Consider the following 57,671-nt stretch of genomic DNA (forward strand, 5'->3'; position numbering starts at 1 on the left):
AACACGGGGTGGGGATGGTGAAAGAATCACAGTATATCCAAAGGAAATACCAGACTTATTTCAAGATGGCCCGCAAAAAGTACTAACTATATCAAACAGAAAAGCATCGATCAATTGGGAATGTAAATTGATCGATGCTTTTTTTATGTTCAGATGATTTAGAAGGAGTAGGACAAATAGGTCTCCCTCATTCCATCTTGAATGGAATAGTATGGTTTCCAGGATAAAATATGTTTTGCAAGTGTGTTATCAAAACCACTATGCTTAATATCCCCCTGTCTATCTACTGTATGGAAGGCGTGAATTTTACCAGTATGATGATTCTTCAATAAATCGATTAATTGGAGAATCGAGGATCTTTGCCCTGTACTTATGTGCATCATCATCTGCTTACCTTTATCAGCTGCTGCAATATTAGCTTCCACCACATCTTGTACAAAAACATAGTCCCGTGTTTGCAGCCCGTCCCCATGGATTTTTAACTGTTCATTTTTCTTAAGTTTCTCAAGAAATACAGCAATGACCCCTCCTTCTCCTTTAGATGTTTGCCTTGGCCCATAGACGTTCCCATAGCGAAGAATGGTGAATGGTATCTGGAAGGTATCGTGAAAAAGTTTTATATAGTTTTCAGCGGTAAGCTTTGATAAACCATAGAATGATATTGGGGAAGTCTTGTGTGATTCGTCAATCATTTCACTGGAAACATTCCCATAAACGGCTGATGTAGATGAAAAGACGAAATTCTTCACAGGATATTGCCTGCACGCATCCAATAAATTGATGGTTCCTGCAACATTTGTGTGCATATCATCAAGTGGTGAAGCGGTGGATCGGGACAGATCAGCCTGGGCAGCCATGTGAAAGATATAATCGGGTTTTTCCTTCAGGATGACTTTGTGTGCAGCTGCAGTAGAAATATCCAACTCATGAAAAATGGCTAAAGGATTTATATATTCCTTCTTACCACTGCTTAAATTATCGATAATATGAACACTAAAGCCTTTAGAGATTAGTGCATCCACTAAATAGGAGCCTATAAAGCCTGCCCCACCTGTAACGAGTGCTTTCAAATGACATCTCACCTTTTGCTATTTTTAATAGCATATGCCAGTGGACGAAGAATTGATTGACCATGAGCCCCTTTAATCCAAAGGAATCTATAAACCTATGGACTTTAGCATTTGTGTGAAGTTTTTACAGTACTGTGCATGACTGAACTGAGATTTTAAGTGAAGCAGCGCATTTTCGATGATGTAATTTCGGAGTTTGGAATTGTGCATGAGTTCTTCCGCTTGTTGAACGGCATGCTGAATGTTTCCGATTTGATAATACTTACCTGATTGGTTATGCAATATCGAACTCCTCACTCCATCTGAGTCTGTTGTAAGAACGGGACACCTGCAGCTCATAGCTTCTAACAAAGAATAGGGAGCCCCCTCGACTTTTGAGGTTGAGCATAGAAACCCTCCGGAATCGCCGATTCTCGAGAAGTAACCAGGCATTTGATTATTGGGTACATTTTGTAATACATGTACATATTTATCCAGGTTCAATCTGTTTTTCAATTGGATAAAATCATTTCTCTCCTTTGGGGTCGACAGGCTTGGGTCCTCAAACATGTATAATTCAACCATTTTATTCGTTTTAATTAATTGATGACCAATGTGTAAAAATTCACGCCAATTTTTGTTGTCCTCTAATCTACCAATCCAGGCAACAATGGGCCTATCTTTCTTCGGAAGCTTTTGGTAGGTGAAGGCATTATGATCAAAGCAATTATTAAACTCAAAGATAGGAGTTGATTTGAAGAACTCTCTGAAAATCACCCCTATATGAGGGGTTTTGGGATACAGTAGTGCATGACAATACTTCTGTACATACGGAATTGCATTTTGTAATTGTGACCGTGCCACACTTTGAGGTCCAAGCCCTTGGATCTCTAGAATGATTTTCCCTTTAAATCCTAAGTTACTGAATCTTTCCATAGCTGCAAAATCGGAAGTGATCACCATAGCATCATACTTTCCCTTTAGCAAAATGTTTCTGATCTCCTGATCATCATTCGTAATGAAAACATTTGATTTCTCATGATTCAATAAGTTTCTCCGTTTACTGTAGTATAAAAAATCACACCGGATCCCCGCTTGTTTTAGGGCGATGGATCGTTGCCTGTTTAACGTTTCTACCCCTCCACTAGGGACATAAAAAACGAATAGTATTTTCATTTGATATCCTCCAATCATTTAATACGAACCAATAAACAATCCTATTATTCTTATATGTAAGTTATCCCTGTTTGTAGAGGGCTAAGTGGCTAATATTTTGAAGAATGACTTAATTTACTTAATTTTTATGTCAAAAGATACAAGCAGTACATAGAATATCGGGAGAAGTTATTCGGAATGCTTTGAACTATTTGTAGTTGTTAGAATCGGAGCATGCTATCCGGTTAAAGTAGAATATTTTTTAAATCTAATGAGGTGATAGGGTTGAAAGATTTATACCTTGTAGGGGCAGAACAAAAGTCACAGGTGATGAAGGATTGGGAACAGTTTAAAAAAGCGGTAGTTTTAAAGTTGGATGGGAAGACCAAAGAAGCAGAAAGAGTCATTGAATATATTTCTCCGCAGGAGGTCTGTCCTGCACATGAAGCTTCCATTTCATTTACGGCAGCTTCACTAAAAGGTGATAGGTTGTTTGCATGTACCCAAACAGAAATCCTAGTCTACAATGCCTTTACTCATAAGCTCAAAGACTATTATAGTTTACCATTATTCAATGATGTTCATCATGTGAAACCAAGGGGAAACGGAAACCTTTTGGTCGTTAACACAGGATTGGATATGGTGGTAGAAATAAATCCTGCAGGTAGGATCGTAAATCTGTGGAATGTAATGGGCGAAGGGCCATGGAGCCGATTCGACCCAAATATCGATTACCGGAAGGTTCCTACTACAAAACCGCACTTGTCACATCCCAATTTTGTCTTTGAACTGAATGATGAAATTTGGGTGACCAGGTGCCTTCAAAAGGACGCCATTTGTTTAACCGACAGAACGAAGAGAATAAACATTGGTCGTCAGCTAATACATGATGGTGTCGTCTATAATGGGAAAATCTACTTTACACAAGTTGACGGAAGGATAGTCATCGTGAACGCGACAACACTTAAAATCGAGAGAGTAGTGAACCTTGTAGAAATCAGCAAACACCAAGAGAAAATCGGTTGGTGCAGGGGGATTAAACCTATATCAGAAGAGTTAGTGTTGGTGGGATTTTCCAGAATTCGTCCATCAAGTAAAAAAGGAAAAGACGGTTCAACTAAATATGTTGGTGATTTTGGTGTCATGCCAACAAGACTATCTTGTTTCAATATTAAATCGAACATGCTGGTTTGGGAAAAAAATCTTGAGGAGTATAACTTCAATGTAATTTATTCAATTCATTGAAATGATGCTTATTCGTTAATCAACAAGCAAGACCGTATTACATCATTTTTTAAAAAATGGAGTGAAATACATGTTACCAAGAAAAAATTACCTTAGGCATGTGTATGGAAAACGTGGATCAGTCGGTACTAGTCCCGGGCATAGAACCCACAATTCTTTGAATTACAAGAAGCTCACCATACCAGATACACGATTAAAATCCATTCTAGAACAATTTCCAAAGGATTGATGTTGATGAATATATTAATTGCGACAGTGTTTCCTCTACCAGGGGGAGGCATCTGGTCTTTTGTCTCTAACTTGTCGGCTTACCTTGTCGGGCAAGGCCATAATGTAGATATTTTATGTACAAGGGATAATAACTCAAAAGTGGTTATGTTGGGTACTGAGACAGTGTTTGATCTAAGCCAGTACCGATCCTATGTCGAGAAGAAATTAATGAGATCTGTCCCCCATTTGGCGAGAAATCCCTGGGTATACCATGCGGAATTAAATCGGTATATATTTGAGCAAGGGGTTACCAATCTCGATATGACTAAGTACGATATCATTCATGCACAGGATGTCATTTCAGCAGTGGCATTAAGCCGGGTTAAGCCCACCGGGGTTCCGCTGATTACCAGTGGACATGGTTTTTTAACTGGTGCCATATTCCATCAATATAAATCCTTGAATACTAGTACAATGGATCAAGCTATATGGAACTCATTCATAATCCAGTATTATGCCCGACTAGAACAAGTAGGATATGAATCCAGTGATTTCATTCATACTTCAAGTCGATGGATGAGAGGAATCATCGAAAAAGAATTCAAAATCGATACATTCAAAATTCATACCTATAAATATGGTGTAGAGCTTTCTCATTTTAAAATTGACACCCCTATCCAGCGTCAGCCTGCGAAAAAAATCATATTAGTCAATAGTCGCCTGGTCTATTTAAAAGGACTGCACAATTTAATAGAAGCTCTCTCATTCTTGAGGTATAGGGATAAGTGGGAATGTTGGATTTTGGGTGAAGGGGAACTTGAAAAAAGCTTAAAAGAAAGCTGCCGAAAACTGGGGATCGAGAAAAATGTATTATTCTGGGGAAATACTTCAAAAGTGAAAGAAATATTATACCAATCCGACATGCTTGTTCTCCCGAGCCTGCAAGAAAACCAGCCTTTTGCCGTAATAGAAGCACAGTTACTCGGTGTTCCTACAATTGTCAGCAATGCAGGGGGACTCCCGGAGATGGTTGAAAATAACAAGAATGGTTTCATTATAGAAAAAGGGAATAACAGGCAGTTGTCGGAGAAGATAGAATACCTCTTGAATAATCCAGCAATACGCGACCAAATGAGTAAATATGCTTCCCAAAAGGGGAGAGAATTGTGGGATGTAAATATATTAGGACGGAATATTGTCCAGCTATACTCTAAAGCCATTCAAAAGAAAAAAAGGTTATGGTAATTTTGGTGGGGCATACGCCTTTTTTGAAAATAGAGAGAGTAGTCTAGGACATGGCCCCCTTATAAACATAAATATATAAGAGGAAGAAAAAGGAGAGGTGATCATGAAGATTGTAACGGTTTTGGGAACACGCCCTGAAATCATCCGGTTGAGTGTAATCATGAAGAAGTTGGATCTGCTGGCGGATGACCATATTATTGTCCATTCAGGGCAGAACTTTACCCACTCCCTAAATGGGATCTTCTTTAAAGAACTGGGATTAAGAGAGCCGGATTATGTGCTTTCAGGTAAACAACAATCACTTGGAGAACAACTTTCATCATTATTTAAAGAGCTGGAGAAAATCTTACTGAAAGAAAAACCGGACAAGGTACTGGTGTTGGGGGATACAAATAGCGGTTTAAGCGCAATTCTCGCAGAAAGAATGATGATCCCTGTGGTTCATATGGAAGCCGGAAATCGTTGTTTTGACTTGAATGTACCTGAAGAAAAAAACCGGAAAATTATAGATGCAGTATCTTCCTATAATCTCGTATACACACCATACAGCAAGACCAATTTACTCAATGAAGGTATGACATCCAGCAAAATCATCATTACAGGAAACCCGATCTTCGAAGTTCTAAACCAATATGATGTACAGATTGAAGGTAGCGAGATCCTTCAAGAGTTAGCATTGGAGAAAAAAGATTACTTCCTGGCGACTATCCACCGTGCAGAGAATGTAGATAACCCGGCACATTTATCTACTATCGTGAATGCACTTAACCAGCTGGCCGACACTTATAAAAAGAGGATTATCCTCAGTACTCATCCTAGAACTCGATCGAAACTACATTCATCCCCACATTTACAATTACATCCATTAATCGAGCTTCACGAACCATTCGGATTTTTTGACTTCATAAAACTTGAGAAAAACGCATTTTGTGTGTTAACGGACAGCGGAACAGTTCAAGAGGAATGCTGTATATTTCATATTCCGACTGTAACGGTCAGAAAGACAACTGAGCGGCCGGAAACGGTGGATTGCGGCAGTAATTTCATTTCGGGGTTAAAGGAAACGGCCATTTTAAATGGGGTGAAGGTAATGTGCTCAAAACCATCAAAGTGGGTTTGTCCAGCCGAGTACCTTGATACAAATGTTTCCGATAAAGTGATTAATATTCTACTAGGGGGTTCAGACATTGTTTACTAATAAAACAATTCTTGTAACGGGTGGTACTGGATCATGGGGAAATGAACTGGTATCTCAACTGCTTGAAAAAGATCCAAGGGAGATTCGTATCTTTTCCAGAAATGAAACGAGCCAGGTATTAATGAAACAAAAATTTGAGAATCATCCTAAGTTGACGTTCATTATTGGGGATGTAAGAGACAAAGAAGCGGTTTCAGAAGCCACTCGAATGGTCGATTATATCTTTCACCTGGCTGCTCTTAAGCATGTTCCTGTATGTGAATTCCAGCCTTTGGAAGCATTGAAAACAAATGTAATGGGCACACAGAATATAATAGATGCAGCGATTGAAAATAATGTTGAAAAGGTCATCAATATCTCCACTGATAAAGCCGCGAATCCTTCCAATTTCTATGGATTTACAAAAGCGATGGGAGAGAAATTGATCATTAATGCAAATGTATTAACGGATAAAACTAAGTTTGTCTGTGTTCGCGGAGGAAATGTATTAGGGACAAATGGAAGTGTCATACATGTATTCAAACATGGAATCAAGACCAAATCCAAAATTGGTATTACAGATAAAAAAATGACCCGTTTTTTTCTTACAATCAAGGATGCTATTAAACTTCTTTTCAAAGCAACATTTGAAAGTCATGGAGGAGAAATCTTTGTTATGAAGATGCCAACGTGTAAAATCATCGATCTTGCTCAAGTATTAATTGATCAGTACTCACCAGACAAGGAAGTGATTATTGAGGAATCGGGAATACGTCCAGGAGAGAAACTCCACGAGCTTCTTTTAACGGAATTTGAAAGTCATAATACGATTGTGTATGATAACGAGTATTTTGTCATACTGCCAACCATACCTATCAAGGGGTTAATGGAATATTACGAGGACTTCCCCCAAGTAGATTTAGATACGTATTCTTCCAGTGACAATATCATTGATTATGATCAGATCAAAACAATGCTGAAAGATGGGGGTTTTCTAGAATGAATATCCTCGTTTTGGGGGGACACGGAATGGCAGGTCATGTCATCGTAGAATATTTTCGACGTTGTGGTCATCACGTTTTATATACGGTTAGAAAAGAAGATAATAAAGGTATTTTATTAGATGTAAGGGATCTTGAAAATGTAAGAAAGGTTGTATTGGAGCATAAGGTTGAAATCGTCATCAACGCCACAGGACTTCTTAACGACTACGCCGAAACTCATGTGAAGGAAGCCATCCGAGTGAACAGTCTACTACCTCACTCATTGATGGACATGGTAAATGAATACGGAGGTAAGCTGGTCCACATAAGCACAGACTGTGTTTTTTCCGGAGACAAAGGACAGTATACTGAAAACGACCGAAAAGATGGTTGGAACGTTTATTCCCAATCAAAATCACTTGGCGAAATCGAAACTCCGCCTCATCTGACCGTCCGTACTTCCATCATAGGCCCTGAATTAAAAGAGGACGGTATAGGTCTCCTCCATTGGTTCCTACAACAGAGCGGAAGTATAAAAGGATATAAAAATGTCTTCTGGAATGGTGTTACGACCCTTGAATTGGCAAAAGCCATTCAAGCATTGATAGTGGAGAATATTTCAGGGATATATCATTTGAATGTCGATGAGAAGATATCCAAATTTGAGCTCCTGCTTTTATTCAAGGAAATTTTCGAGCACGATGATGTAGATATTTTCCCTGTAGAGGAACCAAAGCATGATAAGACTCTGGTTCATACAAGAACGGATTACAAGTTTCCGGTGAAGGGTTACAGGGAGATGTTGAATGAACTTCGAGATTGGATGAAAGAAAAATGAGTAAAGTCTTCATTACCGGTGCATCTGGTTTTACAGGGAGACATGCATGTGAGTATTATCTTAATAAAGGGTATGAGGTCTATGGAGCAGTTCGGCACCATCAACAGCCCCGGAAACAGGTTCAACAGGTGAAATGTGATTTGCTGAATGCAGAGGCTTTGAGTGATATACTTAAATCTATTCAACCGCGATTTATCCTTCACCTTGCTGCTCAGAATCATAGTGGTCGCTCATGGGAAGATCCGATCTCCACCATGAATACAAATGTAATAGGAACGATGAATCTTCTTGAAGCAGTAAAAAAAGCTGTTCCCCAATCCACTATTCTCATCGTTGGCTCTGTTATCGAGTATAATCCATGTCAATCACGATATCCCAATCATCCATATGGCTTATCAAAATATATGCAAATTCTCGTATCATCCAGCTGGTCAACGTTCTATGATCTCGACGTACGAATAGCAAAGCCTTCCAATTTGATAGGTCCAGGTAATTCAAATGGCATTTGCTCTCTACTTGCCCAAAAATGTTTACATTACCGGAAAGATAAATCGAAAACCTTTCATTTTCATAACATCCTTGATCATAGAGATTTTTTAGATGTAAGGGACGCCATTGTAGCCTACGATTTAATTCTGCATAAAGGAAAAAAAAATCATAGCTATACTATAGCCAGAGGTGAAACATTCACTTTTTTAAAGATTGCAAAAATGTTGAAGGAGCTATCACATAGTGATCTTCCATTATTCACCGAACATTTTCACCACACACCTGAAATTCATTTTGAAAATTCCTCGCTTCGTCAATTATTTTGGAAACCCACCTTATCACTGCAAGAAAGTTTGAATGATATCCTCGAGTACTTCGAAGACCATTAAGCGGGCATCTCATTGCGACGGGAACTTTATGTCGTAATGAGATATTGGTGTTCACTAAAAGAAAATGTTGAACTTCTTGAACAAATCTTCGATGTCGATTTTTCTTCTGCCTACATATTGAGCCCTTTTAAGTAGTACACCGTCTTTGATCACTTTTTTTTCAATGACAGCAGGCGAACCATGTATAACAAGAGTTTTCGCTTTTTTTATCCTTTTATTATCGAAATGAAGGTAAGCCATTCTTAATAAGTTATAGTAAATTCCTTCATAATTAACGTTGTAAGGATGAATGGTTCTAAATAAGTGAAGAACAGTTACCTGTGGATCGCAGTGACAGCGATATCCAAAAAGCCATAGTTTGAGTGATATTTCAACATCTTCATGTCCCCACGTTGAAAACCCTGTTTCGAACCCGCCTATATCGTTAAACACCTTCTGTGATATTATGATACAAGCTCCTGGTAATACGGCTGTTTCAAACAAAAAACTCCGTTTTTGATGCCACTTTATTTTGAGTGCAGGAGTTAAGGATTGGCCATATCCCTTGATGGATGGATCATCAAGAGATCCTATAGCAGGGCATACAGCGTCGCTTGTCCCTTTGACGATATGATAAACTAAACGGTCAATCCAGAAATTCTCGAACGTCATATGAGCATCACAAAATGCTAAATATGGATATTTAGCTCTTGAAGCCCCCAAGTTTCTGGCATTTGCCGGACCTAATGCATTTGCACGGACATACGTCACTTTATGCCGGTGTAAGTAATTTTCCAAAAAGTTGCAGCATTTATCTGTGGAACCATCATCCACTATAATTGCTTCAATCTCAATATTCGTTTTAATTGTAAACAATGAATCCAAGGTCATTTTCACATTCTTACCTTCATTACGAACTGGAAAAATGATTGATACTTTTGGAGGCTCTTTTCCCATAGTATCGCCCCTTTGCTCTGATATAGTTTACGGTAGTGTATGGGGAAAAAGGATTTTTCGTGAATATAGAAAAGGCTGCTTTTTTTAGCAGCCGGAATATTATTAAGATATGGAACAGATGAAAGAGGGGTTAATGAGGATTTCCTTGTTGTAGACAAGAGGTTTGCCAGTTTCATATTCAAGCACTTGCCCGTTTGCTTCTTCTACAATTATTTGCCCTGCAGCTGTGTCCCATTCCATTGTAGGTGCTAGTCGGGGATAATATTGGGCACTGCCTTCTGCAATCATACAGAACTTCAAGGAACTTCCAATAGAAGCAAACTCAATTTCCCCTTCCTGTCCTTGTAAAAGGTCAACATAGTCCAGAGTCGCTTTGGACAGATGGGACTTGGATATGAGCACCTTTTTTCCAAAAGAGGATGAAGAATTGATCAATGTCGATTTTCTATCTCCGGAAGTACCTCCACACATTATCTTGAAAGCGCCTTTATTTTTTTCAGCGAAATACAGAATATCGAGAGCAGGGGCGTATATTACTCCCATTACAGGACGGCTTTCTTTGATGAGAGCGATATTTACGGTGAATTCATCATTCTTTTTGATAAACTCCTTCGTTCCGTCCAGAGGGTCAATCAACCAAAATGTAGACCAGTTCTTTCTCTCTTCAAAGGGGATCGTGTCGCCTTCTTCACTTAGTACGGGGATAACTGCCGACAACTTACATAGTTCAGATTTTATATATTCATGGGACAGCTGGTCTGCAAGAGTTAACGGTGATAAATCTGCTTTTTGATAAATGTTATACGTATCGTTATATACTTCCAAAATTCTCATTCCCGCCTGTATCGCAATTTCAATTATGTCCTTCATCAAACCGCATTCACCTCCTTATGAAAAAATCCCTTAATAAGGTTTCTAAATCAATTTATTGTTCTTTAAATACTGGACGATTTGCTCGACGGATTTTTCAATGGACTGGCCTTCTGTGTCAACCATTATTTCAGGCGATTCAGGAATTTCGTATGGTGAATCAATACCTGTAAACCCTTTGATTTCACCCTTATCCACTTTTTCATAAAGACCTTTAGGATCCCTATTTATACAGGTCTGAACGTTTGCATGAACATAAATCTCAATGAATTCTTGTTGTTGAAAGAGAGATCTAACGAATGCTCTATCCTCTTTAAAGGGGGAAATGAATGCAGCTAATGTTAATACCCCTGCATCGACAAATAATTTAGATACTTCTCCGACTCTTCTTATGTTTTCTTTGCGATCTTCTTTTGAAAATGATAAGTCTTGATTTAATCCATGTCGAATATTATCGCCATCAAGTCGGTAAGTGTGGATCCCATGTTCGTGCAATACTTTTTCAACCTCGACTGCAATGGTGGACTTCCCAGAGCCAGACAATCCTGTAAACCAAAGCAGTGCACTTTTATGTCCATGTAACTTGTGACGATTTGCTTTCACTACTTTTCCTTCATGCCATTTAATATTCTTTTCCATCATTTTTATCTCCTTTCGTTTCAAAAATTCATAGCCAAAAGAAATATATCAGCACTGCAGTGGTCAGCATCGTAATAATATTCAGTGGTATTCCCGCCTTAAGGAAATCCTTAAACTGATATCCACCAGGACCATATACAATCAGGTTTGTTTGATAACCGATTGGAGTTGCGAAACTAGCAGAAGCAGCAATGGTCACAGTGACTGCCAAGGCAATCGGATCTAAATCCATTGACCTTGAAACTTCCAGAATAATAGGAAACATCATGACTGCAGCAGCACTGTTAGTCATCATTTCAGTAAATATATTGGTTAAAAGGTAGATTGCGAGGATAACGGCAAAAACTCCAAGAGGTCTGGTAGCCTCCATTAATATAGTAGCAATATAAGCGGCAACACCTGAATTTATCAAGGCATACCCAATACCAAACGAACAGGAAACCAGTAACAATACATTCCATTGGATTGAATTTTTAACCTCTTGTGCAGATACAATTTTTAATAAAAATAATAGTAAGGCAGTACATGCCATACCTGTCAACATGGATAGAAAGCTTAATGTCACCAATAGAATCATTGTACCTAGTAATGCGATGGAGAACCATCCTTGCTTTGATTGTTTGTGGGTGCTGATTTTATTATCAATTGGTGTTGCGTAATAAAAGTCATTTGTATGCACTTTTTTATGAAAATCAGGTCCAGTAACGAGTAACAAGATATCTCCAGGTTTTAAAACAACATCTCCAATTTTGGCTTTTATGCGCTGATTTTGTCTATGGACAGCGAGGACGGCCGCATTGTGTCTACTTCTGAAATTCGTATCTTTGATTTTTTTAAATAATAAGGTTGAATGATGTGAAACCACAGCCTCCACCAATTGTTTGAAGGGGAAATATGAACCGTTATTACTTTGTAATTCAAGCCCCTTATTGAACTGAAGCTCCGTGATGGTCGTAATGTCCCCTATGAAAATTAAACGATCATTTTCTTTAAGGACGGTTGTATTTGTAACAGGGGTAATGATTTCGTCATCACGAATGATACTGACAAGAAATAGTCCTTTTAGACTCCTTAATCTGGCCTGTTCAACAGTTTTGTTGATATATGGGAATTCTTCAAGTACCAGGATTTCACCCGTAAACTCCCTCAAGGAATCCAGGTTAGTAATGGGACTGCTATGACGGTTTGGCAACAGGTATGAACTGAAAAATACAAGGTAACATAAACCAACGAGGGTTATTGGAACCCCAATCTTACTAAGTTCGAAAAACGTGAAGCCCCTAAGGTTATGATCAAGAAGTAAACCATGGACGACAAGATTTGTCGATGTTCCAATGAGTGTAATAGTACCGCCAAGAATTGTCGCATAAGATAGTGGGATCAGGAATTTCGAAGGGGAAAGATGATGATCTTCACACCACTTCTTAACAAGAGGGGTGAAGGCAATGACAATGGGAGTATTGTTAAGAAAAGCTGATAGGAAAGAGATTGGGAAGAGAATCTTTGCAAGTATGTGTTTTCTTGAAGTTGAATGATTCAGCAACATCTGAAAAACGCGATCGACAATTCCGCTGTTTTGAATACTACCAGCTATTATAAACAATAAACCGATGGTCAGCATCCCTTCATTAGAAAAGCCCCTTGTAGCTTCCTGAGGCGTAATGACACCTGTTAATACGAATAGGAGAAGAGTTGCGGGTAGAACGATTTCGGGCCGTTCCAATTCAAAGACCAGGCATGAGAGCATAACAATCATTCCAAATATTACAATATAAAATTCTAACATGATGTCGTCTCCTTGTGGTATACCTTGATCCTATGAATCACGGCTCATTTCATTAATTAGTACTTCAATCACTTCTGGTCTCGAAAATTCCTCAGGTGGCATGATTCCATCTTTTAACATTTTACGTACTTTGGTTCCGCTCAAATGAATGTGGAGTTCTTCATCATGAGGGCACGTTTTTGTAGTCGCCATCGTAGCGCACTTAATACAATAAAATGCATGTTCAAATTTTAATATCTCTATTCCTATCTCCTCTTTTGTAAATTCGGAGAAGATTTCCTGAGCATCAAATGTTCCATAATAATTCCCAACTCCAGCATGATCTCTTCCCACAATGAAATGCGAACAGCCGAAATTTTTCCGTACTAAACTATGGAATACAGCCTCACGAGGCCCTGCATATCTCATCGCTGCAGGAAAAGTAGACAATAGGACCCGATCTTTAGGATAGTATTCATCGAGTAGTATTTTATAGCTTATCATTCGAATCTCCGCAGGGATATCGTCTTGCTTTGTATCTCCCACTAATGGGTGAATTAATAATCCATCGACATTTTCCAAGGCTGTTTTTTGAAGGTATTCATGGGCACGGTGTATGGGATTCCTTGTTTGGAATGCGACGATGGTATTCCAACCTAATTCTGTATATCTTTCCCTCAATTGTTTTGGTGTTAGGAAATCCCTTGTAAAACAATCAGGGAATTGAAGCAGCTTAACGGGTCCAGCTACATACACATCCTCTTTTGTAAAGGTTTTCTGAACACCGGGGTGAAGTTTGTCCAATGTTTTAAATACGAAAAGTGCTTCTGCTTCTTTACTGTATTCATACATTTCTTGTATATCCATCATACCGTAGGCCACTCCATCTTCTCCTTTAAGAAAAACGGTATCACCAATTGAAAGACTCTCCTTTAATTGTTTAGAAATAGGGAGAGTAATAGGTAGACTCCAAACCATTCCATTTGCCAAACGCATATCTTTCAGAACATTCAGATAGTCTTTTTGGTTCATGAATCCCTGTAAGGGGCTGAAGGCACCTGTGGCAATCAGAACTAAATCGGAAAGCCCCCATGAATCTAACGTGATGGATGGAAGGGAAGAAATTCGGGTTAATAGTTCATCACGTACTTTCCCTTTTACTACCTGGTCAATGAGTTTACCGCCATGAGGGGTAATCATAATAAATTCTCCTTTCATAAAACATCATTTTTATTACCTGATCATCACCATCCATATGATGAAGTGTAGATCGACACCTGACTCTTACTAGTTTATGTTAAAAATAATGAGAGGAGAGGGCTGTGGAATAAAACAAACATCAGCCCACCCCTTATAACGAAAGCGCCTTCACCAGTACTGCTATACGTAAAGCGAAACATTAAATATGAGGATGTCGTCAAATAGTTTTTGGGTGACATACTCTGAAAATGGAGGAGTATGAACCCATACTCGAGGGAATCGATTTCGGTGTTTGCTACTTACGAAAGAACTAAATCATATTTCATTCTTAGTATTCATAAGATACATAGACAACTTCAATAGGGTGGTGAGCATTTACATGAAATTAAAAATCAATAATCATGATTGGGGATCAATTCCAGACTATTCCTTATCAGCCATCCAGTTTTTTTGTGCGGAGAATAATTATCATTTCAATTGGAACAAAGAAGAACAAATGGTGGAAGTGAATAGTTCTTTACACGGAAAAAAAGTATGGCTATCAGTGAACACACCGAATGAAAACATAAATCATGAGATACATGAAAAGGTGAAAGAAGTATTAACTCATTATGGAGTGGATATTTCAATAATGGAAAATACTGAATGGCTCAGTGAGGGGGACCTGTTTTTTGAACTAGTGACGAGTAAACCAAAGGGCGATAAACGGTTTGTTTCATTTGGATATAACGAAAAACTGAATTCCATCAATGTGAAAAAAAGTCTCTCGGTCTATAAGGATGAGGTGCATTTCAATGGGTACTATTTATTGCAAGAGCGACACTCAATTCCCCATCTTAGATGTTCCATACAGTGTAAAGATGAAGAATTCTTACTTAATGAAGCTCCTGCAATTTTAACGACTTGTGCACTGAAAATACTACTTGGGAATCAAAAACCCACCTTACTCGATTTGAATGTGATGCACTTATTAAAAACGACAGGTAAGCTTGTTGAGGACTCGGGAATAAATAAGGATGAGGTAAAGAAGCCAAATAGGCATACCGAGATTGATGATAAAGAATATGAAGAAATCAAAAAGCAAAAAGCGAATCGGAAAACTCGGGAAGCCCAGGTGAAAAAGCCATCTGCTGAAATATATTTTGATTATAATTTATTACCCAATCGAAAACTGGAACGATATTCTATCAAAGCAGATTTTTTCATAAAGAATACAGGAAACGTAGACTTATTGAATCCAAAAATCTGCTTTCGAATGAATCCTCCAGATAAAATTGAAATTGGTGGACAGATCCTGCCCCCTGAAATGAGTGAGATTTTTTCCATTCAAGGCCAAAACGGTGCACAAGGATGGAGGTATATGGGGGAAGATTGGCTCGAAAAGGCATTCGCAACTGGGGATTATTGGATTGAATCTATACAGGAATCAGTTATTCCACCGGGGGAAACAATTGCGGTGGAGGGGTTACAATTTACGTTAGAAAATCTCGAAGAACAGGAAACTTCTACTATTTTGGGGTTTGTGTTATTTGAAGAACAAGAGCTCCAGCTCAGTTCAAACAACAAAATCATGATTACCTTTTAACCATAAAAAGTTGCCAAGGGATCTTCCTAGGCAACTTTCTTTATTACTGACGTCATTCACTTGTACTGTCGTCGTTTTGAGTGACCATTTTATCGGCTATTGGTTTCTGACGAGGTTTAATAATATGGGTTTGACTTCGTTTTTGATTTTCAACCATTCGTTTCAGCTCAAATAAATTGTGGGTCATTCTTGAATTTTGGTCACGGATGGAATCCACTTCCTCAATAAACTCTATAAATCGCTGCTCGACTTCTTCAAATTTCTCCATTAGTACTTCATTTTGATGGATAAAGTTGAGTTCTTGCTCCTGCTCAACCGCTTCAATCCGTTCATCCTGTTGTTTTGACCGTTGATCAATATCGGCAAATTGGGTGGAAAACCACCACTCATTCTCTTCAAATTGCTTTTGATATTCGCTGATAAATGTTTTAAGATATTCCATTTTTTGCTTTTCTGCTTCAACTAACTGATCCTTTGCGAACTGCAAAGAATCAAGTGCATGTTTCCTCTCAGACATTAGCTTTTCTAGCTCTTCTGTTTTAGAAATAAGGCTATAGAACATTTCTTTCTTCGTTTCTTCGGAATGAGCTAATGCAGCATTTAAATCCGAAATATGCTGTTGTTGACTAAGGACCTTCGTATTTAAAGATTGATTTCGTTGCAGTAATGTTTGCTTTTCTTTAAGTAAAGTTTCGTTTTCAGTGGATGACTTAGTATGACTTTCTTCCAGCTTGGATAAGGAAAGTGAGAGGGTATTGAGTTCATTTTCGGATTGAAGGAGTTTTTTTTCTAGTTCATTTATGGTTATAGATTTGTCTTGAAGCAGATTTTCCTTTTCGTGAAGCTGTTGAAGGAGTGAATCTCTTTCTTTATCCAGCCTGGACATGGAAAGGTCCAGGTTTTTCCGCTCCACTTCAGTTTGAACGAGCTTTTGCTCTAATTCATGAATTTTTTCAGTCTTCTCTATAAGGATATTCTCCTTTATGTGTTGTTGATGGTGAAGGTCATTTACTTGATTCTCAAGCTTTTCTTTCCATTCTTTAAATCTATTTCGATCCTTTATAAGTTCTTCTTCAGAAACCCGGTTTATTTCTAACTCCTCATTTAGATGCTCTAATTGGTGAAGGTTAGAAATGAAAAGTTCTTTATAATGCTGAACTTCAGCATACAGATGGCTTTCTTGTAATCTTTCAATGGTTTGGTTTAGTTCATCTATTTTAGAAAGGAAGTATAATTTTTCTTGGTTTTCAATGTGATACATAGGTGTCTTTATTTCATTCTTCGCTATTTTAATCTCCTCCATGGGTATTTGTCTTACTTTACGTTATGCACCATTTACAAGGGGAGTTACATGGATGAAAGCCCATTTATACTGGTAAGCGGGAAGTTTCGAACAATTTTCAACACTTAAGCGCCTCTATTGTATGTATCCTCGAAAACCTTTATACTATTATAATGTGCAAGAATGTATATCTTCTTAGATGATTTATAATAGAAGATAAGCGGTTTGGTTATAGAGGCAGAAAGGGGATTTTTCATGAACGAAGAACAAAGAAAACATGGACAACAATCAAAGTCTGTTACTCCATCGGACCAAAAATCCGAAAAGGATTACAGTAAATACTTTGAAAGTGTCTATATCCCACCATCGTTAAAAGATGCCAAAAAGCGTGGGAAGGAAGAAATTAAATATCATAATGACTTTACGATTGATGATCAATATAGAGGTTTAGGGGAAGGCAAGAAATTCTATATTCGTACGTACGGTTGTCAAATGAATGAACATGACACAGAAGTGATGGCAGGGATTTTCATGGCATTAGGCTATGAAGCGACGAATTCGACTGATGATGCAGACGTTATCCTTTTAAATACATGTGCGATTCGTGAAAATGCCGAGAATAAGGTATTTGGTGAATTAGGTCACCTGAAGCATTTGAAGCGGGAAAAACCCGAGCTTTTGATCGGTGTATGCGGGTGCATGTCCCAGGAAGAATCCGTTGTGAATAAAATTCTGAAAACATACCAGCAAGTGGATATGATTTTTGGAACCCATAACATTCATCGTCTTCCTAAAATCTTGTCCGATGCCTATATGTCCAAAGCCATGGTCGTGGAAGTTTGGTCTAAAGAGGGGGACGTCATCGAGAACCTTCCTAAGGTACGCCGTGGGAACATTAAAGCTTGGGTGAACATCATGTACGGGTGTGACAAATTCTGTACGTACTGTATCGTTCCATACACACGCGGTAAGGAACGGAGCCGTCGTCCTGAAGAAATCATCCAGGAGGTACGAAACCTTGCCGCCCAGGGGTATCAAGAAATCACACTTCTTGGACAGAACGTGAATGCCTATGGTAAAGATATCGAGGATCTTGAATATGGCCTAGGAGATTTAATGGACGATCTTCGAAAAGTGGATATTCCGCGTATTCGATTTACGACAAGTCATCCGAGGGATTTCGATGATCATTTAATTGAAGTCCTTGCGAAAAAAGGGAATCTGGTTGAGCATATTCACTTACCGGTTCAATCCGGATCGACAGATGTCCTGAAGATCATGGCCCGTAAGTATTCACGTGAGCAATTCCTGGAATTAGTAAGGAAAATTAAAACAGCGATGCCGGACGTTGCTCTTACAACTGACATCATCGTCGGATATCCGAATGAAACCGACGAGCAATTCGAAGAAACTCTTTCTTTATATCGGGAAGTTGGCTTTGAATCGGCCTTTACGTACATCTATTCTCCTAGGGAAGGTACTCCTGCGGCGAAAATGAATGACAATGTACCGATGGAAGTCAAGAAGGAACGGCTTCAACGGTTAAATGCAGTTGTGAAGGAATACTCTGCTGAAGCGATGAAGAACTATAAAGGACAGATCGTCGAGGTACTGGTGGATGGAGAGAGTAAGAAAAACCCTGACATCCTTGCCGGCTATACCCGACGCAGTAAGCTTGTCAACTTCAAGGCTCCTAAAACAGCCATTGGAAAAATTGTAAAGGTTAAGATCACAAATGCTAAATCGTGGTCACTGGATGGGGAAATGGTCGAAAATGGCCAGATTGGATCAGAATTTCAAGAACCGGTAGAGGTGAATTAATATGGCAAAGTACACAAAAGACGATATTATGAAGCGGGCAGAAGAGCTTGCAACGATGATTGCTGAAACAGAAGAAGTGGATTTCTTTAAACGCGCTGAAGCTCAGATTCACGAAAATCAAAAAGTGCGTGAAATGATCGCAAGTATTAAGAGCTTACAAAAACAAGCGGTTAACTTCCAGCACTATGGTAAGACAGAAGCGCTAAAAATGGTTGAAGAAAAGATTGAAAACCTGGAAAAGGAAATCGATGCCATTCCAGTCGTACAACAATTTAAAGAGTCTCAAACGGACGTGAATGATTTACTGCAAATTGTTGCTTCCGTCATTTCTAATAATGTGACGGATCACATCATTGAAACAACAGGCGGAGATTTACTCCGTGGTGAAACCGGATCACAAGTGAAAAACTCAACGCCTGGAAGCTGTTCTTAATAGAAGAAAGGTGTAAATAGGTGCATCGTGAAAATAAAAACGATCTCTGCTTAAAGGAATATCCCTTTCATGCGGAGATCGTTTTTTGTGTTTTGTTTGACCTTTTGCTATTGTTTCCTTCTTCGTTTTAGTTGTGCGCTCCACTATCGAAAAATCTGGTAGGACACTTCGGAGCTTCGTCACATCCCGGCCCGTATTTCTAAGGATATGATCCCTCTTTCGTCTTGCTTTGCTTTTTGACATGAATACATCCTCCTATCAAATTGTCACTTCATTGCTGATTCTTAGTTTATCATTTTTCTATGGTGGCGGGTAGTGCATTCCGGAACATTCAATGGGTATTCGCATACAATACATTATCTCGCAACAATCCCATTATGTAATTAAATTTTCTCGCACAAACACCTAGATAGTCGCATAAGATGAATTGAAAATGAATGAGGAGGTTCGCTCGAATGGCAGAATATAGAGAGATTATTACTAAAGCGGTCGTAGCGAAGGGACGTAAATTCACACAGTCTCATCATACGATTAGCCCGCCGCATAATCCATCGAGCATTTTAGGCTGCTGGATCATTAATCACAAGTATGAAGCACACAAAGTAGGCAAGAAGGTTGAAATTCACGGTTCATACGATATCAACGTATGGTACTCCCACAGTGACAACACAAAGACATCTGTTGTAACGGAGAGAGTACAGTATACTGATTGCATTAAGCTGAAATACCGTGATCCTGATTGCTTAGATGATATTGAAGTATGTGCTCGCGTACTGCAACAGCCGAATTGCTGCGAAGCGGTTATTTCACCAAACGGTAACAAAATCATTGTTCACGTGGAACGTGAATTCCTAGTGGAAGTTATAGGAGAAACGAAAGTATGTGTCCTTGTAAATCCTGAAGGTTGTGACGATGAAGACTGGGATTGTGACTTAGATGATGAAGAATTTGAAGAGTTAGATCCAGACTTCTTAGAAGGAGACGAAGAATAGCATTTACTAGGAAGACGGCCTCTTCCTAGTTTTTTCTTCTCCAGAGTTTAAAGGAATTTATCGCATAAGGGATGGTAAACAGTACAGGGGGCATCTCTCTAGATGCTCTTTTTTTCGTCGTGAAAGAGGCTGGGACAAAAGTGTTTTAGTGCAAGTGAAAACCCGTACAAATCTGCATTTTAGTGGGCAGATTTGTTCGGGTTTATAATTTATTTTTGAATCATTTGATTTTAGCTGTTTCTAGCGGTTGATTGGAGTGCAAGACGAAGACTCCTGCGGGAAAAGTAGCTTATGTGAGACCCCGCAGGCTTGCCGAGGAGGCTCACGGGCTACCCGAGGAAAGCGTAGTCTTGCACGGAAATCATTAGCGGTATTGAGAACCTAAACTTCTATTGTTCGTTTTGATATCGTAGTTTTTTAGTTTTGTCCCAGCCTCTATTTAGCCTATAGAATAAGGAATAAACTGATGAGTGCACATGTAATAGAAGCAATTAAGCCAGTGAGGAGGGGTTTATATCCTAACTGAGTAATGTCTTTTATTCTCACTTGAAGACCTACTGCTGCCATTACCATGATGATCATAAATTTTGAAGAAACCTTAAGGTAAGATTCGATCATTTCAGGAATGAAACCAAATGTATGAAGTACAGAGACGGCTAAAAATAAAAAAACAAACCAGGGGAATGCACTACTGTATTGAGATTTACATTCATTTCTCTTTCTTAATAAAAATGGTAAACAAAACATCACAGGAATCAAGAACAATGTTCGGGCAAGCTTCACCGTCGTTGCCACCTCTCCTGCTTCATCCCCATATGAATAACCAACGGCGATTGCTGACGATGTATCATGTACGGCTGTACCTGCCCAAATGCCAAACGAGAGATCAGACATGTGAAGGAGATGACCAATGATTGGATACATAATAAAAGCAATTAAATTAAAGAAAACAATCGTCGATAAAGCATAGGCTGTTTCATTTTCTTTCGCCCCAACGATTCCCTTCACAGCCGAAATAGCCGTAGCCCCGCAAATACTGGTGCCGATTCCTATTAACAAGCTTAACCGTTTGTCTATACGAAGCCATTTACCTACGAAATATGTCAAGCTAATGCCGATGGAAACCGATAAAAATATCACCCATAAACCTTTTTGCCCAATAAGAAGGATATCATACAGGCTTAAACCGACACCGAGAAATACGATGGCCACTTTCAACAGTGTTTTCAAGGTGAATTGTATACCTGGTTCGAATGATGAAGGAAGTTTGGTTGTGTTTTTAAGAATGACTCCGATAATAATCGCAAATAACAAACTGCCTATCAGAGGGAAAAGTGAACCTAATCCTTTGGACAATAAAGTGATTAATATAATGATGATCATGCCCCAAGCTTCTTTAGGAAGAAAGGAACCTTTTTGTATGTCATGCTGCAATGTCCTATAGCTCCTTTGTGAAAAATCAACTATTCCTCAGTATAGTACAACCTATAATAGACGTGAACTCTAAAACACTATTCATTTTATTGTATGTTAAAATAGAAAAGATATAGAAACAAAACACCTAGTATTGAAAGGATTTTTAACATGAAAAAGATTTTAGTCCTGGCAGAAAAACCTTCTGTCGGTAGAGATATTGCCAAAGTACTTCAGTGTACGAAAAAAGGAAATGGATTCTTAGAAGGAAACGACTATATCGTGACTTGGGCTCTGGGACATTTAGTCACATTGGCAGAGCCTGAAAGCTATGATGACCGCTATAAAGCATGGAAGCTTGAGGATCTGCCCATGCTCCCTTCATCCCTTAATCTTGTAGTCATTAAGAAAACAGGAAAACAGTTTAGCTCAGTGAAATCACAAATGAACCGTCCTGATGTCAAAGAAATCGTCATTGCCACTGATGCCGGCCGGGAAGGGGAGCTTGTTGCCCGCTGGATCATTGAGAAAGCCCGGGTAAATAAACCGCTGAAACGATTATGGATTTCATCTGTCACCGATAAGGCGATTAAAGACGGATTCAATAAACTGAGAGATGCTAAACAATACGAAAACCTATATGCAGCTGCCCAAGCGAGATCTGAAGCCGATTGGTATGTGGGAATGAATGCTACCAGGGCTTTGACTACCAAGCACAATGCACAGTTATCATGTGGACGTGTACAAACACCTACGTTAAGCATCATTGCCCAGAGGGAAGAAGAAATCAGGAACTTTAAACCACAAACGTATTATGGCATACAGGCTACAACGGATCGTGGTTCGTTTATTTGGTCAAACCATAAAAATAAAGATACGAAAACATTTTCGAAAGAAGAAATAACAAGCGTCATGAAATTATTGAAGGACAAAAAGGAAATCACTATTCAGACAGTAAAAAAATCACAAAAGAAAAATCACGCCCCTTCTTTATATGATTTAACAGAATTGCAAAGAGATGCTCATAAAATCTTTGGCTATTCTGCCAAAGAGACACTATCCATTATGCAGAAATTGTACGAACAACATAAATTAGTCACTTATCCACGAACAGATAGTAAACATTTATCCAGCGATATGGTCGCCACATTAAAGGACAGATTGAAAGCGGTCAGTGTACAACCTTATCGTAAAATGGCTCATTTAGCGTTGCAGAGTTCAAACCAACTTTCAAAAGCATACGTTGATGACCAAAAGGTGACGGATCACCATGCCATAATACCGACGGAGGAGACACCTTTCCTACAAAAGTTACAGGACCGTGAAAGAAAGATCTATGATCTAGTCGTGAAACGCTTCTTAGCTGTATTCTACCCTCCATATCTTTATGAACAAACGACGATAGAAGCCTCGATTGGGACTGAAACCTTTCAGACGAAAGGTAAGCGGATTGTAGAAATCGGTTGGAAAGAAGTATATGATTTTGATTCAGAAAAAGATCAATTGCTATCAAAAATGGAAGAAGGGGATATATTTTCCGTTCTGTCAATAAAAGAAACAGAAGGGCAGACGAATCCTCCCGGCCGTTTCAATGAAGGAACACTTCTATCCGCTATGGAAAACCCAAAGAAATTCATGAAAGAAAGTAACAAAGATCTTCTTGACACCATACATGAAGCAGGGGGACTCGGTACAGTTGCGACAAGGGCAGATATAATTGAAAAGCTTTTTAACTCAGGAGTGATTGAACCGAAAGGAAAAGAAATTCTAATTACGTCTAAAGGAAAGCAATTATTGGAGTTGGCACCACTTGAATTACAATCCCCGACCCTTACAGCAGAGTGGGAGCAAAAGCTTGAAAAAATCGCAAATGGTTCTCTTAATAAGCAGGAATTCTTAAAAGAGATTAAAGATTATACAAGTAAGTCGGTTAGTGAAATTAAGAACTCTACTAAGAAATTCTCTCATGATAATCTAACCGGAACGAAATGTCCTGACTGTGGAAATCTGATGCTTGAGATAAAGAATAAGCATGGTAAGAAATTAGTCTGTCAAGATCGCGAGTGTGGTCACCGGAAAAATATTAGCAAAAAAACCAATGCACGGTGCCCGAATTGCCATAAACGCTTAGATCTAAGAGGTGAAGGGGAAGGCCAGATGTTCACATGTGTGTGTGGACATAGAGAGAAACTTTCAACCTTTAATGATCGCAGAAAAAAAGAAAAGAATAGCAAAGCAACTAAAAGGGATGTAAATAAGTATTTGAAAACACAGCAGAATGATGAGCCGGTCAACACTGCATTAGCCGATGCTCTGGCAAAATTAAAACTGGATCAGTAATTTTTCTAGGGATGACTCCCTATTTTAGGAGTCATCTCTATCTTTTTTTAATTATAATTGATAGAATATTTGTAATTATGTAAAAATGAGGTGAGTGTGATGACATCAATTACCATTCAAGAATTTTTTGAAGCAATTGAAAAAGGCGATAAAGAGACAGTGGAGCAGTCATTGAGAAATGACACCAATCTTTGTAACGCAGATAATGAACAAGGTTTAATAGCATTAGGGGTGGCTGCACATTATGGTCATAGAGAAATCGTTGAGCTTCTGCTGAATTTTGGTGCGGATATCAATTCCTTCTCAAATTCGAAAGTTTCCTACATTCCTTCTAATACGGCTTTACATGCAGGAATCGCCGGGAAGGCTTCGAAAGAACTGTTGGAGTTTTTACTAAAACAAGGAGCAAATGTGAATCAACCCGATTCATCAGGGCACACACCGTTACATGTTGCTGCTTTCGACGGAAGTGAAGAAATTGTGTCCCTGTTACTGGCTCATGGAGATGGACAAGAGATACATTCAGGGAATGACCGTACTCCATTGGACATTGCAAGAGAAAGAAATAATAAAGAATTTTTAAAAGCCCATGAAGAATTTGCAAAAGGAAAAGTACAGTAGCTTCGAGCATGTGTCATGCACCTCTTTAAAGGGGTGTATTTTATTTTTGCGATTTTTGTTAATGAGAGGTTGATTCATACAACATGATTCACTCTATATGTATTATGTTATGAAACTTTTTTTGAACAATGTAAGGGATTACATTGTTGACTTGACGGTCTTTAGTTTAAATGTGAGTTAATTATTTATTCGGAAGAAATAATATTTTTAGAAAATTCTGTTGTTATTTGTCGTTTCGCATATTAAAATAAACGTTAAATTCATTTACTGAAGGGAGGACATCGTGATGCTAACATTTCTTGCATCCATCTGTATTCTAGTAGTAGGTTATTTCATTTATTCAAAGGTGGTAGAGGGTATTTTCGGTATTGATGATACCAATGTGACTCCTGCATACTCAAAAGAGGACGGCTTAGACTATATGCCCATGAGCTGGTGGAAAGCAAGCCTGGTTCAATTGTTAAACATTGCGGGGTTAGGTCCGATCTTCGGGGCAATTTTAGGCGCTTTGTATGGACCTGTAGCATTCCTATGGATTGTGATTGGCACCCTATTTGCCGGAGCGGTTCATGATTACTTTTCTGGAATGTTATCTCTAAGGCATAGTGGAGCTCAGTTTCCTTCAATCGTAGGAAAATATTTAGGAAAACCTGTACAATCCGTTATGAACATTTTATCAATCGTGCTGATGATTCTCGTAGCCGCGGCTTTTACATCAGGCCCTGCACAACTAATGGCAGAGGTGACACCGCTTAATTTTATGACGTCTCTTGTCATTATTTTTACATACTTTCTCATTGCAACTGTCTTACCGATTAATAAGATTATTGGAAAGGTTTATCCGTTCTTTGGAGCCATCCTTATCTTTATGGCAGTAGCGATTGGAATTGGGTTGTTTTTCTTTGAACATCCAGTCCCAAATCTAACATTTGAAAACTTACATCCAAATGATTTACCTCTATGGCCTTTACTGATGGTTACCGTTTCATGCGGGGCAATCTCTGGATTCCATTCCACTCAAAGTCCCATCTTAGCCAGAACCTTAAAAAAAGAAAGTGAAGGACGAAAAGTATTCTATGGAGCGATGGTGGCTGAAGGAATCATCGCATTGATCTGGGCTGCAGCAGGTATGGCATTCTTTAATGGAACAGCTGGGCTTCAAGAAGCATTGGCAGCTGGTGGACCTGCAGGAGTGGTAAATGAAATCAGCAAAACGACGTTAGGCACGTTAGGTGGAGTACTAGCTGTCCTGGGTGTAATAATCCTTCCAGTCACAACAGGGGATACTGCGTTAAGATCATCAAGAATGATGCTTGCTGATTTAATGAATGATATACGTAAGAAAGATGTTGAAGGGAAATGGCTGCCGGTCTTGTTAGTTATACCGGTGGCAGTCCCGACGTTTTTACTTACTCAGATTGACTATACCTTCCTGTGGAGATATGTTGGATGGTCCAACCAGGTAGTAGCAACCGTTATGTTGTGGACTGCTGCCATTTATTTATTACAACAAGCAAGATTCCACTGGATATGCAGTATTCCTGCATTGTTTATGACAGGAGTTGTAAGCTCGTATATTTTTTACGCTCCAGAAGGTTTTGGTCTTTCCTATTCAACAGCAATGATGATCGGTTCCGTCATTTGGTTGGCTGTCTTGATATGGTTTGTGGCACAAGTAGTAAAATACAGACCTCGCAGGAAACAATTACTAGAGATGAAGTCAGTAAGTTCATAACGATAATCGACAAAAACAGCCTTTTCAGTGGAGAAGGCTGTTTTTTTAGGATAAGTTCAAATGGTCTTGCATAGACCTATAAGAATGAAAAGGAATGAATCAAGAGGGCAGTCTGTATTTTTTGTCGATTGAAAACTGAATTTTTAAAAGATTAAAACAAATCATTCTACAAAATTCGTAATGAAAGTATGCTACCTTAAGAGAAACCATTCATTTTATTGAATGTACATAATGACAAATCAGGAACGTAGTTAGTGTTACAGATTGTATAGTGCATTCTGTAAAAGTACGGGTTAAAATAAAGTGAAAATACTTAAAATTCAGATTTTTATTTCAGTCGGTGAAATCTAGTAAGTGTAAACCAATGGAGAAAAAACAATGAAAGCGCTTACTATTTTATATAATTTATTTGTGCAGGGGGTAATGAAATGTCAGACTTGGTGAAAATTGGACTTATTCAAGCTTCTCATGATGTAGATGGTAGTGAAGGGGTAGATGTCCATAAGGAGCAAGCGATCAAGAAACATGTGGAACTGGTGCGAGACGCAGCAAGAAAGGGAGCTCAAATCATTTGTTTACAGGAAATCTTCTATGGTCCTTACTTTTGCTCAGAACAAAACCCAAAGTGGTATGACTCTGCTGAAGAAATACCAAATGGCCCTACAACTAAACAGTTCCAGGAGTTAGCCAAAGAGCTGAGTGTCGTCATCGTCCTACCAATCTATGAAAGAGAAGGAATAGCTACTTACTATAATACGGCAGCGGTCATCGATGCAGATGGATCCTATCTTGGAAAATATCGAAAGCAGCATATTCCACATGTTGGGGTAGGAGAGGAAGGTTACGGATTCTGGGAGAAATATTACTTTAAACCAGGAAACCTCGGGTATCCGGTATTTGATACTGCTTATGCAAAAGTAGGAGTTTATATTTGCTATGACCGTCACTTCCCGGAAGGGGCCCGCCTATTAGGTTTAAAAGGGGCGGAAATTGTGTTCAATCCATCTGCAACTGTAGCTGGATTATCTGAATACTTATGGAAGCTTGAGCAGCCAGCCCATGCGGTGGCAAACGGCTACTACTTGGGAGCCATTAATCGTGTTGGTTTTGAGGGTCCTTGGAATATGGGTGAATTTTACGGACAGTCCTATTTAGTAGATCCGAGGGGCAGCTTTGTTTCCATTGGAAGCAGAGATAGTGATGAGGTCATTATCGGTGAAATGAATAAGAAGCTATTACGTGAAGTCCGGGATACATGGCAGTTCTATCGAGACCGCAGGCCTGAAACTTATAACGATATGACGGCTTTACTTCCTTAATAATTTGAGGCTGACGGTGAACCATCATTGTCAGCCATGGGGTGTTTAACAGGTTATGGAAATTAATAGGAAATGGATAGGGGGAAGTCAGTTTGTCTAACACACTTTCATTACTCAATCTTGAGAAGAATTTTCTCGAAGCCCATGAGGGATTGACCAATAGGGAAGCCGTGGAGGAAGCAAATCGCTGCTTGTATTGTTATGATGCTCCGTGCATAACAGCTTGTCCCACAAGCATTGATATACCTTCATTTATTAAAAAGATTGCATCCGGGAACTTGAAAGGATCCGCAAAAACTATCATGTCTGCAAATCCTGTGGGTGCGAGCTGCTCGCGTGTCTGTCCGACAGAAGAGCTGTGTGAAGGGGCCTGTGTACTGAATCATTCTACTAAACCAATCATGATAGGAGACCTGCAGCGATATGCAACGGATTGGGCAAGACATAACGAAACAGTGCTATTTGAAGCAGGGGAGCCAAATGGGACTAGAGTAGGGATTATCGGGGGTGGACCAGCCGGCCTATCGGCTGCAAGGGAACTTGCACGTTTCGGTTATGAAGTGACCATTTATGAAGCCGAAAAAGAAGCGGGGGGCTTGAATACTTATGGAATTGTATCTTTCCGCCTTCCCCAGAGCGTATCCTTCTGGGAAGTGGACCAGGTAAAGAAATTGAATGTCGATATTCGAACCAATGTAAAAGTTGGTCAAGACATATCTGCAGATGAAATCGTAGAGAGCCATGATTTTGTCATCCTGGCAGCGGGAATGTCCCATGTTCCAGATTTGAAAATTGAAGGGGAAAACTTAAAAGGTGTTCATGACGCCATTGAATTTGTTAAGGCAACTAAAAGGGGCAAGCTGTCGCAAGACTATGTGGGCAAAAAAGTGGTGGTGATTGGGGCTGGAAATACAGCCATCGATGGAGCTACCTGTTCTGTCCGCTTAGGAGCAAACAATGTGAAAATCTTATACCGACGTACACAAGAAGAAATGACGGCTTATGATTTTGAATACGAATTTGCAAAACAGGATGGAGTAGAATTCCGCTGGCTAACGGCACCTCAGCGAATTATAGGAAATGAAGCGGGAGAAGTAACGGGAATCGAATGCATCAAGATGGAGTTAGGAGATCCAGGTGAGGATGGGAGAAGACGTCCGACTCCAGTCAAAGGCTCACAGTTTGTGCTTCCTGTTGACGCAGTCATTAAGGCGATTGGCCAAACTCGTCATCTATCGCTTATTGAACAATTCGGAGTGGAGCATTCAGACGGTGTTGTACAAGTTAATCGAGACACCTTCCAAACTTCTAATCCAAAGATTTTCGCCTGTGGAGACGTTGTTTTTGGTAAGGGAGTAGGAGAAGCAATGGTCGTTACGGCTGCAGAGCAAGGGAAACTTGCCGCTTATCATTTACATGCACAATTGGAGAAAGTCCACGTGAATTAAGATTGTCCTAGGGGGGGGAACTCATGGCAAATTTAAACATTGATTTAGCAGGAATTAAATCACCTAATCCATTTTGGCTGGCGTCCGCGCCACCAACGAACTCAGGTTACCAGGTTCAAAGAGCATTCGAGGCAGGTTGGGGCGGTGCAGTATGGAAAACATTAGGGGAGCCCATTATAAATGTCTCTTCAAGGTTCGCAGCTGTAAGTTTTAATGGTCAAAAAGTAGCAGGATTCAATAATATCGAACTCATTACCGATCGACCATTAGAAGTGAATTTGAAGGAAATCTATGAAACAAAAAAACGATTTCCGAATCATGCAATCATAGCATCATTAATGGTAGAGCCTAAACAAGAAAAATGGCATGAAATCGTAAAGAAGGTTGAAGACGTCGGTGTTGATGGGCTGGAGCTGAATTTCGGATGTCCACACGGAATGGCTGAACGGGGAATGGGATCTGCGTCCGGTCAGGTACCAGAACTAGTCGAGAAACAAACCTTTTGGGCGAAAGAGGTGGCCAGGACACCTGTAATTGTAAAATTGACACCAAACATTACAGACATTACTGTCACAGCTGAAGCGGCTGTCCGCGGTGGTGCGGATGCAGTAAGTATGATCAATACAATCAACAGTTTAGCAGGAGTTGATCTGGATTCTTGGAATACCATTCCGCATGTAGCCGGAAAAGGTGCTCATGGAGGTTATTGCGGACCTGCAGTGAAGCCAATTTCATTGAACATGGTTGCCGAATGCGCCAGAAATCCTCGTATCAACGTTCCGATCTCAGGAATGGGAGGAGTATCCAATTGGCAGGATGCCGTTGAATTTATGCTTATGGGAGCATCTGGGGTTCAGGTTTGCACAGCTGCTATGCATCATGGTTTTAGAATAGTCGAGGATATGCTTGATGGCTTAAATAATTATTTGGATGAAAAAGGGATTGCATCAGTCCAGGATATCGTCGGGAAATCAGTACCGAGATTTTCTGATTGGGGAAATCTTGATCTTAATTATAGTGTTGTGGCAAAAATCAACACGGATGTTTGTATTAACTGTAATAAATGTCATATTGCCTGTGAAGATACGTCTCATCAATGCATTGACATGCTGAAAGATCCTAAAGGAAACAGCTATTTAAAAGTGCGGGAAGAAGATTGCGTCGGGTGTAATTTATGTTCGATTGTATGTCCGGTTGATGGGGCTATTGACATGATAGAGGTTTCAAGTGGCCATATGCCAATGACATGGAATGAACGTCAAGCGGTAGTAGGAAACCTATCCGAAGCTAGAGTAAACGCGGCGAAATAATTCTGGAGGTATGGATATGAATAAAATTATTCAAAATGGAACCATTATTACGGCAACAGACACATATAAAGCGGATGTGCTTATACAGAATGGTAAGATCGCAGCTATAGGTAAAGGGTTTGATACTAGCAATGCAGAAATAATTGACGCGAATGGAAAGTACATTTTTCCCGGTGGGATCGACCCCCATACTCATCTGGAAATGCCTTTTGGTGGGACGGTATCAAAGGATGATTTCGAGAGTGGAACCATTGCAGCAGCGTTTGGAGGAACAACGACACTCATTGATTTCTGTTTGACCAATAAGGGAGAACCTCTTCAAAATGCAATTGATACTTGGCATGCGAAGTCTAAGGATAAAGCAGTAATCGATTATAGTTTCCATTTAATGATCGGGGAAATCAATCAAGATGTCCTATCGCAGCTTCCTGAGATGATGGATAAAGAGGGGATTACATCATTCAAAGTCTTTATGGCATATAAAAATGTATTCCAGGCAGACGATGAAACGCTATTTAGAACCTTAATAGCCGCGAAGGAATTAGGAGCACTCGTAATGGTACATGCAGAGAATGGCGACGTTATTGAGTATTTAACCGAAAAGGCTTTAGTGGAAGGGAAAACGGAACCAATTTATCACGCGCTGACGAGACCTCCTGAACTGGAGGGGGAAGCGACTGGCCGTGCAGCTAAACTAACCGGATTGGCAGATTCCCAATTATATGTTGTGCATGTTTCCTGCTCTGATGCCGTTGAACAGATTTCAGCAGCGAGAAGTAAAGGATTGAATGTTTGGGGAGAAACATGTCCTCAGTATCTTGTGCTTGATCAAACCTATTTAGAACGTCCGAATTTTGAGGGAGCTAAATACGTTTGGTCGCCGCCCCTTCGTGAGAAGTGGCACCAAGATGTTCTCTGGAATGCCTTGAAAAGTGGTCAGCTGCAAACAATAGGGTCAGATCAATGCTCATTTGATTTCCAAGGGCAAAAAGATCTTGGGAAAGATGATTTCACTAAAATCCCGAATGGCGGACCGATTGTAGAGGACCGTGTATCCATATTATTCTCAGAAGGAGTTGAAAAAGGGCGGATAAGCTTAAACCAGTTTGTTGATATCATGTCTACACGTAGTGCAAAGCTGTTTGGCCTCTATCCTCAGAAGGGAACCATTGCAGTAGGTTCTGATGCAGATGTGGTCATTTTCGATCCAAATGCTGAGAGAGTGATAAGTGCTGAAACTCATCATATGGCAGCAGATTATAACCCGTTTGAAGGCATGAAGATAAAAGGTGAACCTGTTTCTGTATTTTCCAGGGGTGAATATGTCATTAAAGACAAACAGTTTGTCGGTAAGCTGGGAACCGGAAAGTATATTAAGAGAGCAAAATACGGTAAGCTTCTTTCAAATGAAGAGAGTGAAGCACTTCAATCCTCTAAGTCTTAAAAACTTTAGAAAATAATGCATCTTAACTGTAGAACAACTCCTGCCAGAGGAAGGGAGACTGCCTTCCTCCGGCCACTCTTGTCAAAGATTTGGTTTTGCCATTCGATGCAAACAAATAAGGGGTGTTCAAGATGAAGAAAAGTTATTTAAAGTCTCCTGATTTATTACCGATTAAAGAGAGCGAAAGAAAAATCACCAAGCTTGGCTATTCATTTATGTGGGTTGGAATGGTTGTCGTTCTTGCAACCTTCGCCATTGGCGGAGCCGGAGTCGTATCCCTACCCCTACCTCTTGTTGTACTTGCCACCATCATTGGGTCACTTGCGATCGGTCTATTTATTACATTGACCGGGGATATCGGGATTGAGCATGGGGTATCATTCCCAGTCTATATGAGAGCCCCTTTTGGAACGCTTGGAACCCATATTCCTTCTGTAGTGCGTGGTCTGGCAGCATCAATGTGGTTTGGAATAAACACTTACTTTGGTGCAACAGCGATGAATGGTATTTTAAATATTTTATTTGGTTTTGATAATTGGTTTGTTTGTTTCGTGATTTTTGCGGTCCTTCAATTAGTGAATACAGCTCTTGGGATTAAAGCTGTGGAAAGATTTGCCGACCTTGCAGCACCGGTCATCATTCTAATTTCTGTATGGATGTATTCATCCTTATCTGAATCTGCCGCTTCTCAAGGAAGAGACATTTGGAGCTGGGTTGAAAGTCCGGTAACAGGTGCTGCAACTTTTACGGCTTTTCTGGTAGTCGTCTTTAGTAATATGGGATTTTGGGCCACACTATCTGCTGATATTCCGTCCATTTCCAGATTCATGAAAGCTCCAAAAAATGAGCGGAATTGGTTTAAGAGGAATAAAAGCTCGTTAATTGGTAACCTTGTAGCTCTTCCTATCACTCAATCATTTATGGTGTTAATTGGAGGAATTTCATATATTGCCGTACTGAATTATGATCCCGTAGTAGCTCTTCAAGAAGCAGCGAGCGGATTCGTTTTAGGTGTCCTCCTTCTAATGATCGTCCTGGCTCAATGGTCAACGAATATTGCTGCGAATATCGTTCCGGCTGCAACAATATTCTCTAATGTCGGGGGACCAAAATTCCCGTTCTGGGCAGGGGTCATTACTGCTGGTATTGTGGGTACGATCGTACAACCATGGAACCTTTTTGGTGTAATCATTCCAGTTCTACTATTCGTAGGAGGCATTTTGTCAGCCATCGTAGGGATTTTGATTTCAGATTATTATTTTATCAGGAAGCGAAGAGTCAATGTACCTGCATTATATGAAGACAAAGGACAATTCAAGTATATGAATGGAGTGAATCTTGCAGGGTTCATTTCATGGATTATTGGAGGAGTTGCCTCCTATTACGTTCCAAACTTCTCTTTTTTAGTCGGCTTCGGGGGTGGAGCTATTTGCTATTATGTATTAGCTAAATTCTGGTGGTTTAAGAAATATGAGCAGGCAGAACTAATTGATCCGAGTGATGAGAAATATCTTGGCTTGTCTGTCGGCCGCGATTGGGAAATTCAAGTCGAAGAAGAAGTCGTTGTCTCAGAAGAATCCCCAACAGGAACAAGTTTTTCTTAATAGGAATGGTTTTCATTGGATCATGAAGCAGGGTAGTTCTTATCTGAAGATACGATAGAAAGGGTGTCGTCATGTCTGATTATCAAGAGTTTTTAAGTGAACGGGATAAGATTGATTTTCTCATTCAAAAAGGTTTTAAAATTGAGAAAATAACAGAGAACCTAAGTGGGGCATTTGTTCTGTTTAAGCATACTGAAAATAAAAGAAGTGCCACTCTTCATGTGAAAACGGCAAATGCACGAAAATATTTTTCAAATCTATTACTTCAAAACTAATAGTTGAAGGGGGAAACTTGGATGAGTGACGTTATGGGACCGCGTGAAGGAAAGGAACTGACACTCCTTCCTGGAAATATGCAAACGTCTGACGAGTTAATCGAATGGGTGTTAGCCGTCTTATCTTCACAACAGCTATCAGATGAAGAAATAATGAAATGGTGGAGTGAAGAGATCCAGTTTGCCATCCCCTATGTAGAAGAATAGATGCAAAATGAGGGATTGGTTCCGCCAATCCTTTTTCTCCATTTTCCTAAGGCAGAACAAGAGGAGAGAAAAATGAAAAGTAATTACTATTTCTCAGTAGAAGATATTCTAGTAAGAAAGTACTTTGAACATGCTAAAGTGATTGCTGGGCACAATGGTCTCAGCCGTCAGGTGAAGTGGGTCCATGTAGTCGAAGTAACTTCGATAAAAAATCTTCTTAACGGAAATGAACTGATTCTTTCTACAGGAATCGCTTTACAGGAGGAAAAGACCTTTCTTTCACTCCTTCAACAGTTAATCGAGAGTGAAGCAGCAGCCATTTGCATTGAACTTGATACAAACATTTCCACGATTCCAATTTCTGTATTAAAGTGTGCAGATGTATTTGATTTTCCTATTATCGTGTTTCAAAGGGAAGTTCCGTTCGTTAGTATAACTCAGGATATTCACTCCGTACTCATCAATCAGCAATACGACATGATAAAAAAACTGGATTCATATGCACAGGAGTTAAACAGAAGGCTGCTCGGGGTTAATCACTTCAGAGAGATCCTTCAGGTTTTACATAAGGAGCTTACTGTACCTGTACTCTTTCAGTTGAAAGAACAAGAGGTGGAAATCTATCCTCTCATGAGCTCACCTGATGAAGAGAGGATACGAGAATGTTATCACAGTCATAAAGATTCCCGTAATCATCATTTTGCCTCCACTAAAGTTATTCTATTTGACCAGGAATACGCAGAGTTATGTATATACAGAAGCGATCATCCTTTTAGTGAATATGAGCTTCTTATATTGGACAGAACTTCAACGGCGTTAGCCCAGTATTTAATGAGAGAATTGTATTTTAACGAGCAAAAACGGTTAGAAGACTCCAAATGGATTACCTGTTGGTTAAAAGGAGAACAGTCCTATGAGAGACTCTCCGCATTTTTAGCAGACTTAAAAGTACAAGTCAATGGTGGAGTCGTCTGTATTTGCCAGACGAATAGGCTGAATGAACAAGAGCCGATTGATTTTACCTATTTTAATCTTGTCACCAGAAGTATTTTTGAACAACAGGGTTTTCGTGTGTTACCCGAAAGAGTAGGGAATGATCTCATTTTCATTCTTCTGGACACAAGGAGGACAGGAGATTGGAAATCGAGAGTCACCACTGCCTACGAAAAGATTCTTCAGTCTGATTTCTTTAAAGATTCTTCACAAACAGTATTTGCAACTGGCAAGTACCAAATGGAGACGATGGAAATTCACAAGAGCTATGAAACAGCTAAAGATAGTCTCATGTTTCAGTCAAAGGTGGATGCTTCAAAAGCGTATTTTTTCTTTGATGACTTGCATTTATACAGGCTGATTTCAATCGTTAACAACAATGTTAATCTGTGGGAAATGATCGAAGAGTACCTCACTCCGCTCCTGGATTATGATCGTAAACATGATGGCAGTCTATTGAAGACGTTGAAGGTTTTCCTTGCATGTCAGGGATCAAAACAGGAAACATCAAAACAACTATTCATTGTAAGACAAACACTCTACCATCGCCTCAAAAAAATTGAAGATTTACTTGGAGATGATTTCATGACCTCTGATAAACGTGTGGCCATCGAGTTTCTCCTTGCTGCCCATGACTATTTGCAACCACTCAGCTCTTTGAAAAAGTCGAAGATTAATTAATTGTAAAATGTCAAATTGAGAGGTCAGGTTCTTTTACACAATGTCTAATGCAACCACTTACAATTTATTTCATAATAAAACTATAAACGTTACGACAGGTCCTACACTACGGAGAAACAGCCGATGAAAAAATAAGGAGGAACTAGAATATGACGATCATTAAAAAAGACGTAGCTGTATTAAAGAATTACATTGGAGGGGAATGGGTTGATTCTCTTAGCTCACAGACGTTACAAGTCGTGAATCCTGCTACAAATGAAGAGATTGCAAGAGTCCCGGTTTCTACTAAAGAAGACGTCGCTATGGCTGTGAAGGCTGCCAAGCAAGCCTCACAAACCTGGAAGAAGACGCCGGTTCCAAAACGTGCACGTATTTTATATAAATACCATTCTTTACTTTCAGACAATCATGAGGAATTGGCCAAACTGGTTGTACAGGAAAATGGTAAATCATTTAAAGAGGCGTATGGTGAAGTGCAGCGGGGACTTGAGTGTGTGGAATTCGCTTGTGGTGCACCGACTTTAATGATGGGTGAAACGTTGAGTGGTATTGCAGAGGATATAGATTCAGAGATGTTCCGTTATCCAATTGGGGTAGTGGGGGGGATCACGCCATTTAACTTTCCAATGATGGTACCCCTGTGGATGTTCCCGCTTGCAATTGCGTGTGGAAATACCTTCGTGTTGAAGCCATCTGAAAGAACCCCGATTTTAGCCAATAGGCTTGCAGAGTTATTAACAGATGCAGGAATGCCTGATGGTGTATTAAATGTCGTACATGGTGCACATGATGTCGTAAATGGGTTGATCGAGCATAAAGAAGTAGCAGCCATATCCTTCGTCGGGTCTCAGCCGGTGGCTAAATATGTGTATCAACAGGCTGCCTCTCATGGGAAAAGGGTGCAGGCATTATCCGGGGCGAAGAATCATCATGTTGTCATGCCTGATGCAGATATGAATAAAGCGGCTGAGCATATTATCAGTTCAGCGTTTGGCAGTGCCGGCCAGAGATGTATGGCGTGCAGTGCCGTAGTGGTTGTAGGGGATAATGAACCGTTTGTTAAAGCTTTAAGTAAAAAAGCAGATGAGTTATGTATTGGTAACGGAATGGACGAAGAAGTGCTTCTCACTCCCGTCATTCGAAAAGAACATCGGGAGAAGACACTTGGTTATATTGACAAAGGTCTGCAGGAAGGCGCATCCCTAATACGAGATGGGCGTAAAGAAATGGATGACTTCAAGGAAGGAAACTTCTTGGGTGCAACGATCTTTGACCATGTTTCACCGGATATGACCATTGCAAAAGAAGAAATGTTTGCCCCTATCCTCAGTTTACTGAGAGCCAAGGATCTGGATGAAGGACTTGATTATATTCGTCAATCACGATATGGAAATGGTGCTACGATTTACACGAAAGATGCAAAGGCTGTCCGACAGTTCAGAGAAGAAGCAGACGCTGGAATGCTGGGTATCAACGTTGGTGTTCCTGCGACAATGGCGTTCTTCCCATTTTCAGGGTGGAAGGATTCTTTCTATGGGGATATGCATGTAAACGGTAAAGACGGAGTAAATTTCTATACTAGGAAGAAAATGATCACTTCTCGATTTGATTTTTAATCTGAGTTAGGGGGAACTTTCATGGTGAAAGCAGGTCAATCTCAAGATGTATGGTTAAGGAATGATGAAAAGCTCATTTGGCATTCCATGAAACCATACAATCCCGATGGAACAATGGTCGTTACAGAGTCTGCAGGGTCCTGGATTACAGATAAGGATGGTCAAAAATTTCTGGATGGCATGGCAGGGCTATGGTGTGTAAACGTAGGATATGGTCGACAGGAATTAGCAGAAGCAGCTTATCTTCAGCTTAAAAAAATGGCGTACTTTCCACTAACACAAAGTCATCAGCCGGCTATTGAGCTTGCTGAGAAATTAAATCATTTACTTGGGGATGACTATGTCATTTTCTTTTCCAACAGTGGCTCAGAAGCCAACGAAACCGCCTTTAAGATTGCCAGACAGTATCACCAGCAAAAAGGGGAACACGGACGGTATAAAATTTTTTCCAGATATAGAGGGTATCACGGGAATTCCATGGGGGCCCTGGCCGCAACAGGTCAGGCTCAGCGGAAATATAAGTATGAGCCGTTAGCTCCCGGATTTATCCATATCGCTCCACCCGATAGCTATCGCGATGAAACATCGGGGCAAAGCCCACATGAACTTCCTGGAGTAAAGGCAATTGATCAAGCGATGACCTGGGAATTAAGTGAAACAGCGGCTGCGTTGATCATGGAACCAATCATCACAGGAGGTGGGGTACTCGTTCCACAAGATGAATATATGAAAGCGGCGAAAGAAGTTTGTGAGAAGCATGGAGCACTCATGATTGTCGATGAAGTGATTTGTGGCTTTGGACGTACAGGCAAGCCATTTGGTTTCATGAATTATGATGTAAAGCCGGATATCATCACAATGGCAAAAGGGATTACAAGTGCGTATCTTCCGTTATCTGCAACAGCCGTGAAGCGTGAGATATATGAAGAGTTTAAAGGAACTGAGGAATATGATTACTTCCGCCATATCAATACATTCGGTGGAAACCCTGCAGCATGTGCCCTTGCTTTGAAAAACATTGAAATCATGGAGAGTGAGAAGCTTTTTGAACGCTCCGCTGATCTTGGTGAAAAGGCATTGAACACGTTGAAAAATCATTTGCAAGATCATCAATATGTTGGAGATGTTCGAGGAAAGGGTCTATTAATTGGAATTGAAATGGTAAGTGATAGGGAAACAAAAGAACCTTTAGACGTCTCGAAGGTCAATGAGGTGATTGGATACTGTAAACAAAAAGGTGTAATCATTGGGAAAAATGGGGCTACAGTCGCTGGTTACAACAATGTGCTTACTTTATCACCACCATTGAACATAGAAGAGGAAGATCTGGATCTGTTATTATCCACCGTGATGGATGGGATCAAGCAACTTTAATAATAATGACTGGGAAAACACCTGTTTGTGCAGGTGTTTTCCCTTTTCTTATTAAATTGAATTTTATGGTAAAATAGATGAGTAAGAACATAGGGGGAGGGGATGAGCATCATTTTCAAAGGGATTGATCATATTCAGTTTGCTGCTCCAAAAGGCAGCGAAGAGGAAGCTAGAAAGTTCTTTGGTGAAATTCTTGGTCTGAAGGAAATACCGAAACCTGAAAATCTTCAAGGGAGAGGCGGTTGTTGGTTTCAATATGGACCACAAGAAATTCATGTGGGGGTACAAAATGATTTTGTGCCAGCAACAAAAGCACATCCAGGATTACTTGTTGCAGATTTAGAAGCACTTAGAAGTAACCTAATGGAGAAAGGAATCAGGATAAAAGAAGATACACCGATTAACGGTAGAAATCGCTTTTTCGTCTCAGATCCATTTGGAAATCGAATTGAATTTTTAGAATACCATTAATAATGAATGCACCTCATGAATTAGGAGGTGCATTTTTATTTTCAAAACACTATTCTTGAATGAATTTATCCACATCTTTCTCCATAGATGAATTTTGTGAAGCGCTAGGGACCTTTCTTTTTTCCACATTGATAAGATCGGAAGAATAAATCGAAGTGATAACTTGCCCGCCAATTACTTTTGCACGGATGAGCAGTGGCTGGTTATATGCGTTTCTAAAAGTGAAGTCGGGTCCATACCAGCTAACTGTAGCATCTCTGCCCAGAGGCACGTAAGGAACCCTCTTTGAATGATGATACCGTTCTAATATTTTTACACCAGCCTGGTCAACCGCATTAAATAAAGTGGATGATACCTGACAAATCCCACCCCCTATATCTTCTGAGAGTTCCCCTTTTATAATCACGGGGGCTTTTTTATATCCCTTTTCTTTCGTTCTTTTTCCAACCACACCGTTAAAGGAGAATACTTCTCCAGGGAACACAACCGTATTATTGATTCTCTCTGTCGCTAGAACGATATTTTGAGTCCGTTCCTCATTATGCTTATTGAAATATGTGACGTATCTTCCAATAAGCTGTGTTCGGATGTGCGCAAGGATCTCACTGTCGACTTTGGGATGTAATGTCATAAGGGGTGCTTCCGTATTGATTGACCCTCTAGAAAAGAAGAAGGAATGAACCAGCTCACGAAATCTCCGTTCATTAAGTTTGTAACCGGCTCTTTCTGAAATAATTTGATTATTCTCATTGATATAGGCATTCTGAGGAGGGGTATAGACCTGATTTTGCACTTCTGAAACTAATTCCTCATATTGCTTTTCGTCCATTATTGGTTCATCTACCAATGGTATACTCAATGAATTTCGTTCTATAGAAATTGGCGCATGATTTTGAAATTGAATATGTAATTGATCTTGACCATTCATCACAGGAAACAGTAATAGACCAATTGAACTAAGTTTAATCCAGAGCATCTGAACCCTTCCTTTCGTATGTAGTATCGGTGTAAAAGGCTTCTTTCATGTTAAATCCTAATTGCCAAAAATTGATGGTTATGTATTTGCAGTTGTGATTAGAAACTAAGGAAAAAAAAGAGGTCTTTACATGCTTTATTTATTCAGGTTCATGATGATTGCGTCTTTACTTTTTGCCTGCAGTGCTAAACCTGCGGGGGCAATGCCTAGTTTTACTGTAGAAATACTTCCGTGGGATCAAGTGAAAGAGATTATTCCTAAGCAATCGTATTTTACGATCATTGATGTAGAAACCGGCCTTTCTTTCAAGGTACAAAGAAGAGCAGGAAGCAAACATGCGGATGTACAACCAGTTACAAAAAAAGACACGAAAATCATGAAATCCATCTATGGGGGAAAATGGAGTTGGGACCGTCGTGCAATTCTCGTTTTTGTACATGATCAACTAATATCTGCCTCAATGAACGGAATGCCGCACGGAGCAGGCGCTCTCCAAAACAATTTTCCGGGACATTTCTGCGTGCATTTTTATGGAAGTACAACCCATAAGACACCAACGCCTGATTTGGCCCATAAGATCATGATTTTAAAAGCAGGTGGAAAACTGGATGGGTTTCTATACAAATTAGATCCCTATGAGTTGATCAGTGTCATGGAGATTGCTGTCAATCAGCATGATAAAAAGCTACTTTCACAAGTGATGTCTGGAAGTAATGGGTCCTTAAAGGAAACCCTTAAGAGAGTGAAACATATGGATGTTACTAAAAGATCGATACTTCCTGTAGAGGATTTACCTGCACTTGTTGGGATGAAGCTAAAGGTTAGAGTGAAATGGATACGATCGAATCAATCTCAAGAAGAAAATAACGTTCAATTCATCATTCGGAAAGATGCGATTGAGGATCAATGGAAAATTGATGGTCATGCATTTCTTGAGGAAATGGATTAAGGATCAATCATATACATTATTTACCTCCAGTGGATGAATTCTTATTCTCTATGTGCGTTTTTAATATGCAAAATAGGGAAAAGGGTATATAAATAAATCGTGGAGGGAACACACCGATGTTTGATTTTGTAATAAATTTAATTAAGGAGCTTGGAATGTGGGGGTTATTCGCTGGAAATGCAATTGAAGCGTCATCCTTGCCATTTCCGGGAGCCCTCGTGACACTGACATATGGTTACCTTTTAGATCCATCTTGGACGAAGCTGATCATTTTAGCATTCACAAGCAGCTTGGTTTATACGGTATGTAGTTATATCCCATATGGAATAGGATATAAATTAAAAGATAAACTCAATGAAAAAACCAGCTCAAAGAAATTAGCTAAAGGTCAAAAATGGTTTCGGAAATGTGGATTGTGGAGTATTGCCATCACGAGACCGCTTGGCATTGGTAACTATATTTCTTATGTTGCAGGTATTAGTAAAGTGAATAAATGGACATTTGGCGGATTAACGTTCATCGGAATCTTCCCAATTACCCTCACGATGTTAATAGTCGGCAAGAATGGAAATCTCAAGTATGTACAGTCATTGATGAGTAACATACAAACCTACCTTCTCATTGGAGGGGCTATACTGTTGATTGGTTTCTTATCATATAAATACTTTTTTAGATTTAAGGAAAAAAACACCAGCTGCTTGGACGATGAGTCAAGCATAGCAAAACAAACCGAATAAACAAGACATCGATTCGCTCCTCATTTGGGAAGCGGATTTTTTGTGAGAAAAGGAGATGTACACACTGATCGTAAATTGACCAGAACCGGTTTCCTCAATCTACTACATGCTCCAACCGTTTTACGTGTGATATAATGAATAGTCGAGATTAGTAGATTTACATGGAAAGGTTTGAATGAAACCATGACACAATATACCCCAATGATAAAACAATACTTACAAGTAAAGGCAGAATACCAAGATGCCTTTTTATTTTTTCGTTTAGGTGATTTTTATGAAATGTTTTTTGACGATGCCATAGCAGCATCACAGGAACTTGAAATAACGTTAACAAGTCGTGATGGGGGAGGGAAGGAACGTATTCCCATGTGTGGAGTTCCTTATCATTCTGCTCCTAACTACATAGAGCAGCTCATCGATAAAGGTTTTAAAGTAGCAATTTGTGAACAAACCGAAGATCCGAAACAAGCTAAGGGAGTTGTGCGGAGAGAAGTTGTTCAGCTCATTACACCCGGTACGGTTATGGATGGTAAAGGCCTGAATGACAAAGAGAACAACTATATTGCTTCTGTAACAGATTTTAAAGATGAAACTTACGGACTTTCTTATAGTGACTTAACAACAGGGGAAACAAAAGTGACTTTGGTCACAGATGGTCTTCAAGCATTGTTGAATGAATTATCTACGATTGGTGCGAAGGAAGTCGTCATTCACCCCGATCTAAATGAAGCGGTACAAGGAAAGATTAAAGAACGAAACGAAGTTACCTTGTCATATGAGAAAGGAGCTGAAGGTGGAGGAGATTTTGCTCATCTCGTTGCCCCTTTAAAACAAGATAAACTAATAAAAGCTTCCTCCCTCCTTTTTCACTACCTCTTCCGTACACAGAAGAGAAGCCTTGATCATTTACAAATTGTTGAGACATATCAGCTGCATCAATTTATGAAAATGGATTACTATTCGAAGCGAAATCTGGAGTTGACGGAAACGATCCGCTCAAAAGGAAAGAAAGGTTCGCTTCTTTGGCTATTAGATGAAACGATGACGGCTATGGGAGCCCGGTTACTCAAGCAATGGATCGATCGACCACTTATTCATAAACAGGACATTCAAAGACGTCAAACGGTTGTTGAGGTGCTATTGGAGCGATTCTTTGAGAGGCAGGACCTTAGAGAAAGATTAAAGGAAGTGTATGACCTAGAGAGGCTTGCGGGGCGGGTTGCGTTCGGTAATGTGAATGCACGTGATTTGATTCAGCTGAAAAAATCACTTCAGCAAGTACCTGTGTTAAAACACCTGGTGGGATCACTCGAAAATGAAGCAACCGATGATCTCGTAAGGAAACTTGATCCATGTGAAGAGCTGACAGATCTTCTTGACCTGGCTTTAGTGGAAAATCCCCCTCTTACAATTAAAGAGGGAAGTCTGATTCGGGATGGGTATCATAATGAGCTTGATCAATATCGTGATGCAAGTAGAAACGGGAAGTCCTGGATTGCTCAGCTCGAACGTGATGAAAGGGAAAGGACTGGAATCCGGTCCCTTAAAGTTGGATTTAACAGGGTCTTTGGCTATTATATCGAAGTAACGAGAGCAAACCTTCAACACCTGGAAGAAGAACGCTATGAAAGAAAACAGACATTAACGAATGCTGAACGTTTCATCACCCCTGAGTTAAAGGAGAAAGAAGCGCTTATCCTTCAGGCCGATGAAAAAAGTGTGGAATTGGAATATGAACTGTTCCTTGGAATTCGTGAGAGAGTCAAGGAATTCATCCCCCGCCTGCAGAGGCTCGCGAAACTCGTAAGTGAATTGGACGTTCTCCAGTGCTTTGCAACGGTAAGTGAAAAGCGTCATTATATCCGCCCTGTCTTTAATGAAGAAAGAATAATCAGGTTGAGGGACGGACGTCATCCGGTTGTGGAAAAGGTGATGGGTGCTCAGGAATATGTTCCGAACGACTGCTATATGGATCAAGAAAAAGAAGTCTTTCTTATCACAGGACCGAATATGTCGGGGAAAAGCACTTATATGAGACAAGTGGCTTTAACGAGTATTCTTGCTCAAATTGGGTGTTATGTTCCTGCCAGTGAAGCAAACCTGCCAATCTTTGATCAAGTATTTACGCGAATTGGGGCAGCGGATGATCTGATTTCAGGTCAAAGTACTTTCATGGTGGAGATGTTAGAGGCAAAAAATGCGATCATCAACGCGACTCAGCAGAGTTTAATATTATTTGATGAAATTGGACGCGGTACCTCCACTTATGACGGCATGGCTTTGGCCCAAGCGATTATTGAATACATTCATGAACATATACGGGCAAAAACCTTATTCTCCACTCACTATCATGAGCTGACGGTTCTTGAAGAAGAATTACAAAAGGTGAAAAACGTACATGTAAGTGCCATGGAACAAAACGGGAAGCTCGTTTTCCTTCATAAAATCAAAGAGGGAGCAGCTGACAAAAGTTATGGAATTCACGTTGCCGAACTTGCAGAACTACCTGAAGCCCTGATTGAAAGAGCAAACGAAATCCTTCTTGAGCTTGAGCGTAAGGATGAGACTTCTCACTACAGAGAAGTGGCTGTTGCGAGGGAATCAGCTGTTGAGAAACACGAGCCAAGTGAAGAAGAACTTGCCCAGCTCTCCTTTTTTTCTGATGAGAAGAAGGAGATCAAAGAAAAGCTTACTTCTAAAGAAAAGAAATGCTTAGAGGAGCTTAAAAAACTCGATATCCTGGAGATGACTCCCTTGGATGCAATGAACACTCTCTACGTGATCCAAAAAAAGTTAAAAAATTAATGGAGGTGAAACTGTGGTAAAAATATTTCAGCTTGATGATTCGCTTTCCAATAAAATTGCCGCCGGTGAAGTTGTAGAAAGACCGGCTTCTGTCGTGAAGGAGCTCCTTGAAAACAGTATAGATGCAGGCGGATCCGTAATCGAAATTCATATCGAAGAAGCAGGCTTACATTCGATACGCATCATTGATAATGGAGACGGTATCGAAGAGGATGATGTGAAAACAGCTTTCAAACGCCATGCAACCAGTAAAATCAAAGACGAAAATGATTTATTCCGTATCCGGACATTGGGATTTAGAGGAGAAGCCCTGCCCAGTATTGCTTCCGTTTCCCATTTTGAGCTGAAAACGAGTACGGGAGATGGTCCAGGTACGTATATCGAACTTGAAGGTGGAGAAATCAACTCACTCGAAAAAACATCGTCAAGAAAAGGCACAGATATCACAGTTTCACACTTGTTCTTCAATACACCTGCACGATTAAAATATATGAAAACCATTCATACTGAGTTGGGAAACATTACAGATGTGGTGAACCGGATTGCCCTGGCACATCCTACCGTTTCAATCAAGCTTTTGCACAACGGTAAGGCACTACTACACACCAATGGTAATGGAGATGTCCTGCAGGTTCTGGCAGCTATCTATGGGGTAGGAATTGCCAAAAAGATGGTTCCGATTGAAGTCAGCTCACTTGACTTCAAGGTTAAGGGCTACATCTCCCTGCCGGAGGTTACACGTGCTTCCAGAAATTATATTTCAACGATGATCAATGGAAGGTTTATAAAAAACTATGCTTTGGCGAAAGCAATCGGCGAGGGGTATCACACACTTCTTCCTATTGGTCGTCACCCCATCGTCCTTCTTAGCATAGAGATGGATCCCATTCTGGTAGATGTGAATGTACATCCTTCCAAGATGGAGGTCCGCATTAGTAAAGAAAGTGAATTAAACACAATAGTTACGGAAGGAATCAAAAGGGTGTTCAAAGGAAAAGAATTGATTCCTTCAGGATCCGTGGCACCGAAGATTGTACAGCCAAAATCAGAGCAAACGTTTATGAACCTGGACCATTCGGCTAAAACTCATGCGAAAGAGGAAATGGCGGGATTTGCAGGTGCGGTTCGTGAACGGTTAGTTCCTAAAGAAGAACCGGAAAAGCTTTATGAGCCAAAAACAGATATGAACGAATCCCATGAGGCAGAAATCCCTGGTACAGATGAACCGGCAGTTCCGGACTTAACGCGCACAATTGACGAAGAAATGGAATTCCAGGATACTAATGGGGAAGAAGTATTCCATGAAAAAGGTCACTCTCCTAGAGTTCCTCCACTTTATCCTGTTGGCCAAATGCACGGTACTTATATCTTTGCCCAAAATGATCGCGGCCTATATATCATTGATCAACATGCAGCTCAAGAACGAATAAAATATGAGTTCTTTAAAGAAAAAGTGGGGGAGGTTGCGAAGGAGCTCCAAGAACTCCTGGTCCCACTTACCCTTGAATTTTCTACAGATGAGTACATTAAAATTAATGAATACCGCCATCTTCTGGAAGAAGTCGGTGTGTTTCTGGAAGAATTCGGATACAATAGCTTTATTGTACGGGCTCATCCTCAATGGTTTCCAAAAGGGGAAGAACAGCAAACCATTGAAGATATGATCGAACAGGTGTTGAAAATGAACAGGGTTGATATCAAAAAACTCCGGGAAGAAGCAGCTATTATGATGAGTTGCAAAGGTTCGATCAAGGCGAACCATCATTTGCGCAATGAAGATATGCAAGCTTTACTGGACGAACTGAGAAGAACCAGTGACCCATTTACCTGTCCACACGGGCGACCAATTATCATCCACTATTCAACTTATGAAATGGAAAAGATGTTTAAACGAATAATGTAAAAATAGCCGATGGAATACTGCGAATCCATCGGCTGTTTCTATTTAGTTTTAAACACCAGTGTCGAAAGGTATAATTCGTTTAAACACCCTACCAACAGCATACAAGGTACTGAAAAGATGATGCTGAATAGGTGATTTTGTATCAAAAATATGCCTCACCCAATAAATATGAGGCATAGGTTGTCCAATTAATAATTATCCAGATGTTGCAATAGCACTAAAACTCTCAGGACCGACCCTGATAGTCCCAATAGCTGAGGCGCTTATATATGCGGTATATACTAAAGGTCCACTTTCCGGCTTAGGCGCGTTAAAGTTTGCGCCAGAAAATGTAATGAGCTGTGGTCCCAAAATCTCCAGACTCAATTGCTGTTCAGCAGAATATACAGTAGTTAAACCTGATTGTTGCGTCCCCCTTACTACAGTGATAGTGACACTAGTTGCAAGCGGAATTAAAGGTAACTGTACAGCGACAGTTCCACTGAACTCGACTCTTATCTGTCCAACAGTTGCCTTTGTTACGTCCAACCCCACCACACCAAATAAAGAATCGGTACCTACAAGGATTGGGGTAGTTAAGGTGTTAGCCAAACTGGCATTTTGACTTGTTCTACCATCTAGAAAGATACCCATCATCTCACCTCCTTTTTTCTAATCTAGTATATGTTATGTAATTCTACTATTTATGACTGTGCTGGTTGATTATAAATGATAAATACATAATAAACGAACGCTGTGTAGTTGATTTCGGATCATACTGGTAGGGGATGACGGTAGTAATTTGTAATTATATCAATCTTTATAAAAAGTATTAGATGAGATGAGTGGGTATAGGCACAAAAAGGGTGATAATAAGAGTGGTATGCCTAAAATGATTTTAATGCTAAATGTAATAAGAGTATTACACTTGAATGATATTGATTACAATAATTATATTATGGAAACTTATATAACTTCCGTTTCCATTCTTTCAATAATTATTTAGTAATAGATTATTAGCGTTTTTTTCAAAAAGAAACAGTATCAAAGTGAACGAGTCTGACACATACTTATTCTCCATTATATGAAAGTACTTTATTGCCATTTCGTTATCTATATATGAAATTTATCAGAATGCATTTTTGTTGAAGGAATTCTTCTCACAAAAAGCTAATACTAAGATATAGATATTTTCAGAAAATTCAATATATAAATAGGGGGAAATGGAATGAATGGAGGCATAGAGCTTCTAAGGGAGAAAAAGAATAAACGCCTTAAAATTACATTATGGACAGCGGGATCCATTCTATTTATCATGCTTGGAATCCTTATTTTTGCAAATTATTACATTGACAGATCTCTGCCTGTAACATCTGGTACCATTTCTTTAAATGGGTTATCCCAAGATGTAGAAGTGATCAGGGATAAAGACGGCGTGCCCCATATTCTAGCTCAAAATGAAAAAGACCTGTATATGGCACAGGGTTATGTACAGGCCCAGGATCGTCTATTCCAAATGGACCTAAGCAGAAGACAGGCTTCAGGGCGATTGAGTGAAGTGGTCGGTGAGAAAGCAATTGATCGGGACAAGTTCTTCCGGACATTTGGTTTGCGGAGGGCAGCGGAGGTTTCATTTACTGCATATCCTGATGAAGCGAAGCAGCTTCTCGAATGGTATGCAGATGGGGTCAACGCTTATATGCAAGAAGCCAAAGATGAAGGAAGGCTCCCTATAGAATTCACCCTGCTTGGTTACAAACCTGAAAGATGGACTCCAATCGATTCATTAACCATCGGGAAGTATATGGCATTTGATTTAGGGGGCCACTGGCAAGGTCAGGCTTTCAGGTATTGGGCATTAGAAAACATGCCTAAGGATAAAGCGTATGATTTGTTCCCTTCATACCCTGAAGACGCTCCTGCCATTCTATCAGATATAGGAGAAGTTCAGGTTGATATGGAGCAATCATTTGCCGGTGCAGTCATTCCACCTGAATTTAATGGGAGCAACAACTGGGTGGTAAGTGGAGAGAAAACAGCCAGTGGTAAACCCCTCCTGGCAGACGACCCCCACCTCTCATTAGGAACTCCTTCCATATGGTATCAGATGCACCTGGAATCACCACAAGTCAATGTGAGTGGAGTAATTTTTGCCGGTATTCCAGGAATCATCCTTGGTCATAATAAGCAAATTGCATGGGGGGTAACAAATACGGGACCTGATGTTCAGGACTTATATGTAGAAAAACAAAATGAAGAAGATCCTTCTCTGTTTTTATATGATGAAAATTGGGAAAGGGCAACGGTCATAGAAGAGCCCATTAAAGTAAAAGATGGTGACACCATTCCTTATGAAGTCACGATCACAAGACATGGTCCGGTGATTTCAGAATTTGCTCATCAAAATGAAAGTGGAAAAGTACTATCAATGAGATGGACAGCTCTTGATCCAAGTCTGGAACTTCTCGCAATCCTTAACATCAATAAGGCAAAGGATTGGGATGAATTTGAAGAAGCCTTAAAGGACTTCCACGTTCCTACACAAAATTTCGTTTTTGCCTCAGAGGATGGAACGATTGCGTATAAGGCCAATGGGAAAATTCCTATCAGGAAAAAAGGGGACGGACTTCTGCCTGTACCGGGGTGGGATTCTGATTATGAATGGGAAGGATTTATACCATTCGAAGAGCTTCCAAAAGTCATCAATCCAGAATCGGGTTTCATTGCAACAGCGAATAATAAAGTAGTTACTGATGAATATCCATATCATATTAGTCACCACTGGGCTCAGCCATATCGGTACATGAGAATATCGGAGTATATAGAAGCGGAAAAGGAATTCACTCTTTCGGATATGAAAGACCTTCAAATGGATCAGATGAATTTACATGCACGTGAAATGGTTCCTATTCTGATTGAAGATATGGAAAGCGGCTCATTAACTGCTAAAGAAAAAGCAGCTGTTGAGCTGCTGAAGTCCTGGAACATTAAAGATGATAAAAAACAAGCTGCTCCACTCGTTTTTCATCAGTGGATGAACGAAATTTCCACTGGCCTATTTAAAAAAGATATTCCAAAAGATATGATGAAACTGTTTGAAGGCCGTCAAAGTGTCGTGGATGAACTCATCCGAAAAGCTCATAACGGAGAGGAATCTCAGTGGTTTGTGGACAGAGGAGGATACCAGACTTTCTTAACAGCTTCACTTACCCAAGCATTAGACGAGCTGGAAGAAGCATATGGTTCTTCTATGGAAGAGTGGGAGTGGGGACTGTATCATAGAGTATACTTTGAACACCCTTTATCGGGAGCTTCTTCCGTGTTGAAATGGTTCTTAAATGACAGGGATCCCGAGCCGTTGGGAGGAAGTAGAGTGACGGTGGGTGCTGCAAGTTACAATGAGAGTGGAATCGTCAATCATGGTGCTTCGTGGAGATTTGTTATTGATACAGAGAACATGAACAATGGCTATCATATTGTAGGCCCTGGCCAAGCGGGGCATTATAAAAGTAAATGGTATCAAAATCAAATGGACGCGTGGAAAAACGGGGACTATCATCAAACATCCATCTCAAACCGAGATGGGGACAGGTTAATATTAAAAGCAAATTAAAGTCTAAAGCAGCTGGTCATCAAAGGTTAAAAACAATTCCCACAAGAAGAATTATTAACATCTATAAACAGCCTGGAGAGCCTTTCCGGGCTGTTTATAGTATGAGAGTTTAATGTGGGTGAGTTTTATCCCCTATAGAAATGGGTACATTCACTTCTAAGAAGAAGGGAGGAAATCAGCTTCTTATATTGAATAATCATAAAAGAATTGGGTATACTGGCAAGATGTGATTTAACAACATCTATCATTATGGTACGATAATATGTAACGAAACATTTACATAGAAAGCAGTGAACGTATGACAAGATTTGAAAAAGAGAAAGTGATCGTTCTTATTGGTCCGACTGCTGTAGGTAAAACCAAAACAAGTATAGAACTTGCCAAGAGGTATAATGGCGAAATCATAAGCGGTGACTCCATGCAGATTTATAAAAAAATGGATATCGGTACCGCGAAAATCACCCCTGAGGAAATGGAAGGAGTCCCACATCATCTCCTTGATATTAGAGAGCCCGTGGAATCCTTTTCTGTAGCAGACTTTCAGCAACTTGTCCGAAAGAAAATTTCAGAGATTCACTCACGTGGAAAAGTCCCTCTTATAGTTGGGGGGACAGGGCTATATATTCAGTCGGTATTATACGATTATCAATTCACTGAAACTCCAGGTGATGAACACTATCGTGAGGAATTAGAAGCAAGCCTTGAGAAAAATGGTTCCGAGTGGCTTCATGATCGATTAGTATCTGTCGATCCCGCGTCAGCAGGGAATATACACCGGAATAATACCCGACGAGTCATTCGTGCATTGGAGATTTATCATTGTACCGGCAAGACAATGTCTGAGTATCAAGAAGAGCAATCACAGGAGCTGCAGTACGAAGTGGCTTTAATTGGGTTAACCATGGATCGGGAAAAACTTTATGAAAGGATAAACCTCCGTGTTGATCTGATGATGAAACAAGGTTTATTAGAAGAAGTAAAAGAGTTGTACGATAAAGGTATAAGAAATGTTCAGTCTGTTCAAGCCATTGGGTACAAAGAACTTTACGATTATTTTGATGGTAAAGTCAGCTTGGAACGGGCAAATGAAAGCCTAAAGCAAAATTCAAGAAGATATGCAAAGCGCCAACTTACATGGTTCAGAAATAAAATGGATGTTGCCTGGTTCGATATGACAATTGAGAGTCAGCACACCAAAAATATTGAGGATATTTCAGAATTTATTGCAGGAAAGCTACAATTAAAGTCGAATAAGTAACGTAGAGATAGAAGAGGAGGACTAACCATGAAACAATCCATTAATATCCAAGATCAATTCCTTAATCAATTAAGAAAAGAGAGTTCACTATGTACGGTATTTTTATTGAATGGATTCCAAATCCGTGGACAAGTGAAAGGTTTTGATAACTTTACAGTGCTGTTTGAGTGCGAAGGAAAACAGCAGCTTGTATATAAGCATGCCATTTCAACATTCGCTCCACAGCGAAATGTCCAAATAAATTTTGAAGAACAAAGCAATTAATATTAAAAGACTGCGAAAGCTGCCTCAATGGGCAGCTTTTTTTGTAGTAATCATCAGTATATTTATCATATAGGGCATGAATCTGATTCGTGATTGCAAGAATTAATTAATGAAACGAAAAGTAATTGAATAGGATGATAAGAGAGGCTTTTTTTATGTCCCTCACTTATCAAGTTCCAAATTAGTTTTCACTAGTTATGAATATGATGAATCGTTATGAAAAATAAACGAAGCAAAAGATTCCGTGTTTCTTTTTATTTCTCGGGAAAGCGCAGAAATAGACAGAATTCTTCTAATTTGTCGAAAAAACCTGGTGAAAAATAGGCGTTTGTCACCCTAAAATCTTCAGGAGCGTATACTGTCTTAAGAATGGTGAGGTGAATCCATTGGATCAACCAATGAGAATGAAAAATAATGGTCAAATCAGCATTGTATTGAATTCTCAAAAACGGAGTTCAGTAAAAGATACGATAAGACATGATTCCATTCCTCAGTCGCTCCCTCAAGAGCATGTCGCATTAAAAGAAATAGAAGAAGAACTTGGATCACTTGTCGGAATGGAAGAAATGAAGAAAATGGTGAAAGAAATCTATGCTTGGATATATGTTAATAAGAAACGGGAAACAATGGGGTTGAAAGCAGGAAAACAAGCCCTTCATATGATGTTCAAAGGAAATCCCGGTACAGGAAAGACTACTGTCGCAAGGATTATCGGAAAACTGTTCTTGAAAATGAATGTACTTTCTAAAGGTCATTTAATCGAAGCAGAGAGAGCAGATCTGGTTGGTGAATATATTGGTCACACTGCTCAGAAAACAAGAGACCTTGTCAAAAAAGCCCTGGGTGGAATTTTGTTTATCGATGAAGCGTATTCACTGGGCAGAGGAGGAGAGAAGGATTTCGGGAAAGAAGCCATCGATACACTTGTCAAACATATGGAGGATAAGCAGCATGAATTCATCTTGATCCTGGCAGGATACTCGAGGGAAATGGAACACTTTCTTACCTTGAATCCCGGTCTTCAATCAAGATTCCCTCTCGTCTTTCACTTTCCGGATTATTCAGTTGATCAGCTGATGGAAATCGGCAGAAGGATGTTAGAAGAAAAGGAATATTTATTAAGTCATGATGCAGAAAGAAAGATCCGGGAACATCTTCACTCAGCAAAAAATACATTATCTCCTATGGCATTTTCAAATGGCAGGTATGTACGGAATGTATTAGAAAAGTCAATTCGTACTCAGGCCATGCGGCTGCTAATGGAAAATTGCTATGATCGACATGATTTATTAACAATCCGCAGCAATGATTTAGTGTTTAACAAAGGATCATCTGAATGACTATACTTAGTAAACATCTAGTAATATAAAAATCTATAAAAAAATGCATTCAAAAGTGAATGCATTTTTCTATTATACATGTGCCCGTAAGCTCCTATTCGGTAACCTCCATTTGTATAAATAGGATAGAACACGTAATGTTGTTGTGATCACGAATAAAGAGTAGAGTTCAAATGCTGAATGGACTACCCCGAGCCCGATTGCTGCTCCGCACAGGACTGCCCAGACAGCATAAATTTCTGAACGAAGCACTAATGGTTTCCGACCGGCAAGGAGATCACGAATGATTCCGCCCCCGCTCCCTGTCAGCACAGCTGCTACAATAATAGCGCTTATTGGATGATTCATTTCAGAAGCATACAGTGCTCCTTGTATAGCAAAAGCTGAAAGACCTATGGCATCAAAGAAATTCCCCCATTTTCTCCAGTGTTTTAGGAGATTATTAGGGAAAAGAAAGACAGCTGTTATGGAAAGGAGGGCAATCTGAAACAACATGCCTTGCTCCCATAGAGCGGAAACAGGGACGCCAATCAGTAAATTCCGAATAGCCCCTCCACCGAATGCTGTGACAATTCCTAATATATAAACACCGAGGATATCGTATTCCTCTTCCATGGCAATGATAGCTCCTGAAATAGCAAAAGCAATGGTACCTATAATACTTAATACTTCCCACGTCATACACATTCCTCCTAACCCTATTACAATATGCTACATGCCATTATGTAGATTCTTGAATGAGTGTGATATCGTAAATTCAAACATACTGATTTTAACACGTCTGCACTTAATTGCAACCATTTTTCATTCCTTTTTACATAGAGTTTACGAGGCGAATTTGGTATGATGAAAATAATAATGAATTGTACAGAAAGAAGGATGTTTATTGAAGAATGAAGTAAAGGAAAAAGTCATTCTTGTTGGGTGTCAACTCGAGGAAGATGACTTGCGTTTTCAGTATGGTTTAGACGAACTTGAAGAATTGACGGAAACGGCTCAAGGTCAAGTAATGGCTATACTAACTCAAAAACGGGATCGTGTTCATCCTGGTACATATATAGGAAAAGGTAAAGTGGAAGAGTTGGTCCTTTTAGAAGAGCAATTTGAACCGGATATAATCATTTTTAATGATGAACTATCTCCGAGTCAAATTAGAAATTTATCAAAAGATTTAAATGCAAGGGTGATTGATCGTACTCAACTGATCCTGGATATCTTCGCTGGCCGCGCCCGTTCAAGAGAGGGGAAATTACAAGTAGAGCTTGCTCAACTTCAATATCTGCTTCCTCGATTAATCGGTCAAGGAGCTTCTCTCTCAAGGTTGGGAGGAGGAATTGGTACAAGAGGGCCGGGTGAAACAAAGCTCGAAAGTGACCGTCGTCACATTCATCGCAGGATTGATGATATTAAGAAACAACTACAAATCATTGTTGAACACAGAGAAAGGTATCGTGAACGAAGAAAGCGTAACAAAGCCTTTCAAATTGCACTGGTAGGTTATACAAACGCTGGGAAATCGACTTTGTTTAATCGAATTTCATTAGCAGACTCTTATGAAGAGAATCAACTCTTCGCAACATTGGACCCGATGACCAGAAAAATGCCCTTGCCCAGTGGCTACTTGACATTACTAACGGATACAGTCGGATTTATCCAAGATCTCCCGACTACATTAGTAGCGGCTTTTCGCTCTACACTGGAAGAGGTGAGAGAGGCGGATCTTCTTCTCCATGTAGTGGATAGTTCTAATCCCGATTACAGTCAGCATGAAAAAACCGTTCAATCTTTATTACAAGACCTGGACATGTTTGGACTGCCTCAGTTAACGGTTTACAACAAGAAAGATGTGATGCACCATGACTTTGTCCCAAGCAGCGAATGGGATCGTATCATGATCAGTGCCTTAAACGAACACGATCGCGGGCAGCTTCTATTAAAAATAGAAGAAATCGTAAAAAAACATATGACATCTTATCATGTATTCATTCCAGCGAGTGAAGGGAAGGTCCTTTCACAATTAAAGAATGAAACCATCTTAAAAAAGCTGCAATTTATTGAAGAAAACCAGGTTTATGAATTGAAGGGCTATCACCTGGAAGATCATCCAATCGCAGGCAGCATCAAGAAATTTCAAAGGTAGAAGGGAAACAAAACCTCATGTTTGAACAATTAGTGCACGGAAACACTCTAAAACCATTGGTAACAAAAGTTGAAGAAAGCATTAAAGATATACACAACCAAATTGAAGAACGGGCCGAAAATAACCAGTTCAGTGTGCTTAGATCTTTTCAAAAGCACCGTGTAAGCGATTCCCACTTCATACCTTCAACTGGCTATGGGTATGACGATGCAGGAAGAGACACATTAGAAAGTATTTATGCCGATGTTTTCGGAGGAGAAGCAGGACTAGTGCGTCCTCAGATTATTTCAGGTACTCATGCAATCTCCATCGCCTTATTTGGTGTACTCAGACCTGGGGACGAATTAGTGTACATAACGGGAAAACCATATGATACGTTAGAAGAAATTGTTGGGATTCGCGGGGAAGGAACCGGGTCACTGAAAGACTTTCAAATTGGCTATCAAAGTGTAGATTTACTCCAGTCTGGAAAGGTGGATTTTGAAGGGGTGGCAAAAACGATTTCTTCCAAAACAAAAATGGTGGGGATTCAGCGATCTAAAGGATATGCCAACCGACCTTCCTTTACTATAGAAGAAATCAAAGAAATGATTGATTTTGTAAAAGAGATAAACCCTGAAATGGTTGTCTTCGTAGACAACTGCTACGGAGAGTTTGTAGAAGAGAGTGAGCCTTGTCACATCGGAGCAGATTTAATGGCAGGCTCCCTTATCAAAAATCCTGGTGGAGGTCTTGCTAAAACCGGGGGTTACATTGTAGGAAAGAAAGAATACGTTGACGCATGTTCATATCGAATGACCTCTCCTGGAATAGGGGCAGAGGCGGGTGCATCTCTTTATAGCTTGCAAGAAATGTATCAAGGTTTCTTTTTGGCACCCCATGTGGTGGCACAATCATTAAAGGGGGCCGTCTTCACATCTGCGCTTTTAACGGAACTTGGCATGAATACAAATCCAAGTCCTCATGCAAAACGAACAGATTTAATTCAGTCTGTGCAGTTCGATGACAGAGATAAGATGGTCGCATTTTGTCAGGCAATCCAGTTTGCATCACCTATAAATTCTCATTTTACTCCCTATCCCAACTATATGCCCGGCTACGAGGATGATGTCATTATGGCAGCAGGAACATTCATTCAAGGTTCCAGCATTGAATTATCTGCAGACGGTCCGATAAGACCACCTTATGTGGCATATGTTCAGGGGGGATTAACTTACGCCCATGTAAAAATTGCCGTTTGCTCAGCAGTAGATAATTTGATTGAAAAAGGTTTAATCACTGTGACAATAGGATAATAAATTAGTAATTGGATAGTCTAAATCTGACTATCCTTTTCTACTGAATTCTTATGTAAGAAAATCTAACATTTGATTGACAGAACTCCTTACATTACATATAATAAGGTCAAGAAGGAAAACAAAAGGAGGAATCAGGATGAGCGGTAGTGAAATTCGTCGAACGATGGCATTATTCCCAATTAGTATTGTCATGCAGCTCACGGACCTAACAGCTCGTCAGATTCGATACTATGAAGAGCACCAATTGATCAGCCCTGCACGTACTGAGGGGAATCGCAGGCTCTTTTCCTTGAATGACATTGATAAGTTATTAGAAGTAAAGGATTTGTTAGATCAAGGCATCAACATGGCTGGGATTAAGAAGATATATGCGGTATCCAGTCATAATGAAAGTAAAGTAGTATCTGACGTAAGCAATGAAAAGGAAGAAAAAGCACGACAGGATCTATCCGATGACGAGTTGCGTAAATTACTTCGAAATGAATTGATGCATTCCGGTCGATTTACTAAAGCATCTTTGCGTCAAGGTGACATGTCTCGCTTTTTTCATTAAATAAAACCTTTAATAAACTTGAGGAGGAAACACGTAAATGGCAAAGTATACTCGAGAAGATGTTTTAAGATTAGCGAATGAAGAAGGTGTAAAGTTCATCCGACTGCAATTCACTGACATTCTGGGGACGATTAAGAACGTAGAAATCCCTCTTAGTCAGCTTGAGAAGGCACTAGATAACAAGATGATGTTTGACGGATCTTCAATTGAAGGGTTTGTTCGAATTGAAGAATCAGATATGTACCTATTCCCTGATTTAGACACTTGGTTAGTATTCCCATGGACAGCTGAAAAAGGAAAAGTAGCCCGACTGATCTGTGATATCTACAATCCAGATGGCACTCCATTCGAAGGAGATCCGCGTAACAATTTAAAGCGCATCTTAAGTCAAATGGAAGAGCTAGGGTTTACTGACTTCAATCTTGGACCTGAGCCAGAATTCTTCCTCTTTAAATTAGACGTAAATGGTGAGCCGACATTAGAATTGAACGATAACGGTGGCTACTTCGACTTAGCTCCTACAGATTTAGGGGAGAACTGCCGTCGGGATATCGCATTAGAACTAGAAGAAATGGGCTTTGAAATCGAAGCATCTCACCACGAAGTTGCACCTGGTCAACATGAGATCGACTTTAAATATGCAAGTGCATTAAGAGCATGTGATGATATCCAAACATTTAAACTAGTGGTTAAAACGATTGC

Annotated in this window: 50 protein-coding genes (2 of these 50 only partly in view); 37 read left to right on the plus strand and 13 right to left on the minus strand. The window is 39.8% G+C overall.

Translation table 11 applies throughout. From position 1 onward, the window contains the following. On the plus strand, positions 1-86 hold the 3' end of the coding sequence (locus FZC88_RS03460; protein ID WP_148993655.1) for a glycosyltransferase family 2 protein. 613 nt of this gene lie to the left of the window's left edge; only the last 86 of its 699 coding nucleotides appear in the window; its start codon lies beyond the left edge, outside the window; its stop codon occupies positions 84-86. A 72-nt stretch (positions 87-158) separates the two neighbouring features. Here the strand turns inward: FZC88_RS03460 and FZC88_RS03465 are convergent, their stop codons facing one another. Then, positions 159-1,070: an NAD-dependent epimerase/dehydratase family protein gene (locus FZC88_RS03465; RefSeq protein WP_148993656.1), complete on the minus strand. Its 912-nt coding sequence runs from the start codon at positions 1,068-1,070 to the stop codon at positions 159-161. An 87-nt stretch (positions 1,071-1,157) separates the two neighbouring features. Then, on the minus strand, positions 1,158-2,225 hold the full coding sequence (locus tag FZC88_RS03470) for a glycosyltransferase family 4 protein (RefSeq protein WP_148993657.1): 1,068 nt from the start codon (positions 2,223-2,225) through the stop codon (positions 1,158-1,160). A gap of 264 nt (positions 2,226-2,489) precedes the next feature. Between FZC88_RS03470 and FZC88_RS03475 the strand changes: the two genes are divergently transcribed. From FZC88_RS03475 to FZC88_RS03500, 6 genes are all read left to right on the plus strand, one after another. Then, positions 2,490-3,449, plus strand: a complete 960-nt coding sequence (locus tag FZC88_RS03475) for a hypothetical protein (protein ID WP_148993658.1) — start codon at positions 2,490-2,492, stop codon at positions 3,447-3,449. A gap of 234 nt (positions 3,450-3,683) precedes the next feature. Then, the gene (locus FZC88_RS03480; RefSeq protein WP_187443491.1) at positions 3,684-4,904 is read left to right on the plus strand and encodes a glycosyltransferase family 4 protein; all 1,221 of its coding nucleotides are present in this window, start codon (positions 3,684-3,686) and stop codon (positions 4,902-4,904) included. 103 nt (positions 4,905-5,007) lie between these two features. Next, positions 5,008-6,102, plus strand: coding sequence for a non-hydrolyzing UDP-N-acetylglucosamine 2-epimerase (gene wecB, locus FZC88_RS03485; protein WP_148993660.1), 1,095 nt, complete (start codon positions 5,008-5,010; stop codon positions 6,100-6,102). After that, on the plus strand, positions 6,092-7,084 hold the full coding sequence (locus FZC88_RS03490) for a polysaccharide biosynthesis protein (RefSeq protein WP_148969282.1): 993 nt from the start codon (positions 6,092-6,094) through the stop codon (positions 7,082-7,084). The genes wecB and FZC88_RS03490 overlap by 11 nt, the downstream gene beginning before the upstream one ends. Continuing rightward, entirely contained in the window at positions 7,081-7,902 is an 822-nt protein-coding gene (locus FZC88_RS03495; protein ID WP_148993661.1) for a dTDP-4-dehydrorhamnose reductase family protein, read from the plus strand. Before FZC88_RS03490 ends, FZC88_RS03495 begins: the two co-directional genes overlap by 4 nt. Beyond that, on the plus strand, positions 7,899-8,780 hold the full coding sequence (locus FZC88_RS03500) for an NAD-dependent epimerase/dehydratase family protein (protein WP_148993662.1): 882 nt from the start codon (positions 7,899-7,901) through the stop codon (positions 8,778-8,780). Before FZC88_RS03495 ends, FZC88_RS03500 begins: the two co-directional genes overlap by 4 nt. Before the next feature lie 54 nt (positions 8,781-8,834). Here FZC88_RS03500 and FZC88_RS03505 read toward each other — a convergent pair whose 3' ends face one another. The 5 genes from FZC88_RS03505 to sat form a co-directional block, all read right to left on the minus strand. Continuing rightward, a complete protein-coding gene (locus tag FZC88_RS03505; RefSeq protein ID WP_148993663.1) occupies positions 8,835-9,716 on the minus strand; it encodes a glycosyltransferase family 2 protein in 882 nt (293 codons plus the stop codon). A gap of 102 nt (positions 9,717-9,818) precedes the next feature. Then, positions 9,819-10,586 (minus strand): 3'(2'),5'-bisphosphate nucleotidase CysQ, encoded by a 768-nt coding sequence (cysQ, locus tag FZC88_RS03510; RefSeq protein WP_148994272.1) that lies wholly within the window; start codon positions 10,584-10,586, stop codon positions 9,819-9,821. Between the two features lie 45 nt (positions 10,587-10,631). Continuing rightward, positions 10,632-11,228, minus strand: coding sequence for an adenylyl-sulfate kinase (cysC, locus tag FZC88_RS03515; RefSeq protein WP_148993664.1), 597 nt, complete (start codon positions 11,226-11,228; stop codon positions 10,632-10,634). Positions 11,229-11,253: 25 nt separating this feature from the next. Further along, the gene (locus FZC88_RS03520) at positions 11,254-13,011 is read right to left on the minus strand and encodes an SLC13 family permease (protein ID WP_148993665.1); all 1,758 of its coding nucleotides are present in this window, start codon (positions 13,009-13,011) and stop codon (positions 11,254-11,256) included. Between the two features lie 30 nt (positions 13,012-13,041). Next, on the minus strand, positions 13,042-14,190 hold the full coding sequence (gene sat / locus FZC88_RS03525; protein ID WP_262371641.1) for a sulfate adenylyltransferase: 1,149 nt from the start codon (positions 14,188-14,190) through the stop codon (positions 13,042-13,044). Between the two features lie 379 nt (positions 14,191-14,569). Between sat and FZC88_RS03530 the strand changes: the two genes are divergently transcribed. Next, entirely contained in the window at positions 14,570-15,775 is a 1,206-nt protein-coding gene (locus FZC88_RS03530; protein ID WP_148993667.1) for a hypothetical protein, read from the plus strand. Between the two features lie 52 nt (positions 15,776-15,827). On the opposite strand, the gene FZC88_RS03535 is transcribed toward FZC88_RS03530, so the two are convergent. After that, a complete protein-coding gene (locus tag FZC88_RS03535; protein WP_148993668.1) occupies positions 15,828-17,078 on the minus strand; it encodes a coiled-coil domain-containing protein in 1,251 nt (416 codons plus the stop codon). Between the two features lie 234 nt (positions 17,079-17,312). On the opposite strand from FZC88_RS03535, the gene miaB reads away from it, so the two are divergent. Both miaB and FZC88_RS03545 read left to right on the plus strand, forming a co-directional pair. Then, entirely contained in the window at positions 17,313-18,878 is a 1,566-nt protein-coding gene (gene miaB / locus FZC88_RS03540) for a tRNA (N6-isopentenyl adenosine(37)-C2)-methylthiotransferase MiaB (protein ID WP_148993669.1), read from the plus strand. A 1-nt stretch (position 18,879) separates the two neighbouring features. Beyond that, on the plus strand, positions 18,880-19,311 hold the full coding sequence (locus FZC88_RS03545; protein WP_148969272.1) for a YlbF/YmcA family competence regulator: 432 nt from the start codon (positions 18,880-18,882) through the stop codon (positions 19,309-19,311). Here FZC88_RS03545 and FZC88_RS03550 read toward each other — a convergent pair. Then, positions 19,288-19,554: a hypothetical protein gene (locus FZC88_RS03550; RefSeq protein WP_148993670.1), complete on the minus strand. Its 267-nt coding sequence runs from the start codon at positions 19,552-19,554 to the stop codon at positions 19,288-19,290. The two genes, FZC88_RS03545 and FZC88_RS03550, sit on opposite strands and share 24 nt — an antisense overlap. Before the next feature lie 212 nt (positions 19,555-19,766). On the opposite strand from FZC88_RS03550, the gene FZC88_RS03555 reads away from it, so the two are divergent. Further along, entirely contained in the window at positions 19,767-20,303 is a 537-nt protein-coding gene (locus FZC88_RS03555; protein WP_148969270.1) for an outer spore coat protein CotE, read from the plus strand. A gap of 444 nt (positions 20,304-20,747) precedes the next feature. On the opposite strand, the gene FZC88_RS03560 is transcribed toward FZC88_RS03555, so the two are convergent. Next, complete coding sequence (locus FZC88_RS03560; RefSeq protein ID WP_262371643.1) at positions 20,748-21,737, minus strand: YeiH family protein; 990 nt, start codon at positions 21,735-21,737, stop codon at positions 20,748-20,750. 150 nt (positions 21,738-21,887) lie between these two features. Here FZC88_RS03560 and FZC88_RS03565 point away from each other — a divergent pair, with 150 nt between their 5' ends. The 14 genes from FZC88_RS03565 to FZC88_RS03630 all read left to right on the plus strand — a co-directional run bounded on the left by FZC88_RS03565 (position 21,888) and on the right by FZC88_RS03630 (position 39,154). After that, positions 21,888-24,056: a DNA topoisomerase III gene (locus tag FZC88_RS03565; RefSeq protein WP_148993671.1), complete on the plus strand. Its 2,169-nt coding sequence runs from the start codon at positions 21,888-21,890 to the stop codon at positions 24,054-24,056. A gap of 99 nt (positions 24,057-24,155) precedes the next feature. Continuing rightward, complete coding sequence (locus FZC88_RS03570) at positions 24,156-24,677, plus strand: ankyrin repeat domain-containing protein (protein ID WP_148969268.1); 522 nt, start codon at positions 24,156-24,158, stop codon at positions 24,675-24,677. Between the two features lie 286 nt (positions 24,678-24,963). Continuing rightward, positions 24,964-26,412 (plus strand): carbon starvation CstA family protein, encoded by a 1,449-nt coding sequence (locus tag FZC88_RS03575; protein ID WP_148969267.1) that lies wholly within the window; start codon positions 24,964-24,966, stop codon positions 26,410-26,412. Positions 26,413-26,840: 428 nt separating this feature from the next. Then, a complete protein-coding gene (locus FZC88_RS03580) occupies positions 26,841-27,731 on the plus strand; it encodes a nitrilase-related carbon-nitrogen hydrolase (protein WP_148969266.1) in 891 nt (296 codons plus the stop codon). Between the two features lie 92 nt (positions 27,732-27,823). Next, complete coding sequence (locus FZC88_RS03585; RefSeq protein WP_148969265.1) at positions 27,824-29,179, plus strand: NAD(P)-dependent oxidoreductase; 1,356 nt, start codon at positions 27,824-27,826, stop codon at positions 29,177-29,179. 23 nt (positions 29,180-29,202) lie between these two features. Then, complete coding sequence (preA, locus tag FZC88_RS03590) at positions 29,203-30,489, plus strand: NAD-dependent dihydropyrimidine dehydrogenase subunit PreA (RefSeq protein ID WP_148993673.1); 1,287 nt, start codon at positions 29,203-29,205, stop codon at positions 30,487-30,489. 16 nt (positions 30,490-30,505) lie between these two features. Beyond that, positions 30,506-31,933, plus strand: coding sequence for a dihydropyrimidinase (hydA, locus tag FZC88_RS03595; RefSeq protein ID WP_148993674.1), 1,428 nt, complete (start codon positions 30,506-30,508; stop codon positions 31,931-31,933). 131 nt (positions 31,934-32,064) lie between these two features. Further along, positions 32,065-33,537 carry an NCS1 family transporter gene (locus tag FZC88_RS03600; RefSeq protein WP_148993675.1) on the plus strand — a complete coding sequence of 491 codons (1,473 nt, stop codon included), beginning with the start codon at positions 32,065-32,067 and terminating at the stop codon, positions 33,535-33,537. Between the two features lie 71 nt (positions 33,538-33,608). After that, positions 33,609-33,812 carry a hypothetical protein gene (locus FZC88_RS03605; RefSeq protein ID WP_113968125.1) on the plus strand — a complete coding sequence of 68 codons (204 nt, stop codon included), beginning with the start codon at positions 33,609-33,611 and terminating at the stop codon, positions 33,810-33,812. Between the two features lie 21 nt (positions 33,813-33,833). Beyond that, entirely contained in the window at positions 33,834-34,019 is a 186-nt protein-coding gene (locus FZC88_RS03610; RefSeq protein WP_148993676.1) for a hypothetical protein, read from the plus strand. 72 nt (positions 34,020-34,091) lie between these two features. Continuing rightward, a complete protein-coding gene (locus tag FZC88_RS03615; RefSeq protein ID WP_148993677.1) occupies positions 34,092-35,693 on the plus strand; it encodes a PucR family transcriptional regulator in 1,602 nt (533 codons plus the stop codon). Positions 35,694-35,842: 149 nt separating this feature from the next. Continuing rightward, on the plus strand, positions 35,843-37,309 hold the full coding sequence (locus FZC88_RS03620; protein ID WP_148993678.1) for a CoA-acylating methylmalonate-semialdehyde dehydrogenase: 1,467 nt from the start codon (positions 35,843-35,845) through the stop codon (positions 37,307-37,309). 21 nt (positions 37,310-37,330) lie between these two features. Continuing rightward, positions 37,331-38,683, plus strand: coding sequence for an aspartate aminotransferase family protein (locus FZC88_RS03625; RefSeq protein ID WP_148993679.1), 1,353 nt, complete (start codon positions 37,331-37,333; stop codon positions 38,681-38,683). Between the two features lie 102 nt (positions 38,684-38,785). Beyond that, positions 38,786-39,154 carry a VOC family protein gene (locus FZC88_RS03630; protein ID WP_148993680.1) on the plus strand — a complete coding sequence of 123 codons (369 nt, stop codon included), beginning with the start codon at positions 38,786-38,788 and terminating at the stop codon, positions 39,152-39,154. Between the two features lie 49 nt (positions 39,155-39,203). Here FZC88_RS03630 and FZC88_RS03635 read toward each other — a convergent pair whose 3' ends face one another. Then, complete coding sequence (locus tag FZC88_RS03635; protein ID WP_148993681.1) at positions 39,204-40,130, minus strand: VanW family protein; 927 nt, start codon at positions 40,128-40,130, stop codon at positions 39,204-39,206. A gap of 130 nt (positions 40,131-40,260) precedes the next feature. Here FZC88_RS03635 and FZC88_RS03640 point away from each other — a divergent pair, with 130 nt between their 5' ends. The 4 genes from FZC88_RS03640 (at position 40,261) to mutL (ending at position 46,524) form a co-directional block, all read left to right on the plus strand. After that, entirely contained in the window at positions 40,261-41,079 is an 819-nt protein-coding gene (locus FZC88_RS03640) for a hypothetical protein (RefSeq protein ID WP_148993682.1), read from the plus strand. Between the two features lie 116 nt (positions 41,080-41,195). Next, positions 41,196-41,816 (plus strand): DedA family protein, encoded by a 621-nt coding sequence (locus FZC88_RS03645; RefSeq protein WP_148993683.1) that lies wholly within the window; start codon positions 41,196-41,198, stop codon positions 41,814-41,816. Positions 41,817-41,999: 183 nt separating this feature from the next. After that, positions 42,000-44,621, plus strand: coding sequence for a DNA mismatch repair protein MutS (gene mutS, locus FZC88_RS03650; protein ID WP_148993684.1), 2,622 nt, complete (start codon positions 42,000-42,002; stop codon positions 44,619-44,621). 13 nt (positions 44,622-44,634) lie between these two features. Further along, positions 44,635-46,524: a DNA mismatch repair endonuclease MutL gene (mutL, locus tag FZC88_RS03655; protein WP_148993685.1), complete on the plus strand. Its 1,890-nt coding sequence runs from the start codon at positions 44,635-44,637 to the stop codon at positions 46,522-46,524. Between the two features lie 195 nt (positions 46,525-46,719). Here the strand turns inward: mutL and FZC88_RS03660 are convergent, their stop codons facing one another. Next, complete coding sequence (locus FZC88_RS03660) at positions 46,720-47,157, minus strand: hypothetical protein (protein WP_148969336.1); 438 nt, start codon at positions 47,155-47,157, stop codon at positions 46,720-46,722. A gap of 574 nt (positions 47,158-47,731) precedes the next feature. On the opposite strand from FZC88_RS03660, the gene FZC88_RS03665 reads away from it, so the two are divergent. From FZC88_RS03665 to spoVK, 4 genes are all read left to right on the plus strand, one after another. After that, complete coding sequence (locus FZC88_RS03665) at positions 47,732-50,116, plus strand: penicillin acylase family protein (protein WP_397541164.1); 2,385 nt, start codon at positions 47,732-47,734, stop codon at positions 50,114-50,116. 298 nt (positions 50,117-50,414) lie between these two features. After that, positions 50,415-51,374: a tRNA (adenosine(37)-N6)-dimethylallyltransferase MiaA gene (gene miaA, locus FZC88_RS03670; protein ID WP_148993686.1), complete on the plus strand. Its 960-nt coding sequence runs from the start codon at positions 50,415-50,417 to the stop codon at positions 51,372-51,374. A 27-nt stretch (positions 51,375-51,401) separates the two neighbouring features. Beyond that, positions 51,402-51,638 carry an RNA chaperone Hfq gene (hfq, locus tag FZC88_RS03675; protein WP_113968114.1) on the plus strand — a complete coding sequence of 79 codons (237 nt, stop codon included), beginning with the start codon at positions 51,402-51,404 and terminating at the stop codon, positions 51,636-51,638. A gap of 386 nt (positions 51,639-52,024) precedes the next feature. Continuing rightward, entirely contained in the window at positions 52,025-52,978 is a 954-nt protein-coding gene (gene spoVK / locus FZC88_RS03680; RefSeq protein ID WP_148993687.1) for a stage V sporulation protein K, read from the plus strand. Between the two features lie 72 nt (positions 52,979-53,050). Here spoVK and FZC88_RS03685 read toward each other — a convergent pair whose 3' ends face one another. Further along, the gene (locus FZC88_RS03685) at positions 53,051-53,659 is read right to left on the minus strand and encodes a trimeric intracellular cation channel family protein (protein WP_148969248.1); all 609 of its coding nucleotides are present in this window, start codon (positions 53,657-53,659) and stop codon (positions 53,051-53,053) included. A gap of 205 nt (positions 53,660-53,864) precedes the next feature. On the opposite strand from FZC88_RS03685, the gene hflX reads away from it, so the two are divergent. The 4 genes from hflX to glnA all read left to right on the plus strand — a co-directional run. Continuing rightward, the gene (gene hflX, locus FZC88_RS03690) at positions 53,865-55,118 is read left to right on the plus strand and encodes a GTPase HflX (protein ID WP_148993688.1); all 1,254 of its coding nucleotides are present in this window, start codon (positions 53,865-53,867) and stop codon (positions 55,116-55,118) included. Between the two features lie 17 nt (positions 55,119-55,135). Next, on the plus strand, positions 55,136-56,413 hold the full coding sequence (locus tag FZC88_RS03695; RefSeq protein WP_148993689.1) for a methionine gamma-lyase family protein: 1,278 nt from the start codon (positions 55,136-55,138) through the stop codon (positions 56,411-56,413). Between the two features lie 139 nt (positions 56,414-56,552). Beyond that, complete coding sequence (locus FZC88_RS03700; RefSeq protein ID WP_148969245.1) at positions 56,553-56,969, plus strand: MerR family transcriptional regulator; 417 nt, start codon at positions 56,553-56,555, stop codon at positions 56,967-56,969. Between the two features lie 37 nt (positions 56,970-57,006). Further along, positions 57,007-57,671: the 5' end (the start) of a type I glutamate--ammonia ligase gene (glnA, locus tag FZC88_RS03705; protein ID WP_148969244.1), read on the plus strand. Its footprint extends 670 nt past the window's final position; 665 of the gene's 1,335 nt are visible here — the first part of the coding sequence; the start codon lies at positions 57,007-57,009; its stop codon lies off the right edge, out of view.

The organism is Rossellomorea aquimaris (genome assembly GCF_008180865.1).
Classification (GTDB): Bacteria; Bacillota; Bacilli; order Bacillales; family Bacillaceae_B; genus Rossellomorea; species Rossellomorea yichunensis.

What these genes read in the sequence shown, in the direction of transcription:
- miaB (WP_148993669.1), top strand. Translation starts at nt 17,313, where the DNA reads ATGAACGAAGAACAAAGAAAACATGGACAACAATCAAAGTCTGTTACT.
- FZC88_RS03685 (WP_148969248.1), bottom strand. Translation starts at nt 53,659, where the DNA reads ATGACGTGGGAAGTATTAAGTATTATAGGTACCATTGCTTTTGCTATT.
- FZC88_RS03530 (WP_148993667.1), top strand. Translation starts at nt 14,570, where the DNA reads ATGAAATTAAAAATCAATAATCATGATTGGGGATCAATTCCAGACTAT.
- cysC (WP_148993664.1), bottom strand. Translation starts at nt 11,228, where the DNA reads ATGATGGAAAAGAATATTAAATGGCATGAAGGAAAAGTAGTGAAAGCA.
- FZC88_RS03660 (WP_148969336.1), bottom strand. Translation starts at nt 47,157, where the DNA reads ATGGGTATCTTTCTAGATGGTAGAACAAGTCAAAATGCCAGTTTGGCT.
- FZC88_RS03500 (WP_148993662.1), top strand. Translation starts at nt 7,899, where the DNA reads ATGAGTAAAGTCTTCATTACCGGTGCATCTGGTTTTACAGGGAGACAT.
- FZC88_RS03520 (WP_148993665.1), bottom strand. Translation starts at nt 13,011, where the DNA reads ATGTTAGAATTTTATATTGTAATATTTGGAATGATTGTTATGCTCTCA.
- preA (WP_148993673.1), top strand. Translation starts at nt 29,203, where the DNA reads ATGGCAAATTTAAACATTGATTTAGCAGGAATTAAATCACCTAATCCA.
- sat (WP_262371641.1), bottom strand. Translation starts at nt 14,190, where the DNA reads ATGATTACCCCTCATGGCGGTAAACTCATTGACCAGGTAGTAAAAGGG.
- FZC88_RS03600 (WP_148993675.1), top strand. Translation starts at nt 32,065, where the DNA reads ATGAAGAAAAGTTATTTAAAGTCTCCTGATTTATTACCGATTAAAGAG.
- FZC88_RS03470 (WP_148993657.1), bottom strand. Translation starts at nt 2,225, where the DNA reads ATGAAAATACTATTCGTTTTTTATGTCCCTAGTGGAGGGGTAGAAACG.
- FZC88_RS03550 (WP_148993670.1), bottom strand. Translation starts at nt 19,554, where the DNA reads ATGTCAAAAAGCAAAGCAAGACGAAAGAGGGATCATATCCTTAGAAAT.
- FZC88_RS03700 (WP_148969245.1), top strand. Translation starts at nt 56,553, where the DNA reads ATGAGCGGTAGTGAAATTCGTCGAACGATGGCATTATTCCCAATTAGT.
- FZC88_RS03625 (WP_148993679.1), top strand. Translation starts at nt 37,331, where the DNA reads ATGGTGAAAGCAGGTCAATCTCAAGATGTATGGTTAAGGAATGATGAA.
- wecB (WP_148993660.1), top strand. Translation starts at nt 5,008, where the DNA reads ATGAAGATTGTAACGGTTTTGGGAACACGCCCTGAAATCATCCGGTTG.
- FZC88_RS03505 (WP_148993663.1), bottom strand. Translation starts at nt 9,716, where the DNA reads ATGGGAAAAGAGCCTCCAAAAGTATCAATCATTTTTCCAGTTCGTAAT.
- FZC88_RS03695 (WP_148993689.1), top strand. Translation starts at nt 55,136, where the DNA reads ATGTTTGAACAATTAGTGCACGGAAACACTCTAAAACCATTGGTAACA.
- FZC88_RS03580 (WP_148969266.1), top strand. Translation starts at nt 26,841, where the DNA reads ATGTCAGACTTGGTGAAAATTGGACTTATTCAAGCTTCTCATGATGTA.
- FZC88_RS03495 (WP_148993661.1), top strand. Translation starts at nt 7,081, where the DNA reads ATGAATATCCTCGTTTTGGGGGGACACGGAATGGCAGGTCATGTCATC.
- FZC88_RS03565 (WP_148993671.1), top strand. Translation starts at nt 21,888, where the DNA reads ATGAAAAAGATTTTAGTCCTGGCAGAAAAACCTTCTGTCGGTAGAGAT.
- FZC88_RS03630 (WP_148993680.1), top strand. Translation starts at nt 38,786, where the DNA reads ATGAGCATCATTTTCAAAGGGATTGATCATATTCAGTTTGCTGCTCCA.
- FZC88_RS03575 (WP_148969267.1), top strand. Translation starts at nt 24,964, where the DNA reads ATGCTAACATTTCTTGCATCCATCTGTATTCTAGTAGTAGGTTATTTC.
- hfq (WP_113968114.1), top strand. Translation starts at nt 51,402, where the DNA reads ATGAAACAATCCATTAATATCCAAGATCAATTCCTTAATCAATTAAGA.
- FZC88_RS03645 (WP_148993683.1), top strand. Translation starts at nt 41,196, where the DNA reads ATGTTTGATTTTGTAATAAATTTAATTAAGGAGCTTGGAATGTGGGGG.
- FZC88_RS03535 (WP_148993668.1), bottom strand. Translation starts at nt 17,078, where the DNA reads ATGGAGGAGATTAAAATAGCGAAGAATGAAATAAAGACACCTATGTAT.
- FZC88_RS03640 (WP_148993682.1), top strand. Translation starts at nt 40,261, where the DNA reads ATGCTTTATTTATTCAGGTTCATGATGATTGCGTCTTTACTTTTTGCC.
- FZC88_RS03480 (WP_187443491.1), top strand. Translation starts at nt 3,684, where the DNA reads ATGAATATATTAATTGCGACAGTGTTTCCTCTACCAGGGGGAGGCATC.
- FZC88_RS03545 (WP_148969272.1), top strand. Translation starts at nt 18,880, where the DNA reads ATGGCAAAGTACACAAAAGACGATATTATGAAGCGGGCAGAAGAGCTT.
- FZC88_RS03605 (WP_113968125.1), top strand. Translation starts at nt 33,609, where the DNA reads ATGTCTGATTATCAAGAGTTTTTAAGTGAACGGGATAAGATTGATTTT.
- hydA (WP_148993674.1), top strand. Translation starts at nt 30,506, where the DNA reads ATGAATAAAATTATTCAAAATGGAACCATTATTACGGCAACAGACACA.
- cysQ (WP_148994272.1), bottom strand. Translation starts at nt 10,586, where the DNA reads ATGAAGGACATAATTGAAATTGCGATACAGGCGGGAATGAGAATTTTG.
- miaA (WP_148993686.1), top strand. Translation starts at nt 50,415, where the DNA reads ATGACAAGATTTGAAAAAGAGAAAGTGATCGTTCTTATTGGTCCGACT.
- FZC88_RS03615 (WP_148993677.1), top strand. Translation starts at nt 34,092, where the DNA reads ATGAAAAGTAATTACTATTTCTCAGTAGAAGATATTCTAGTAAGAAAG.
- FZC88_RS03610 (WP_148993676.1), top strand. Translation starts at nt 33,834, where the DNA reads ATGAGTGACGTTATGGGACCGCGTGAAGGAAAGGAACTGACACTCCTT.
- mutS (WP_148993684.1), top strand. Translation starts at nt 42,000, where the DNA reads ATGACACAATATACCCCAATGATAAAACAATACTTACAAGTAAAGGCA.
- FZC88_RS03635 (WP_148993681.1), bottom strand. Translation starts at nt 40,130, where the DNA reads ATGCTCTGGATTAAACTTAGTTCAATTGGTCTATTACTGTTTCCTGTG.
- FZC88_RS03555 (WP_148969270.1), top strand. Translation starts at nt 19,767, where the DNA reads ATGGCAGAATATAGAGAGATTATTACTAAAGCGGTCGTAGCGAAGGGA.
- FZC88_RS03665 (WP_397541164.1), top strand. Translation starts at nt 47,732, where the DNA reads ATGAATGGAGGCATAGAGCTTCTAAGGGAGAAAAAGAATAAACGCCTT.
- FZC88_RS03620 (WP_148993678.1), top strand. Translation starts at nt 35,843, where the DNA reads ATGACGATCATTAAAAAAGACGTAGCTGTATTAAAGAATTACATTGGA.
- FZC88_RS03570 (WP_148969268.1), top strand. Translation starts at nt 24,156, where the DNA reads ATGACATCAATTACCATTCAAGAATTTTTTGAAGCAATTGAAAAAGGC.